The following is a 57,671-nucleotide window of genomic DNA, read 5'->3' on the forward strand; positions in this document are numbered from 1 at the left end:
ACAATGCCGGTGATGGCTTTAAGAGGGGCAGCAGCTACAGCGGATGCACCAAGAAATGAATTAATTAATCGGGCCAGACGTGAAAACATAAGAATCAGTTTTTATTAAAGTCTTTGCGCGATTACGAGTGCTTGGAGTAAAAGATTCAAATGCGAGTGATATGGTGATATAGTGATATGGTGATTTAGTGAGAGGGTGATTTTGCCTGCACAAATAAACCAAATCTGCACAACTTAGGTGACGGATACTAAAATTAGGATATACGTTACTGGAAAAACACTATATCACTAAATCACCATATCACTAAATTAAGCCACCGCATGAATCTCAGTCTCGTCAAAGTTGTAGAGCAGCTCCAGAATAGGATCCATTTCGTCGTGTTCCATCAATTGCATGCGTAGTTTTTTTCCGTTGCGTACGCCCTTCAGGTATTGGCCGTAATGCTTTTTCATGATGATGACGCCGTAGCGTTCACCATGCTGTTTTACAGAAAGCTGAAGTTGTTCCGCGCACAATTCAACCCGCTGTTTCACCGTAGGCTCGGGTAACAATTCACCGGTTTCCAGGTAGTGTTTGGTTTGCTCAAAAATCCAGGGATTGCCGATGGCGCCCCGGCCAATCATCACACCATCTACACCGGTTTCTTCAAACATCTTTTTAGCCAGTTCGGGGGAAGTCACATCGCCGTTGCCGATAATGGGAATTTCGAGTCCGGGCGTATTTTTGAGTTTCTTCAGCCAGTCCCAGCGGGCATCGCCTTTATACTTTTGGGCGCGGGTGCGGGCATGAACGGTAAGCGCCTTCACACCAAGCTTTTGTAGCATTAGTGCCACTTCCTGGATTTTGATAGTATTATCATCCCAGCCCAGGCGGGTTTTTACGGTCACCGGACGGTCTTTAACCGCATCCACCACGGTACCCGCCATACGCTCCATCATCGCTAAATCTTTGAGGCATCCGGCCCCGGCGCCTTTTTTTACAATCTTATAGACCGGGCAGCCAAAATTGATATCTACCAAATCGGGATTCTGATCTACGGCTACCTTGGCGGCCCCTTCCATGGCTTCCTCGCGTCCGCCAAAAATTTGCACGCCAAAGGGACGTTCCATCTCCTCAAAATCCATTTTTTGCATGGCGATATCGGAATCCCGGATGATAGCTTCCGAGCTGATAAATTCAGTGAATACAATATCTGCCCCTTTTCTTCTACAGATTTGGCGGAAAGGGGAGTCTGTGACATCCTCCATTGGGGCTAAGAATAAAGGCTGCTCCGGTAATTCGATGGAACCGATGTTCATGTTGGGCTAAAGTCTCTTTGATGTTGCTAATTTGAAAACAAAGATACAGCTTTTCGAGAGGATTTTTAAAAGTGGTTATTGAACGAGTTGTTAAGGGGTGAATGGTGATCAAATTTTAGATCTTATAAGGTTATATCTCCAAAACTCTGGAAGCTTTTACCTAGCCATTTACATTTCACAAAAAGATCGAATCTTTCCTATGTAAATCCTCTAAATCTGCGTTTATTTGGGTGAAATAAATAGTAGAGATTAATATGAAAACCTTAGTGGCTTTTATTGCCCGCACCGGATATATCACCAAGGGCATTGTGTATTTTTTTGTAGGATTGTTTGCCGTTCAAGCCGCTATAGGGGTATCTGCAGCTGCTTCAGGCACCAAGCAAACGATTCAGGAATTTATCTATCGTCCTTTTGGGGATATTATTCTATATGTATGTATGGCTGGACTTTTCGCTCATGCTGTCTGGCGTATCCTGCAAGCTATAAAAGATCCCGAAGAAAGAGGCAGTGGGGCCGGGGTAATGTTTTTCAGGTTGATCGATTTCTTAACGGGATGCCTCTACATTTCTTTGTCTTATGCCTGCTGGCAAATTTTGCAAGGGCTGCAAACGCAGAGTAGTGACAAAAATACGGAGGTATGGGTGGGCAAAATTCTGGTGTTGCCTTTTGGGAAGTGGTTGGTGCTATTTTGTGCACTGGTGATTGTAGTGGCAGGCTTATACCAGTTTTATTCTGCGGCTATTGCGAGCTTTGATTACAGTTTCGAAGACACCAAAATGTCCGAAAAGGAAAAAAAGATGCTACGGACCCTGGGGCAAATAGGTATCAGTGCGTGGGGCGTGGTGTATTGTATGGTCGGATTTCTTTTTTACCAGGCAGCCATGCAGTTTGATGCCGATGAAGCCGGTGGGTTGTCCGATGCTTTGAATGCACTCCAAGAGCAACCCTTTGGCGTATGGATTTTAGGAGCTACTGCAGGGGGCTTACTAATCTATGGTATTTATTTGCTCATCTTATCCTATTACCACAAAATTTATGGGCGATAGAGCAGTGATGAATAATGGGCGTTCGGGTTAGTATCTCAAATTTTATCGAAATTGCTCCGGCCTTCAGACCGGTGAAAGCGTATCCCTTTTGTAAAGAACCCGAATTTTGATGGTATTAAAGTCCATACGTTGGTTGAGGGTCGGCAGCAAGAAAAGCAAAGGCGAAATCGTGCAAAAAGAAGTTTTAAAGTCATCCCTGCGAAGGCAGGGATCTAAATGCTGATATCAAGCGAACTATTGATTTCTAATAACAATAAGATTCCGGGCTTACGCTGCGGAATGACTGCAAAACATATTCTATCTAATTTTACCTCGAACTGACGCTAATTATTGCTCCAAAACCTTCACTTCTATGGAAGAGGGATGATCTTTTTCATGATAAACCCGCTGGGTGGCATTGATAAAATCAGCTTCAGAGGCTTCAAAAATGTTGGGGACGTATTTTTGGGGATTCAGATCAATTAAAGGAAACCAGGTGCTTTGAATTTGAACCTGGATTTTATGGCCCTTTTTGAAAGTGTGGAGCACATCCTGTAACGGCAAATCTACATACGTGATTTCTCCGGGCACGAAAGGTTCAGGCTCTTCATAGCTGTTGCGGAAACGTCCGCGAATCACTTCACTGCGCACCATTTGGTGATAGTTGTCCAGCTCAACGCCTTCGGGCATTTCCTCCGGCTCTTTTACGCCCTGAGGATAGACGTCTACTAATTTTACGATCCAGTCAGAGGCGGTGCCTGTTGTAGATACATACAAATTGGCCAGGATATCACCGGCGAGAGTTAAATCGTCTTTCAATACTTCTGTCTCGAAAGTAAGAACATCGGGGCGGCGGGCGGCAAAGCGCTGGTCGCTGGTCATGTAGGGACGCGGTGTAAATCGCAGCTCGGGTGTTTCAATATGCGGCACCGGCTTGGATAAATCACTCACATATTCAGAAAATGCATCGTCGTTGCCTGATGGTTTGCTCTCGTTCAGAGATCCATCCCCATGAATAAACCAAGTTTTTGCGGATGATTTTTTGGGTGGCCACTGATCAAATTTTCGCCATTCCTTCCGGCCGGTATCAAACATATACGCTTCCGGGATGTTTGCATCGCCTTCGCCTTTCAGATGAGCTTCAAAAAAGGGATACTCCATTTCCTTTTTGAAGAAATCAGATAAATCATCCCCAAAATAAATATCCCCAACTAACTGATGCTCACTGCTTCGCGCCCAGTCGCCATGACTCCAGGGACCCATAACGATAGAATTGGCAGCTTCAGGGTTTTCTTTTTCTATGGTTTGATAGGTGTGTAGCGGTCCATATAAATCCTCGGCATCAAACCAACCGCCTACCACCAGCACAGCATGATCGATGTCCCGCAGGTGAGGAAGGATATTTCGGGATTGCCAGAAATCGTCATAATTGGGGTGGTTGATGATTTCCTGCCAGAAGAAATTGTCCTCTCCATAATATTTTAAGGATTTGGAAAGCGGAGTGAGGCTATCCAAAGCAAACTGATAGAAATCCATACCGGGAACTTCAGGGAGTGAGTACCAGGAAGTATCGGTCGGTCCCTCATGTTGATAGCCGAACACATTGGTGGCAAACCAATAGCCCATCAGGTACGCGCCCTGATGATGAAAGTCATCAAAAAAGAAATCTGCAATAGGAGCTTGCGGCGAAGAAGCCACCAAAGCAGGATGCGCATTGGGGAGGACGGCCGTGGTGTAATAGCCGGGATAGGAAATACCGTACTGTCCCACTTTTCCAATATGGTTTGGGATGTTAGCCAGCAGCCATTCGATGGTGTCGTAAGTGTCAGAGCTTTCATCCGGACCTTCGGGGCCGGGAATATTGGGCGTCATGGTAGAATAACTGCCTTCCGACATCCAGCGTCCGCGCACATCCTGACAAACAAAAATATAGCCCGATTCTACCAGGTAGGGGTTAGAATGAATGGCATAGGGGAAAGCATCTTCGCCATAAGGCCGGCAACTGTAAGGAGTACGTTTTATCAGTATTGGATAGCTTTTAGAAGTGTCTTTTGGAGCATAAATGGTAGTATGCAGCTTAATGCCATCCCGCATTTCAATTTGGAGCTCCTGTTTGGTGTAATCCTCATTCGAAGGATTTTGAGCAAATGAAGGACTGGAATAAAAGGTTAGAGCAAGAAGAAAAGATAAGAGAAGTGACTTAGCATATAACATGGCGTTATTCTGTTCGTGAAGAGATTGTAGCTAAAGCAGGACACAAAATTCCTAAAATATCATAGGTAGGTACTCTTCTTTTGTGAAGAAGTTATGAGGTCATCATGAGCTGGAGAAAGACTTTTTTGGAAAAATCTGGGCAAAATGAACTTTCTTAGTGGTCTCTTACGCATCTAAAGCAAAAGAACTATCTAATCTAAATCAATAATTAATTTTTTTGCTATGGATAAATCATTTACTATTGATAAAGGAAAAACCCATTTTTTCCTGACTTTTTTTATTTGTTTGATAACAGGCTGGTTGGTACAAACCAATCCGGTAAATGCCCAGATGTATTACGTTTCGGGCGATACACTTTGGGTGCAGGAGTCAGCCGATGCCGATCCGGTTTTTATTGCTGATGGAACCACCAATCCCATATATGCGGTTGAGGCAGATGTTGACAATGGGTACCTGTACTGGTCGCAAGAAGCGTCTTTTGATACCGAGATTTACCGGACTTCATTGGATGATTTCACCAGCGAGATGCTGGTAGACGCAGGTGGCAGTGTTCGGGGTATAGCACTGGATACTGAAAATGGAAAAATCTATTGGGCCGATCTTCAAAACTCCGGCGCCATCGAAAGGGCCAATCTGGATGGTACGGAAATAGAAACCCTGGTATCCGGTGAAACCACCGAGGGAACCCTGGATATTGCCTTGGACATCGCTAATGGCAAAATGTACTGGGTAAAAACCGGCGCCGTGATGCGGGCAAATATGGACGGAAGCGAAGTGGAAACGGTTGCAGAGATGGCATCCTATATTCAACCCCAAGGCATAACACTGGATACAGGCAATGGTTTTGTTTACTGGTCGGATACCAGCAGCGATGAAATCCTCAGAGCACCAGTATCAGGCGGAGATAGCGAGACATTTGTGGATGCCGACTCGCCTTCAGCTTTAGAACTGGATGCCGATGCGCAAAAATTGTATTGGATAGAGGATTACACCTTTTCCGGTAATGGAGGAGCCATTTATCGCTCTGATCTGGATGGCAGCAATGTGGAGATAGTGATGGAACTTTCCTGGACGCGCAGTGCATTGGCTGTTTCCGGTTGGGGTTCTGCCGTTTCCGCGGAAAGAGAAACAGAAATGCCTTCTTCCGTGAAGTTATATGACAATTATCCCAATCCTTTCAACCCCTCTACAGTGATCAGTTATCAGTTACCAGTGAGCAGTGAAGTTTCCCTAAAGGTTTTTGATATGCTGGGGCGCGAAGTGGCAACGCTGGTGGATGGCAACGTGCCTGCCGGGGAGCATAATGTGCAGTTTGATGCGGCCGGACTTTCCAGCGGGATGTATTTTTACCGGCTCACAGTGGGCGATAAAATTCAAACCGGAAAAATGACGCTGCTGAAATGAGGGCATGGTTAATCCATAATATCTGGTTCAAGCATCTTGCTTGGACCCTTTTTTTGGTGAGATATTTCCCCGGGATCGCTTAAGTCTTAAGCGTGGCAAGTTTCTTTGATTGGGAATGATGTTTAACGAGCGGTGACTTAAGACCGCAAGCTGATTAGTTCTTTAATCGTCAGACCAATTCTTGCTTAGCAAAACGGCCTGCTTTATGGAGCTCTACAAATGACGCAAACGGTTGTTTCCATATCAGTGGTCGGACGAGTTTGGTCCTCTTTTTGAGTCCCTTACTTCTTCCGACGACTCCGGCTCGTCTGACAATTGAATCTTGCAAAAATGTTTTTTGGCTAAAACATTTCTCTTAGCACCTCAAAATAAAAACCTTCCCCTGTCTGAGCCTATTCGAAGTGATCAAAGCACGTATCTAAAAAACCTGACAGATCTTTACACAACACCGTAGCCTTGGCATAACACTACACCAAACACTCCGCCAGGGCCAATAACATTCCATCCTGATTTTTAAGCTGATACGTGATTTTTCCTTCTTCCGGTTTGGCGTATTCGGCATGAATGGTATCGCCGGCGGTGCTTTCCCGAACAAAAACAATATCCATGCGGTTGATGGCTTCGGCCTCTTCTTCGGGCAGGGGCTCCATCATCCACTCCACGTAGCGGGCATTGTTGACATGGCGGTTCATATCCAGGTCTGATTTCCGTACGGTGAACTCCCGGGAATCATCAAATTCATCCATGGGGTTTAGACGGTCTGTTTTTATAGGCAGCACATGCTCTTCCGTTTCTAAGCCCATCTCCAGGATTTCTTTAGGCATCCGGGTAGGGCGGCGGGTTTCCAGGTTTATCATCATCCAATAGCTTAGGCAAGCCCCTATTTGATTGCCTTCCTCATCGAGAATACGGTAGTCGCGGTAGGCACGAAGGGCATCTCCGGCCGCCGGCCAGGTTTCAATGGTGATGGTTTCCCGCCAATCCGGAAAGCGTTCAATATGGATATCCATCCGATGGAGCACCCAGGTCAGGTTTTGCTCATGTAGCTGCGTGATGTCAAAGTTGAGCTGCAGAGCGTTATTTCCGGCTACTTCTTGAAAAAGAGAACAAAGAGCAGGAAGGGTAGCTTTACCCCGTGTATCGACCTCACTGGCCCGGATTTTAAATGACTCGGAATATTTGGCGATGTGTTCTGGCATGGTGGAGGTTGGTTTGATTTGGTCGCGACAAAGTTTAGAATATCAAGTTAAAGAAGATGAATGTGTAAAATACAAATAATCAGTTGGTTCTGAATACTGTTTATGCAAAAGATGCCGACGCGTATCTAAACATTCTTATAACAGAATGAAATAACCCTGAGCCAAAACTCAAGGTAAAAATGGGGAGATAGTCAAAACCCCGAATGGGGTAAAACCTTCGATATTATGGGGTGCTTACACGCAGATCATCTATCTTAATGTATTTGGGGCAAAATATAATTGAAGGGGCTTTTGATTGAACCCCTTGCGGGGTTCCGTTCAATCGAGACCTATCGTTTCTCCAGGTGTTACCTGGAGCTATTTTCATCATATATATGATGATTTTGACGCCGTTCGGCGTTAGTTATAAGCTTATCTAAGTTTGGTGGTGTTGCTGAAATACTCACCGTGGTACAAGCGAGACGCTTGCACCAGACCGTGGAAATGTGTGAATAGATCCCGAGGTCTATTGGTGGTCATTCCCGGGCGGGCAGAAATCTTATTGTTGCGGATAAGTTAATGGCTGATGCCTGGAAAGAATTAGATTTCGGGCTTATCAAAACTACTGTTATGAATCGAACTCAGTTTTTAGCTCTATATCGGGTTTATAAAAAAGCCTCGCCAATTTCACTTGGCGAGGCTTAGGGGAATACAAGTACAACTGTAACCATGATGGGCTACATTCTTACTTAGTGGTTTACTACTTCAAACTCATTTTTTCTTTGAACCAGATTTTTGTATTCACACCGATGTAGTACATGGATGGCACCAAAAACAGCGTCAGGAAGGTGGCAAAGCCCAGGCCGTAAATAATAGTCCAGGCCAGGGGACCCCAGAAGCTGGCGTTATCGCCACCGAAATAAAGGTTAGGTTCAAAGCTGGCAAACAGCCCGTAAAAGTCAATGTTCAGGCCAATGGCCAGCGGAATCAACCCGAGGATAGTAGAAGCGGCGGTCAGCAATACGGGATTCAAACGAGTGGCGCCGCCTTCAATCACAGCTTTCTTCAAATCGGCCCCATCATTCCGCAGAATATCGATGTAGTCAATCAGGATAATTCCATTCTTCACCACAATACCGGCTACGGCAATAATGCCCATCCCGGTAAGCACCACGGAAATATCCATACCAAAGGTGGAGAAGCCGATGAATACCCCGATCAAGCTAAACAGCACCTGCGACATAATAATTAACGGTTTACCAATGGAGTTAAACTGGGCTACCAAAACCAGGAAGATTAACATGATGGCTGCAAGCAGAGCTACCATCAAGAATTGTCCGGTCTCAGCCTGTTCCTCCTGTTCACCGGTAAGGGAAACTTCATATCCCTGGGGGATTTCAAAGTCTTCCAAAGCCTGGCGAATCTGCGTGTTGATTTCGTTCGCATTATAGCCGGCCAGTACGTTGGATGAGAGCGTAGCCACTCGTTCCAGGTCAATACGGTTGATGGCCCCGTAGCTGTTTTCAAGTCGCGGAGTAGCTACGGCCGAAATCGGGATGTAGCCACCCGGGCTAGGAATTTCCATATTCATCAGGTCGGTGATGTTTGAACGATCCGGTTTCTGCAGGCGAAGTGTTACATCGTATTCATCCTCATCTACGCGATAGGTAGACACCGGTTCGCCCAACAGCGCGGTACGGATGGTGCTCCCAATTTGCACATTGCTGATGCCATAGCTATTAGCTTTCTCGTTATCGATATCCACAATGATTTCTGGGTTGCTTATCTGCAGATCTGAACGCAGCTCTTCAATTCCCTCAATCTCTTGTTCCTGGATGAAGCTTTTCACCCGCTCAGTAAGGGCAATCAGCTGCTCGAATTCATCCCCGGTAATTTCAATATTGATGGGCTTGCCGGTAGGCGGGCCGTTTTGCTCTTTCTCAACCGTAACGGTAGTGCCGGGAATATCCTGCACGTTATCGCGGATTTCATTCAGAATTTCCTGGGTTGATACCCCGTCACGATCCTGGTAATCCACAAATTCCACCGTCACTTTACTTTTGTTGGGTGATGGCGTTGGATCAATACTGTTGGGCGGGTTGGCGCCAATAGCTACATTCGAAATCACGGACTTTACAATGGGATTATCCTGCCCAATCACTCCGTACACACGCTCTTCAATTTGCTGGTTGATACGCTGGGTTTCATCCAGGTCGGTGCCGGAAGGCATCTCGTTGTACACGTACACAAAATTGGGCTCGCTTTCTGGGAAAAACACTACTTTTGGCGAAGCCACTCCCAGCATAAGGAAGCTGAAAATCAGGAATACAAACGTACCGCCAAGTACAAACCAAGGCCGTTTACCTACCAGAATCCATTGGATAGAATCGTGGTAATAGCTTTGGATTTTTGGCAGGGTAGATTCATTAAATTTGCGGATTAAAGGCTTCAACACAAAGCGCTCCAGCAGCCACAGCAGGTAAATGAACACCAGCAGATTGGCTACAAACATGCCGCCGGTCAGGTAAAAGATAACGGCCAACACCCCAACTACAGCAGAGGCAATCCACAGAAAACGGTTGTCGTGATGTTCGTCGTCTTTCATGTGATCGCCTTCTTCACTCATAAAAGAAACCGCAAATACCGGGTTCATTATAAGAGCTACCAGCAGGGAAGCCACGAGGGTCAAAATCAAGGTAATAGGCAGGTACATCATAAACTTACCGATGATACCACCCCAGAACAGTAACGGCACAAAAGGCGCAATGGTCGTTAGCGTACCCGTAATCACCGGCAGGGCAATTTCGCCAGCAGCGCGCTTAGCGGCTACAATTTTGCTTTCGTCATTTTGGGTAACATGGCGGTAAATATTCTCAACTATTACGATGGCGTTATCCACCACAATACCCAGCCCAAGAATAAGGGCAAACAGTACTACCATGTTGATGGAAAAGTCGATGGTGGGCATCACCGCAAACGCGATGAGGGAGGAGAGGGGGATAGCCAATCCAACAAATACCGCATTCTGCACGCCCATGATGAACATCAACACCAGCACCACGAAAAAGAACCCGAGGATAACCGTGTTGAACAGGTTGGATACGCTGTCTTTGGTGTCCTGCGATTGATCGCCGGTAATAGTGACTTTAAGATCATCGGGAAACTGATTTTCCTGCAAATCTTGTATGATGGCCATGCTGGCTTCAGAAGTCTCAATCAGGTTTCCGCCGCTTTTCTTTTTCACGTTTATAGTGATAACCGGCTCACCGTTGAGGCTCGCATAACTTTCCCGGTCGGCAAAACCGTCCTGGATGGTGGCGATATTTTTCAGATACACTTCGTCACCAGCGTTATTCTTGATGATGAGGTCCTGCAAATCACCGGCCTCTTCAATCTCACCGTCAACCCGAACGGAACGCTCCATAGAGCCCATATCCAGCTGTCCGGCCGATACGGTCATATTCTTACTCTGCACGGCAGTTCGGATATCATTAAAAGTAATACCTGCAGCCTGCATTTTGTGCAAGTCCACATTAATCTGGATTTCACGTTCCAGCGCACCTACAATTTCGGCTTCGTTTACATCCGAAAGGCTCTCAATCTGATCCTGGATTTCATCGGCAAACTTTTTCAGTTCTACCAAATCATAATTCCCGGAAAGGTTGATGTTCAGTATGGGCTGGTCATCCAGGTTAAAGTCATTTACTTGCGGTTCCTGGGTAAGCTGGGTTGGTAATTCAGCCCGTGCTTTTTCCACCGCGTCGTTTACTTCCTGCTGGGCAACCAGCTTGTCTTTTTCCGTGGTAAACTCAATGGTGATGATAGAGGTGGCCTGCTTCGACACACTGCTGATTTCGTCAATACCGTCAATCCCTTGCAGTTCCTGCTCAATGGGGCGGGTAATAACGTTTTCAATATCAGCCGGCGAGGCTCCCGCATAAATGGTTACCACGTTAAACACCGGGATCTCTACCTCGGGAAAAGACTCCTTGGGCAGGGTTATGTACGAATAGACACCTATAATTGTGATCAAAACCGTTAACAAATACACCGTGGTGCGGTTGTTGATCGACAGGCTCGAGATCTTAAATTCTTTGAAACTCATGTTCTGTTACTCGCTTCTGTTCAATTCAATTAATTTTCCTGGATGGTAATGGCACTGCCGTCCGAAAGGTTGGCGTATCCTGTAGTGATCAGTAATTCACCGGCTTGTAGCCCTTCTTCAATTACCAGGTTGTTGGCGTAGTTGTACCCGGTGGTTACTTCACGATTGCGGGCTACCCAGCCGTTTTCCGTTTCTTCGGCCACAAATACAAAGCTGACATTATTGGCTCGCTGCACGCTGTTTACCGGCACTACCATTTTATCTTGCAGGGTGATGTCGTTGATTTTCACCTTCGCCATCATATTTGGGCGAATATTTTCAATAGAATTTGGAATGAAAACTTCCACGCCAAATGTCCGGTTCGAGGGGTTGATGGCTTTGCTCACAACATCCAGTTTTTTGTTGATGGATGCATCAAGCGTTGGGAAGGTGATTTCCACGCTGTCACTTTTGGTGATGCGGGTGATGTAGGCTTCCGAAACCTGTGCGGTTACTTTCAGCGCATCGGAGTTGGAAATCTGGAACACCGGGGCACTGGGGCCAACGGTTTCTCCTACTTTCAAGTCCACGCGGTCAACCGTGCCGGGAATGGTGGCCCGGATGGTGTAATAATCGTACTGCTCTTTAAGGGTAGCCAGCTGACTTTTGGCCGACTCAAAGTTGGTTTTAGCTTGCAGTAATTCTATTTCCGAACCAATGTTCTGGTCGCGCAGGTTTTGCTGGCGTTCGTACACGGTTTTGGTCAGCTCAAGCTGTGTTTCGGCTTGTTGCAGCTGGCTTCGGGTTACTTCACCGTCAAGTCTGGCCAGTATGTCTCCTTTTTGTACATCATCCCCGGCGCGTACCAAAATCTCTTCCACTGTGGCCGATGTTTTTGGGGAGATCATGATGGTCTTATCAGATTCCACATCACCCTGAACACTTACATAGTGCCTGAAGGTGGAAGGTTGCAGTTCCTCTACAAAAACCGGGGTGGTTCGTTCGGTTCCGTTTTCGCCGTTTTCATCCTGTCCGCCGTTTCCGCAGGCAGTAATCAATAAAAACAGCGCAAGTATCGAGATTTGAGATTTCATTTGAGTCGGGTTCATGTTATTTGAGTTCAATATTTTCTTTGATGTCCTGGATGTCTTCGGCTACAAATGGTACCTGTCCAACCGCCTGATCATACTGTGCTTTGGCGGAGAGATAACCGGAAACCATTTGCGCATAATTAATTTCAGCCTGGCGTAGTTGCAGCTCGGCATCCATCAGTTCTTGTTGCGAGCTCACTCCATTCTGGTAGCGGGTTTTAGCCCGTTCATATCCTCTGTTTGCCTGGTTGAGGGCTTTTGTAAGTGCATCGCTGGTTTGCAGGGCTTCGCGGACACTTTGTCTTGCAGTAAAGATTTCTTTATTGGCTGTTTGTTTGGCTTGATAAAGCTGCAATTCCGTATCCTTAATCTGGATTTTAGCTTGCTGTACAGCCGCATTTCGGCTAAAGCCCTGGAAGATTGGAAGCTGTACGCTCAAGGATACTGTCTGTGATCGTGCCCTGGAATCTTCCGTCCCAAAAAACTGAGGAGTACCGGGTTGAGAGGCCGTCCAGTTGAGGCCGTAGTTGGCTACTACGCTGGGTAAGAAAGTGCTAAGCTGTGCATCCAGCTGCTTGCCGCGCAATTCCTTTTGAATGTTAAGGGCACGTAAATCGCCGCGTAGCTTCAGGGCTCTTTTCAGGGCAACGGAATCTTCTTCCAACACCAATGGAGTAAGGCCGTCAATTTTCTTCAGTTCTTGATTCTCATCCTTTTCAGCATTCTGTGTATGTATGTCGTAGGCACTCAGGTCTCCTTTGATATCAATAGAAAGCTGAACGGGTAACCCCATCACATCCAGTAATTCTTGTTTGGCTTCTTTTACGCCATATTGGGCTTGCACAAGTTGTGGCTCCAGGTTACTGAGCTGCACCTCCAGCTGAAGCACGGCATAATCGTCAGTGAAACCCTGTTCGTACATTTTGCGGGTGTCTTCCAGGTTTTGCTCTACCCGGTCAATTTGTGCTTGTATCAGCCGCAGTTGCTCTTTTGCTACCAATGCTTGGTAGTACGTTACCCGGGTTTGGGTTACGATGCCCTGAGCTGTCGCGCGCATGCTTTCTGATTGGGCTGCTTTATACAATTCAGAACTGCTGATTCCTACAAAAGCCTGTCCGCTAAAAATAGTTTGGGAAACAGAAAATCCGCCCTGCCAGTTATTGTCGGTACCGAAGGCCACCGGCATCAATTCATTGGGATCGGCATCCGGGTCGAATATTATAGCCGGAATGAAGTTTACCGGTACTTCCAGATTGCGAGTGTAGGTGGCCGAAGCAGCAATATCCGGCATTACATTACTCCAGGCATTGCGTACCTGTTGGTCAGCATCCCGAATGGAAAGCAAAGATCGCTTCATCTGGGTGTTGTTGGCCAGTGAAATTTGAATGGCCTGCTCCAGGTTAATGGTTTGGCTCAAGGTGTCTAAAGAGGTGTCCGTCTTCTGGGCATTAACCGTAGGAGCGGCAATACCGGCTAAAAGAATTATAATCCCGCAAAAGAGCAGGGGACGAGCAAAAAGTCGCTTCATAGCAAACAATAGGATTTGTATTTGTTGTTTATGATTGGCTGTGGTCATGAGGTAGCCGAGTAGTTAAATTGCGTTTGTAGAAACAATTCCATCAGTTCAGACATGGTTAGTTTATTTTCCTCTAAAACCTTTTCTACATAAGCATGTGACCCCGCTAACTTGGATTGCAACATGCCTTTCATTTGAAAGCTGATATTCAGGGCTAATACCTTTGGAGATACAGATGTTTTGATACTGCCATCCTGAATGCCAATTTGGATGGCATGAACCAATAGCATCAGGATGTCACCCTGAATGTTTTTGCACTTTTCTGCTACCGACTGGGGCTCGATCTCTTGTTCATTCAAATGCTCATAGATGAACATTGCTTTGGTAAAAGTGGCATTATGCGTAATGGTTTTTAAGAAGACTAAAACCATTTGGGTAACTAATTCTGAGCCTGGTAAATCCTGCCGGATAATTTGCAGAAAGTTCTCATGGATATGATTTAATCCACGCTTTTTGATAGCCTGATGTAGGGTGGCCTTGTCATTAAAGTAGAGATAAAGGGTTCCCTTACTTAGCTCGGCGCGATCAGCTATTTCGTCCATCGTGGTTTTTTCAAACCCTTGCTCCTCAATAAGTTCTATAGCAGCGGTCAGAATCTGATCCTTACGGCGTTTCCTTTCCCGCTCTTTTCGTTCCTTGATGCCCATGCAGCTAACTCTTAGTCATATGTTGACTGGTGGTGATTTAATTTGTTCAGTAAGTTTACTAACTATTAAACAAAATAAATAGTCCATAATTCCAGCTTTTAAAATTCTTTTCAAAACTGATTGAATAGCGATTTAGCTGGTAGTGAGTGTGCTATATACTTGTTAAAAACCGGAAAAAGCGGTTTTTATATTCAGAAGAGAAGATTGAAGAAATATGGTAGGAGGTGGGTAGTTAAAATAATTTTGAACGCGCAGTCATTTTTTGTGCGCGTGAATAATCAAGAGTCTTCTTTTGTTTTGTACTCTTCCAGCAAGTCTTTGGTTTGCCGTGCCAAAAACCGATGGAAATCGTTGGCTTTTTTTAGTCTCCTGTGATCGGGTTGGCCTTCTTGTTTCACTAACTCAAGTCCTTTGGAGGTGATGGCTTCCAAATCCAGGGTAAGCTGAAGCTGACGCTCCATGAAATCTACCAGAGAACCTTCTTTTAGCTTGAAATAGATTTGGCGTTCTCCTTTGACCCGCACTTTCTCGATAAGGCCCTGCTCCAGCAGCATGCGGGTAGTATTGCTTACAGAGGCTTTACTGATGTCCAGGTTTTCCATAAAGTCGGGAAAGGACTGATGGGGAGGGTCACAAATGAGCAGCCAGCCTAATATTTGCCCATAAATACGGGGATGTCCCAGTTCTTCAATTTTAAGACTAAAAGCATCCACAAAGGCATGCTTGTTTTTATAGGCAGATTCACTCATTGCTTAAAAATTTGGGTATGCTGTAAAATTGCGTTTGCAAGACAAAAATATCAATTCTTATCGTTAATCAAACGTTCAGTTAAAACTTTATTGGCTTTGGGGAAGGGGTAACGTTCCAGTTCTTCCGTTTTAACCCATTTTATCTCCTGACTTTCTTTAGGAGACGGCGTACCGTTTACCAGTTTACAAAACCAGGCATGCATGGTAATGGAAAAGTGAGAGTAGGCGTGTTTTAGGCTCATCAGCTCTTTGTAAGCTTTTACTTCCACACCCAGCTCTTCGTGCAGTTCTCGTTCAACAGTCTCTGATATGGTTTCGTCTTCTTTCTGCTTCCCACCGGGAAATTCCCACAAGCCTCCCAGCATGGCCTCTTCAGGGCGTAATGCAATCAGCACTTGGCCTTCTTCATTCTCCACAATACCAACTCCAATAATATGATGAGGCTTTTTCTTGGCAGGAGATTTATAGGGAATCACTTCCGTCTTGGACATTTTAGTTGCTATACAACCTGCCTGAACCGGGCAGTTCTCGCAATCCGGATTGGTAGGTGTACAAACCTCAGAACCCAGTTCCATAAGCGCCTGGTTGAAGTCTCCGGGATGTTCAGGATCAATCAGCTCATCAGCTTCTTCCTGAATCATTCGGCTTGTTTTTGAGCTTCTGGTATCATCCTCAATTCCAAAATAGCGACATAACACGCGAATGACATTTCCATCCACTACGGCATTTGGCGCATTGAATGCAATACTGGTTACTGCAGCGGCCGTGTAAGGTCCAATACCTTTTAGCTTGATGATTTCATCGTAGCTTTCGGGTACTTTGCCATTATACTCTTCCACTACGGTTTTAGCTGCTGTGTGGAGGTTCCTGGCACGGCTGTAATAACCAAGTCCTTCCCAGGCTTTAAGCACTTGTTGTTGATCGGCATCGGCCAAATCATAAACGGTGGGGAACAACGAAATAAAATTCTGAAAATAGGGAGTGGCTTGATCAACCCGCGTTTGCTGCAACATAATTTCGGATACCCAGATTTTATAGGGATCCAGCTCCCCCCGCCACGGCATTTCCCGTTTGTGATGCTGATACCATTGAAGCAGATTTCTCGAAAAGTCCGCGTTTTGCAAATGTCCTGTTTTTTTCGGGTTGATAGTGATGAACAGCCGCGTCAAAATAACTAACGGGGCTTCACGGAATCAACCTAAATAAGAAAAGAAACGTGCCATTTTACTTTTAACCATGGCAATGCATTCATAACCGAACAACAACACATCTAATAAATAGAGTTGCTGCTAAGCATCTCTATCCTGGTGTTTTGATAACCTAAAACTTTTGCTATGTGCGCCACTAAGTCGATTGATGCTCACCGCGTATTCGAATCACGTGTCACTGTTTCGATTATTACTCACCACTGACTTGGTTCAAGCGTACCGCTTGGACCGTGTTACTATCCACAGTGATCTCCCTGATCTCTTAAGTCTTGAGCGAGGCAAGATTATAGCAAAAGAAAAACTTGTTAACCGAGCGGTGACTTAAGAGTTCAAGCAAACCAACTCTCCAGACTTGCGTAAAATTTTCAAGCTGCTATATTTCAATCATGGCGGGGTTCAAAATACATAATCATCAACAAGCACATTTTATCACTTTTGCGGTGATAGACTGGATAGATGTATTTAGTCGACTCAAATACAAAAAATTCATCACAGATAGTTTAATCTTTTGTCAAAAGAATAAAGGGCTTAAAATTCATGGCTGGTGCCTGATGACCAATCATATGCACTTATTGATAAGTGCAAAACAAGGTTATGATCTTTCAGCCATTCTAAGAGATTTTAAAAAATACACGGCCTCATCAATACTAAATGATTTAGAGACCAATCCGGAAGAAAGCCACAGAAAATGGATGCTTTGGATGTTTAAGCGAAAAGGAAGGTTGAATCCAAACAACATCAACTATCAGTTTTGGCAACAGGATAATCGGCCGATGGAAGTAGTCTCAAATAAGTTTTTTACGCAAAAAATGAACTACATACACTACAACCCCGTGAAGGAAGGCTTTTGTAAGAAGCCACAGGATTATCCTTACAGCAGTGCCCAATGGTATATTGACAAGACTGGAATAATTAGAATTGATGAGATATTAATTTGATAGCATCACGTAAGTCTGGAGACTTACATCACTTTAACTTTCCAGTCACCGCTTCGCTAAAGACTGAAAAGATCACCAAGAAGGTTGATTCTATTCCCAAATGATCTCTTAAGTATTGAGCGAGGCAAGATTATAGCAAAAGAAAAACTTGTTAACCGAGCGATGACTTAAGAGTTAAAGCATCCCAAGTTTCCAGACTTGCTTGGTTTGGCAACCTGATTAATCACCAGTATTTCGGCTGATATCACGAACCCGCAGCGTCACTTCCGTAGACGAGGCAGCTCCTTGGCGATCAGTGGCAATCACTTTGAACGTGGTTTCGCCGATTTGCCGCTCAGAGGGAGTCCAGCTAAATTCACCTGTTCGTTCATTCAGTTGAGCACCTTCCGGCATATCTACACCAATATAGCGCATCAACGAACTTTGAGGATTCTCAGGGTCTGTAGCATGAAACTGGAAAGAATACGCCTCATTCACAGCAATGGTTGTACTGCGTACAGGCGAAAAGCGTGGGGGCGAATTAAAAGACCGGACATCAACCGTAAAGCGGGTACTGTCTATCTGGCCACGGGCATTGGTGGCGATAATGTTAAACCAGTGCGTGCCGGTTTGTGTGACAGATGGCTGCCAGTAAAAACCCTGCTTGCGGATTTTGGCGTTATCTACATTGGATCGGTAAGAAAATTCAACTTCATTGCTGGGAGTGCCTCCTTCCATCTTAAGAGAAAGAACCAGCGGGTTGGGATAGGCCACAACCTGGTTAGGAATATCCTTAAGCGAAAATGCACCGCTGGCAACAGCTTTTGTCGCAGTGCTCTCTGAAAGCAGGGTGATTTCGGAAATCTTATTGTTTTCAGCAATCCAAAGATGATCGATGCTTTTTGCTAAATAATTACCGGCATTGGTATCATTTTTCCAGCTTTTGAGATTATCATTTGGGGTGATCACTTCTACTTTTCCGGACCGGCTGCGAGCAAACAGGTGATCATTCCAGAGTACAATATTCTCTACCGGAGATGATAGTGAGCCCAGGCGTTTTCCAATTCCTGAAGAAACCACTTCAAAAATATCTCCCCGCTGATTGCTTCCCCAAATATCATTGCCATCAATAAAAAGATTTTGAAGCGGACGCTGCAGTGCTACACGATTTTCAAGTTGCAAGTTACCGCTATTGTTTTGAGAAAAAACAAACAACTCAGGGGCATTAGTGATTACAAAAAGCTGATTTCCTGCAGGATATGAGCGCAGATCCAGTACCGAAGCTTCGCCAATTACATCACGCATAACCGGCTTGACCTCAGAATCCACTGTTTCAGGTGATTCCAGAGACAGTTGTCCCAAGCCTGCTGTACCCATGGCCACATATAAATTATTATCAATGCGGGCGGTAGCTAGCGGGGTGGTGGGTAAAATTGTAGAAGAGTACACACCCAGGGCCGAAGTGGGTTCCAGCACGGTGAGCCGGCGCGAATTGCCGTAGAGATAGGCAAAACGAACATCTGCGCGAATGGTAATTCCTCTGCGCTGCATTCCGGATGAGGTATATAGCCACTGTAACGAATCCTGGTAAGTGCGGAAAACGGCTAATCCATCCTTTTCAGATAACACATACAAATGGGTAGGTGAAGCCTCCATCGCTACAATGTCCGGCACTTCCATGAGCTGCCTATAATCATGTGCCAGCGACATTTGGGCTTTCGCCGGCAGACTCATGAATAGGATAGTTAAGAGAAACAGTACTGCTTTGTAGATGATATTCATTTCACTATAACCAATTATGCATTTTATACCAGTGGATGGTGCGCGATATTCCCTCAGCAAGTGATACTTTTGGCCGATAATTTAATTCCTTTTCTGCCTTTGCGGGGCTGCAAGTCCATTCCAGTATTAATTCGCTCGCCTTTTCGCGATTAATAACGGGATACTTGCCAAATAATGATGCAACGTTTTCAATTACACCAGCTACCTTTTTCACAATGTTCGGTTTAATTTTTATGGGGATGGCTTTTTTGCCCAACACTCGTCCGGTGATGGCTTTGATTTCGTTCCAGCTATGCGTGCCTTCACCTGAAATAAAATAGGTATGAACGCCGGCTTCCTGTTTTTCAGCTGCCAGCATGATGCCGTCTACCAAATCACTCACATACACCATGGATACGCGTGGATTGTTCCCGTCGCCCACTATGGGACAAATTCCTTTGGAAAAGGCCTGGAAGAAAGAAAATATTTGATCCTCTCGTGGACCGTAAACGGCAGGTGGGCGGATAATTTTGATGCTTTCCTCTTTACTGGCAGCCCTTGCTATGGCATCTTCCATTTCTTTTTTGGATTCGCCATACATGCTCACCGGCTCCATGGGGTCGCGCTCTGTTTTGGGGTGACCATTACTGGGCCCTGCTGCAGCTAAAGAGGAGAGAATGACCAGGTTTTTAACGCCCTTCTTCTGAGCCAGGCGCACCAGGTTTTCAGTAGCATCTACATTGGCCTGTGTGAATTCTTTTTTTGTGGGAGCCTTAACAATACCGGCCACATGAAATAAAACATCCACTCCTTGCAGTCCGTCCCCGAGAGCGCTCAGATCATTCAAATCGCCGGAAATTTGTTTGAAATCATGGCCGGAGAGCCATTTCTCCTGGTTACGAACCAGACAGCGGACTTCGTCATAATCAGATGATTTTATCAGGGCTTCTACCAAGTGGCTTCCAATAAAACCAGTTCCACCGGTTACAAAGGCTTTCATTTATTTGTTTATATTTGGTGATTATTTGAAAATCGAATAGATATCATCAAAAGTTACGCGCTGGCGCTAAGATACAAATCTGCCATTTGCTTTTAAATGTTTATGAAAGAATTAAGAGTCGCACTTTTTACCGGCAACTACAATCACATAAAAGATGGTGTTTCGCTTACGTTAAACCGGTTAGTGCGATTTCTGGAAGCTCAGGATATCCCTGTATTGATATTCGGCCCAACCATTGAAGAACCAGAGCTGGATCATGCCGGCCGGCTGGTTTCATTACCCTCGTTTCCCATTCCTTTTTCAAACCGGGGGGAGTATAGAATTGTGACAGGACTTTCGGATGAGGCAGAACGTGAATTGGAAGACTTCAATCCAACGTTGGTTCATATTGCCACACCTGATGTTGGAGGATTAAAGGGCTTAAGATGGGCACAAAAAAATAACGTGCAGGTGGTGGCTTCCTACCACACGCATTTTGCCAGTTACCTTAAATATTATGGACTGACGCCTCTTGAGTTTCTGGCCTGGCGATATCTCAGCTGGTTCTACAATAGTTGCACGCATAATTATGTGCCATCGCAATCTATGGTAGATGAGCTGGAATCGCATGGATTCCATAGTGATATGAAAATCTGGGCAAGGGGAGTAAATACCACCCTCTTTTCACCCCAAAAAAGAGATGAGAAATGGCGCAAGAAACTTGGATTTGCTGCTGATGATATCGTAGTTACTTTTGTCTCACGGCTAGTGTGGGAAAAAGCGCTGGACACCTATCGTGACAGTGTGCAAAGAGTGGCGGCGGTTAATCCTAAAGTGAAGGCACTGGTAGTAGGCGATGGTCCTGCAAAAGTGGAATTGGAGGAGCAGATGCCCGAAGCTCGTTTTACGGGTTTTCTTGAAGGGGAGGACTTGGCCCGGGCGTATGCATCCAGCGATGTGTTCTTTTTTCCGTCCCACACGGAAACCTTTGGAAATGTAACTTTGGAAGCCATGAGCAGCGGATTACCCTGCCTGGTGGCAGATGCAACAGGGAGCCGCTCATTGGTAATAGACGGTGAAAATGGCTTTTGGGCCGAACCTGAGAACAAAAAAGATTTTACCGGAAAACTGGAACAAATTGTTGGAAATCCGGAACTGCGACAGAAGATGAAAGAGGCTTCGCGCAAGAGGGCACTGGAATTTGAATGGGATGCTATAAATGGCCGGCTGGTTGAAAATTACCGCGAGGCTCTTGCTCTGCCTGTGCCCCAGAATCACTATTAAATAGAAGAATTTTTATGAAGATTATTGACGTAGCCGAATTTTACACCGACCAGGGCGGAGGGGTGAAAACCTACATCAACCAAAAGCTGCAGTTTGGTGCCCAAATGGGCCACGAAATTGTGATTGTGGCTCCCGGCAAAGACTGGGGCGAAGAAGAACGCTATGGCGGCAGGGTGATTTGGGTTAAAGGTCCGCGCCTGCCGGTTGACTGGCGGTACTATATATTATGGCGTGAAAGTGCCGTGCATAAAATCCTGGACCGTGAACAGCCCGATGTGGTTGAAGGTTCATCGCCTTGGACCGGAGGCTGGTTTGCTGCCCGCTGGAAAGGGGAAGCCCTTAAGTCATTCATTTTTCATCAGGATCCTGTGGCCGCTTACCCGCATACTTTCTTGGGATCGGCCATGGGGTTCGAGCGGGTGGATAGCTTTTTTGGTTTCTATTGGAAATACCTTCAAAAGCTTAGTAAAAAATTTGATACAACGGTGGTAAGCGGTGAGTGGCTGGCCGACCGTATCGATAATCATGGCGTGCACAATCCCATCCCGGTACCTTTTGGGATTGATAAGGATTTCTTTTCCCCCAAAAGAAGGGATGAAGAATTGCGGGCAAAGCTACTGTCTGAGCACTTTGGTCTGCCGGAAGATGCCCACTTGATGATTGCGATAAGTCGACATCACCCCGAGAAAAGACTGGGTACGGTCATTGATGGCTTTGCCGATGCGGCTGCTGAAAAGCCGATGGGGCTGTTAATTTTTGGTGATGGTCCGATTCGAAAATATGTCCATTTTAAAGCCGGGAAGTCAAAGTATGTGAAGATTATGGGCTTCACAGACAACCGGGATCAACTGGCCGATATCCTGGCTTCCAGCGACTACTTTGTGCATGGTTCAGCTGCAGAGACCTATGGCATTGTGGTGGCAGAGGCAGTTTGCAGCGGCTTGCCGGTTGTGGTACCCGAAAGAGGAGGGGCTGCCGATATTTCCAAGCCCACTTTTGGGGAAACCTATACCCCTGGTGATGCGTCATCATTCAAAAAATCGTTGCTGAGAATTATTCAGCAAGACCGAAAACAGCTGGTAGAGGCTACCAAAAAAGCTGCTGAAAATGACATAGTAACCATGGAACAACACTTCGAAATGCTGTTCGATACCTATCAAGAATTACTTGACCAAAAAGGGAGGTAAGTAATTTGCAGTAACCTTGTTACCATAATGCCGCCTCACAAAGGCTGGCTAATAAATTCAGTAGCGAACGGATATATTTATTATATTTGCCGCAATAAATTACTATAAAGAAAGTAAGTCAGCAGCCGGTAGTTTTATGCTATCTTTTCCAGAATTTGATTGAAAACTTATACTGGCTATATTTCGATGTTTATTTAGAATCTTTGTTAAGGAATCACCGAATGGCCGATCAAAAGTCCAGCGCCACTAAAAAATCAGACATTTTTTCAAAAGCTTATAACTTCACTAAGGCGGAAGAAATTAAAGAACAGGGGCTCTATCCCTATTTTAAGCCACTTCATGCAACCGATGGTACTACCGTCAAAATTGAAGGAAGAAAAGTAATCATGGCAGGCTCCAATAATTACCTGGGGCTTACCAACGACCAACGTACCATCACGGCCGCACAAAAAGCCCTCGAAAAGTACGGGACCGGCTGTACCGGCTCGCGCTACCTGAACGGTACACTCGACAGTCATCTTGAGTTGGAAGACAAGCTTGCCGAGTTTATGAACAAGGAAGCCTGTGTACTTTTTAGTACCGGGTACCAAACCAATGAAGGTTCTATTCAGACTATCGCAGGGCGTAACGACATTATCTTTTCTGATAAGGATAATCATGCCTGCATTGTGGTAGGAACGCTGGTATCCAATGCCAAAACAGTTCGCTATCAGCATAATGATATGGATCAGCTGCGCAAGCTATTGGAACGCGCCGATCCCGATGCCGGTAAAATCATTGTAACCGACGGGGTCTTTTCCATGTCGGGTACGCTGGCCAATGTGCCGGAATTAGTGAAGCTGGCTAAAGAATTTGATGCCCGCCTTTATTTAGATGACGCTCATGCTGTGGGTGTTGTAGGTGAAGGTGGACGTGGTTCTGCCTCTGTTTTTGGTCTTACTGACCAGGTGGATCTAATCAGCGGTACTTTTTCTAAATCATTTGCCTCGCTGGGTGGTTTTTTAGTTGGTGATAAGCAAGTAATTGAGTTTATCCGTCACAATTCTCCCGCACATATTTTCAGTGCTTCCATGCCGCCGGCCAATGTGGCGACGGTGCTCAAGGCGCTCGAAATCCTGCAAGAAGAAACCTGGCGATTAGATCGTCTGGAAGAGATTGCAAACTACATGCGCAAAGAATTGCGGGCACTTGGTTTCAATGTTTGGAGTAGCCAAAGTCCTATCATCCCTGTTGTGATTGGCGAAATGATGAAGTGTTTTGAGTTTTGGAAAGATCTTTTTGAAGAAGGCGTATATGCCAATGCGGTAGTGCCGCCTGCTGTACCCCAGGGACAGTCATTGCTTAGAACCAGTTACATGGCCAGTCACACCGATAGCCATTTGGATCAAATTTTAGAAGCCTTCCGTAAAGTTGGTCTCAAACACGGCATTATCGACCGCAACGGCCATTCAACCATTGACTAAGCGGGATAAAATGAATAGTTCCGGTGTTACCTTCGTATCCAATCAGGAAGAGAAAGAGCGGTTTATACATTTTATTTATCCTTTTTATGAGGGCACGGAACACTGGGTGCCCCCGCTCAGAATGGATCAGAAAAAACTGGTAGATCAAGAGAAGAATCCTTTCTACGAGAATGCAGAGATAGCCATGTTCCTGGCTCAAAAAGATGGCAAGGATGTTGGCCGGATTGCAGCCATTATTGATCATCGCTTCAACGATTTTCACGATACCCAAACCGGTCATTTCGGTTTTTTTGAATGCATTGATGACCAGCATACCGCCGACCTGCTATTCCGGGTTGCCAGTGATTGGCTGCGCGACAAAGGTATGAATAAAGTGTTGGGTCCGGCCAGTCCCAGCATGATGGACACGATTGGCGTGTTGATTGATGGCTTCGATAAGGATCCTTATATCATGATGCCGTACAACTTCGATTACTACGATAAGCTTATCCAGAATGCCGGGCTTGAGAAAGAAATGGATATGTACGCTTATATCGTTGATCAAACTACGGTTTCTACCGAGCGAATGGATCGTGCTATGAGCATTGTGCGACGCAGGTTACCGGATTTGGAAATTCGTCCCGTTAACCTGAAGAAAATGAAAGAAGAGATTCAGGTAGTTCGAAAGATTTATAATGAAGCCTGGAAAAATAACTGGGGCTTCATCCCGCTTACCGAAGCGGAATTTGCGGCGGCCGGCAAGGATTTGAAGATGATACTGGATCCCAAGTATGCGCACGTGGCTGAAATTAAGGGCGAACCGGTAGCATTTTCTATTGGTATTCCCAACATCAATGAGATTTTAAAAGACATGAATGGAAAGCTTTTTCCATTCGGTTTCCTGAAACTGCTGTTCAAGAAAAATAAAGTAAGTGGACTGCGCACGGCCCTGATGGGGGTTTTACCTGAGTGGCAAGGCAAAGGCATCGATGCCCTGCTGCACCAGCGCTCCATACAAAATGGACTGGATGACGGTATCAAGCAAGAGTCCGAATTGAGCTGGATCCTGGAAAGCAATGCCGAGATGATCCGCGTAGCTGAACGCATCGGCGGCAGTTTGGACAAGACCTATCGTATCTACTCGAAGGCGCTTTAACTTAGTTGTTAGTATTAGGTTTTAGGTGTTAGTTATTTGATGGTTGGAGTAGGGTGGAAATAATGCTTTCGTCGCGCTGCTCTGCTGCGCAATGCCTGTCAGAATCTTTGGTTCCAAGATGTTGTATTAGATCTCGTTTCTGAGGACCTCATTTGATGCATTGGCCACATCCACACTCACCTTTATCCATCTCCCTCCGAATGCTCGGAGCAGGCAGGGAGAGGAAACTCATTAGTTAGTTCCTGCAATGAGAATAACACCTCACCATTAGCTAATTTCTTTGATTCGGAATCTCAAGCCTCCAAAAACTTCCCCCGACAGAGGGAGTCGGGGGATTGAGGGGTGGGTAAAAGTAGCCAGTGTTACTATTCTTTTGATCTGGTATAAAGCTCTGAAACTATCTGTTCGATGGTCTTCCTTTCGAAATCATATAGTCCCCAATTTTAACAACCATTTCACAACATCTACACAGTTTTTCCTTATCTTTTTAAGGCTTTGTACCAAAGCTTCCTTATTTAGCTTGAAGAGCACGGGGCTTTGTTAGCAGCTAATAAATCATCAACCAAAAAAGAGTATAAAAAAGATGAGCGAATATCGTATTGAGAAAGACTCCATGGGCGAAGTGAAAGTTCCAAAAGACGCACTGTACGGGGCCCAAACCCAGCGGGCACACGATAATTTCCCGGTAAGCGGGATTAAGTTCAGCCGGGAGTTTATTGAAGCATTGGGATTTGTGAAAAAATCAGCTGCAGCAACTAATGAAGAACTGGGGCTGCTGGACTCAGGCGTATCCACGGCCATACAGGCAGCGGCTCAGGAGGTGATTGACGGGCTGCACGACAAAGAATTTGTAATTGATATTTTTCAGACCGGCTCCGGTACTTCCACCAACATGAATGCCAACGAAGTGATGGCGCACCGGGCCAACGAGCTTAAGAAAAATCTGGATGTCACCATCCACCCCAACGATCACATCAACTACGGGCAAAGCTCGAACGATGTGATTCCTACCACCATCCGCGTAGCGGCCGTAAAAGCCGTAAATAACAAACTGATTCCGGCGCTGGAACACCTCCGCAAAACCTTCCTGGAAAAAGGAAAAGAATATGCCGATGTAGTTAAAACCGGTCGCACCCACCTGATGGACGCCATGCCGGTAACTATTGAGCAGGAATTCAGTGGCTATGCACGCCAGGTTGAACTGGGTATCAAGCGCGTTGAGGCTGCTCTGGAACGCGTAAGTGAGCTTCCGCAGGGAGGAACCGCCGTGGGTACCGGTATCAACACACACAAAGATTTTGGGAAGAAATTTGCCGCCAAGATTTCTGAATTGACCGGCGAAAGTTTTACCGAAGCTGAAAATCACTTTGAAGCCCAGGCCACGGTAGATGCTCCTGTTGAACTCAGTGGACAGCTAAAAACTATTGCCGTTGGAATGATGAAAATCGGTAACGACCTGCGCTGGATGAATTCAGGTCCTAATAGTGGTATCGGAGAAGTGGAACTGGCTGCGCTACAACCCGGTTCTTCCATCATGCCCGGGAAAGTAAATCCGGTGATTGAAGAATCACTGACAATGGTAAGCGCCCAGGTAATTGGTAATGATGCCACCGTAACTGTAGCCGGACAGGCAGGAAACTTTGAACTTAATGTGATGCTGCCCGTAGTAGCTCACAACTTGCTGCAGTCTATTGATATTTTAGCTAATGCAGCACGGAACCTTGCCGACCGATCGGTGTCTAAACTAAAAGTGAAGAAAGAAGCGATTGCCGATATGGTTGGACGTAATCCTATCCTGGTAACTGCGCTGAACCCGATTATCGGCTACGACAAGGCGGCAAAAATTGCCAAGAAAGCTTTTGCTGAAGGACGTCCGTTGAAAGAAGTGGCCAAAGAGATGACGGATTTATCCGATGAAGAACTTGATAATGCCCTTGACCCAATTAAAATGACCAAGGGCGGTTTTACTGAATAGAGTATGAGAAGATCGGTCGGGCAATAAAGCCCGACCGATTCCTTTTTTAGTAGTAATAATATACTTTGCATAACCTGTGTCCATATTGTCACTAAAAAGAGGTTTGTGACAGGACAGGTTTATATTATTTATTAACAGATAATATCTGGTATTATCCGTATTTCGATTGTGATGAGTGCAATCGAAACAATTTAAAAGTGTCGGTATAAGAGGTAGATTCAAAATCATTTTTAATGAAATCATAACCGCAATTTAATGTAAAACAGTATGGTTTGATGTGAATGCCGTTTCATAAAAAAGCGCTTTTTTCTTATACTATCGCCCCCATTGAAAGGGCGCTTTCCTAACTTTCAACACTAACATCACATAATGGCTCAAGTAAAAGAAAAGAAGAAGAAAAGCAGGTTCTCCGCTGCTCAGAAAAAAGAAATCCTTGCTGATTTTAAACTGGGTTGGGTGAGCCGGTATATCTCACTGATTGGCCGCAAAGAAGTATTAACCGGGAAAGCCAAATTCGGAATCTTCGGAGACGGCAAGGAAATTCCGCAGATTGCCATGGCCAAACAGTTCCAAAATGGGGATTTTCGATCGGGCTATTATCGTGATCAGACCTTTATGCTGGCCATTGGCGGCATCACTCCGCAACAGCTTTTTGCACAACTCTATGCCCATACCGATCTGGAAGCGGAGCCCAATTCCGGCGGACGCCAGATGAACTCGCATTTTGCCACTCGCCTTGTTGATAATGAAGGCAATTGGATCACCCAAACAGAAAGCAAAAATACGGCCTCTGATATCTCACCGACGGCCGGACAGATGGCGCGCCTTCTGGGGCTGGCACAGGCCTCTAAAGTGTATCGAAATGAAGAAGCACTGAAAGCCAAAGATTGGGAGAAATTTTCAAAAAATGGCAATGAAATTGCTTTCGGAACCATCGGGGATGCGAGTACTTCGGAAGGGGTGTTCTGGGAAACCATCAATGCCGGGGGGGTATTGCAAGTTCCCATGGTGGTGTCAGTATGGGATGATGGCTATGGCATTTCGGTGGCAAAGAAATATCAAACTACCAAAGAAAGTATCTCTGATGTGCTGAGCGGTTTCCAGCGTACAGATGAACAAGATGGATATGAAATTTTGAAAGTCAGAGCCTGGGACTACACCGGCCTGATTGAGACCTATGAAAAAGCTGCAAAGATTGCCCGCGAAGAGCATGTACCTGTTCTAATTCATGTAACCGAAGTAACGCAGCCTCAGGGGCACTCAACCTCAGGTTCTCATGAACGCTATAAGCCGGAAGAGCGCTTGAAGTGGGAAGAAGAATATTGCTGCCTGGCTAAATTCAGAGAATGGATTCTGAAGAATAAAATTTCCGATGAAGAAACTCTAAGTAAGCTGGAATCGGAGGCTCATGATGAGGTGAACGACGCCAAGAATAGAGCTTGGAAGGCTTTCACCGACCCTATCAAAAAAGAGAAAAAGAAAGTTATTAAACTTATCAATACACTGCGGGATGAATCCGGAGTTGAAGAGGTTGGTAAGTACGCTCAGAAAATTAAAAATTATCCAAACGCCATCCGGAAAGATATTTTAGGGGCTGCACGCAAAGCACTGGTTGCTACGGCCGGTACGGAAAGTGCCGCTCGGAATGAGGTTTTGGAGTATATAAAGGAATCAGAAGCGGAAAACCGTGAGCGTTATAGTTCTCATTTATATAGCGAAACGCCCAAGTCTCCGCTGAATATTGAAGAGATTAAACCGCAATACGATGAAGATGCCAAACGGGTAGATGGTCGTTTGGTTATTCGCGACAATTTTGACGCTTTATTTAAGAAATATCCCAATACCCTGATTTTTGGGGAAGACTCCGGCCAGCTGGGTGATGTAAATAAAGGTCTGGAAGGCATGCAGGAGAAGTATGGAGAAATACGGATTAGTGATACCGGTATCCGCGAAGCTACCATTTTGGGGCAGGGTATCGGGATGGCTATGCGCGGTTTACGACCTATTGCCGAAATCCAATACCTGGATTACCTGTTGTACTGTTTCCAGGGGATTAGTGATGATTTGGCAACTTTACGCTACAGGACACGTGGCGGACAGGCATCGCCTCTGATCGTTCGCACACGCGGACATCGTTTGGAAGGTATATGGCATTCCGGCTCACCAATGGGTATGATTTTGGGAGGCGCACGTGGCGTACACTTATGCGTACCACGTAACCTTACCGAAGCGGCTGGTTTTTACAATACGCTGCTTCAGGGTGATGACCCCGCTATTATTATTGAGCCGTTGAACGGTTACCGGTTGAAGGAAGATATGCCTTCAAACCTGGGTGAGTTTACCACACCGCTTGGAGTACCCGAGATTGTAGAAGAAGGATCCGATATTACTATTGTATCCTATGGATCCACTTTTAACATTGCGCATAAAGTAGTTCACGAGTTATCCGATCATGATATTTCTGCAGAACTGATAGATGTGCGGACCTTGATGCCTTTTGACTTGGATCATGTAATTGGTAAATCGGTAGAAAAAACCAACCGCCTGCTGGTGGTTGATGAAGATGTTCCTGGTGGTGCTTCCGCTTACATTCTCAACAAGGTTCTTCAAGAACAGAGTGGATATTTTAAGCTGGATTCTGCTCCTAAATGCTTGTCGGCCAACAATCATCGCCCGGCTTATGCCTCGGATGGTGATTATTTCAGTAAGCCCAATGCCGAAGATATTTTCGAAACGGTTTATGGTATGATGAGCGAGGTTAATCCCGATAAATACCCACCTATTTATTAATCTGATTACAGGGCATTAATTTGCCCTCTATTCTCGCTCCTACGCTCTGCGTTGGAGCGGAGCGATGGTGGTAGGATTAGTTATTAAGAATAGTTTTCTTCCCGAGCGGAGATTTAAAAAAAGATCCGAGCACTGTAAGTCTGTTAACTTATTATAGCAATTTGCCTCTTTTAGCATGCGAGTCGGGAGACTCGCATTACTTGTACTTTTCAGTCTCCGCTTCGCTAAAGACTGAAAAAAACCTTTAATGTTACATGAATACCAATAATCTATTATCAAGCATGAAGGTGTTACTCCCCCCAGTTCTGTTAGCTTTTCTTTGGGGAGGATGTTCAGCTCAGGAAGCATTATCCCCAAAAACTATACAGACAGGTGCTGAAGTTTTGGTTGAAGAGCATTTGGCAGAGCTTGATGGCCAGCGGGTAGGACTGCTGATGAATCCAACCTCTCGCGTAGATGGCGTGCATATGGTGGATACGTTGCTCAACCTTGGAGTGAATGTAACTGCTCTTTATGCTGCGGAGCATGGATTCAGAGGTGAGGCGGGAGCAGGAGAGGTGATTGAAGACGGGGTGGATCAGGAAACAGGCTTGCCGGTGCATTCCCTCTATGGCAAAACTAAAAAGCCAACCTCTGAGATGTTAGAGGATATCGATATACTACTTTTTGATCTGCCTGATATGGGCGTTCGGTTTTACACTTATAATGTGACACTTGGGCTCGCGTTGGAAGCTATTGCTGAAAACGGCAAGGAACTTTGGGTGTTGGATCGGCCCAATCCATTAGGCGGCGAGTCTGTAGCGGGTTGGATACTGCAGGATCAATACAAATCATTTGTGGGGGCTTATCCCATACCCATTGTCTATGGACTTACAATGGGGGAAATTGCACACATGGCGGTTGGCGAGGGCTGGCTAAGTTTACCAACTGAACCTGATTTCAAAGTGATTAAAGCCAAAGGCTGGAAGCGGGATATGCGCTGGCCGGATACCGGACTTGAGTGGGTTGCACCTTCTCCAAATCTACCTTCTTTCGAGCATGTTTTTGCCTACGTGGGTACGGTGATATTTGAAGGAACGAATATATCAGAAGGGCGGGGTACCAGCGACCCTTTTTTGCAGATAGGTGCTCCAGGGATGAATTTTCAGGCTGATGAACTGGAAATTCTGGAGCAAAGACATAACGTCCAGCTTGATTCTATCACTTTCACCCCAAAATCAATCCCCGGAAAAGCAATCTCTCCAAAGTTTGAGGGAGAGATTTGCCAGGGAATCCGGATTTCATTCGATGGAAACTATCAGCAAACAGATCCTTTAATGCTGGGTTTAGATCTGCTGCTTTTTGCGCAGGATCACACCAAAGATTTCGCAATCAAACCTTTTGCCAGCAACTTGTTTGGTATCGATCTTAAATCAATCATCGAAAAAAAAGAAAGCATTCCGAGCTGGGAGAATGATGTACAAACCTTCCGGCATCAACGAGAGGCGTATCTCTTGTATAAATGATTGCTAAACATCAGTTTTTACCAGCAACCAGCAACCAGCAACCAGCAATTAGCCCATCTTACGCCGTTTCCATTCGTAACTAACCAGCGCGGCACTTACGGAGGCATTCAGTGATTCCACTTTGTGCTCCATGGGGATAGATACCGTGGCATCACAACGCTTCAATTCACTTTTCCTAATTCCTTTACCTTCGTTGCCAATCAAAAAAGCTACGGGTCTATCGAAATCAGCTTCCCAAAGGGTTTGGTCCGCATTGCCGTCTAAGCCTACAATGGAAAATCCGGTAAGTTGTAAATCTTTAAAAGCCTGGTTAGTATCATGCACTCGAATAACAGGAATGCGTCCAGCCGTACCTGCTGAGGTTTTAAATACCGTCGCATTGACCGGTGCCTGGTTTTGCATGGGGATAATAACGGCACTGATGCCTGCTGCAGCAGCAGATCGAAGGATTGCTCCAAAATTATGCGGGTCTTCAATACCATTCAAAAGTAAAACGGCGGGGTTTTCAGATAGTATCAGAGTTTCTGCCCAATCATAAAAATCAGTGTATTTGGCAGCGCTCATCTGCGCTACAAAGCCCTGGTCGTTAACTTTACCCACCAGATTGTAGAGCTTCTGGCCGGGAACCCTGACTAAAGGAACCCCGTTATCGTTAGAAAGTTGGAGAATTTCATTAAAAGTGCTATTTCTTAATGAATTCTTGACATAAATTTTGTCTATTTCGTCAGGACGAGTTTTTAAGGCTTCCTCAACTGGATTTTTACCATATATAAATAAATTATCAGAGGTGGTCATGAGATTAAATTCGAAGAAAAAACTTTTATTATTAAAATTATTTAATATTTTATGTAAACGTTAGCTTAACATAAAGGGAAGGATATGTACAAAGAGAAGAAATATACGTCAATCGTTGGTGAAACCGTAAATAAGCAGCTAGAATCTACAGACTGCCTGCCTAAAGATATTTCTGCCTGGACCAATAAGATGGATACGGTAAACCGGCTGCATCTTACATCGGCAGGAATGGGAGTTCTTTTAGGACTATGTGTGGTAGCGCTTTCACTTACTAATCTTATAGAACCTCTTTGGTTCGCCAGTTTTATGACTGTGTTTGGCAGTATGGCCACTGTAACCGGTTTTTATTTTCTATATGAGCTGTTTACCTATTCTGGAACATTCGATTCCTTAGTTCATAAGGCCATAAAGAGGGCAGTTACCGACAGGAACTAATTCGGATGTTAACATAGCATTTATTTTGCCATCAAGGATAATGCGTATGTTAGGCAAATAATCATCGTGACTAAACTGTTTGCCTGTATAATGCGCAATAAAATTATATTCGGCTTTGTACTTATCGTAACTTCTCTGCTAACATCGGTTCTTATGGCTCAACCATCAACTCAACTGCCTGTTAAGCTTTATAATGATAATGGGGATAATTTTGTAGTGATAGCGCATCGGGGCGCTAGTGCCTATCATCCCGAAAATACCATGAGCGCATTTCGTGCTGCCGTAGATATGGGTGCAGAAATGATAGAATTAGATGTTTTGCTCAGCAAAGATGGGGTACCTGTCGTAATCCATGATGAAACCCTTGAGCGAACAACCGATGGAAGGGGGAAAGTGGAAGATTATAACTTAAGGGATTTAAAAAAACTGGATGCGGGTAGCTGGTTTAGCAGTGGTCACAAAGGAGAAGGGATACCCACCCTGGAAGAGGTACTTAACTTTGCAAAAGGTCGTATTGCCGTAAACATAGAAATTAAGACGGAGGCGGTTACTGACAGTCTCAATGGAGGCATTGAAGAGAAAGCACTAAAGTTGGTATATAAGCACAAGATGCAGGATTACGTTCTCTTTTCGAGCTTTGATTACCGGGCTATCGCTCATTTGAGAGAGTTGGATGTGGACATATCTACCGCTTTGTTATACGAAAAAAGTCAATCTGAGAAGAGAGAGCCCAAAGAGTTGGTGAGTGATTATAAGGCAAATGCTTTTAATTGCAGTCAACGTCAATTTTCAAAAAAATGGGCTGAGCAGCTAAATGAGCAAGGGATTCCTGTTTTTATTTACACGGTTAACAAAACACAGCAAATGAGAAAAGTGATTGAGCTTGGTGCTTCGGGAATTTTTTCTGACAAACCGGACGTGCTAAAAAAGCTTGTGGATAATTTGTGGAAAAGAAAGGAAGGATAATCCGCCATTTTGATTGAACGGGGTTGGGGAAGCCCCTATATTTTATATCCATCAACTATACCTACATCCCGCATGTCCACTAAGTATATTTTTGTAACCGGAGGAGTTACATCTTCGCTCGGAAAAGGAATTATTTGTGCATCTCTTGGGCGTTTGCTCGTAGCACAAGGTCTCAGAGTCACCATTCAAAAGCTTGATCCATACATTAATGTGGATCCCGGAACCATGAATCCGTACGAACACGGTGAAGTGTATGTTACCGATGATGGTGCTGAAACCGATTTAGATCTTGGTCACTACGAACGCTTCCTGGATATCACTACCTCTCAGGAAAATAACGTGACAACTGGTCGTATCTATTACGATGTGATCACAAAAGAACGTCAGGGAGCCTACCTTGGTAAAACCGTTCAGGTTATTCCGCATATTACGGATGAAATCCAGTCACACGTTCTGAAACTGGGGCAGTCCGGTGATTACGATGTGGTGTTAGTGGAAATAGGTGGTACCGTGGGTGATATCGAGAGCCTGCCTTACATCGAAGCTGTGCGTCAACTAAGATATAATGTTGGGCGAGCTAATACACTGAATATCCATCTGACATTGGTGCCTTATCTTGCGGCAGCAGGAGAGCTTAAAACCAAGCCCACCCAGCATTCTGTTAAAACACTTTCTGAAAGTGGACTGCAGCCTGATATTTTGGTATGCCGTACCGAACATCATCTGGATGAAACTATCCGACGTAAAGTAGCTCAGTTTTGTAATGTGGATCTGGAAGATGTAATAGAATCACGGGATGCCCGCAGTATTTACGAGGTTCCCATGCTGATGCAGGAAGAAGGCCTGGACCAACGGGTGATTGAGAAGCTGAAGCTCAAAACCAAAGAACCTAATCTGGACAACTGGATTGGCTTTGTGGAAGCCGTTTGCAATCCATCAGGTGAAATAAATATCGCACTGGTTGGGAAGTATGTGGAACACCACGATTCTTACAAATCCATTACGGAAGCTTTTATCCATGCCGGCGCTGTTAATGATTGCAAAGTAAACATCAACTGGGTGCAGTCCGATCATCTCACTGATGAGAATGTTGCTGAAGAGCTGAAGGATGTATCCGGAGTATTGGTTGCGCCTGGTTTTGGCGGACGTGGTATTTCTGGTAAACTGGCGGCTGTTAAATATGCCCGCGAAAGCAAAATTCCATTCTTTGGGATTTGCCTGGGAATGCAGTGTGCGGTAATTGAATATGCACGTAATGTGTGTGGATGGGAAGATTCCAACAGTACGGAATTTGATGAAAATACTGAATATCCCATCATCGATATTATGCATGACCAGAAGAATATCGAGAATATGGGCGGCACGATGCGCCTTGGAAAATACAAATGCAAAGTTGTAGAGGGTACTAAAGCCCGAAAAGCTTATGGTGCCGAATTGGTTGATGAGCGTCACCGCCACCGCTACGAAGTGAATAACAACCTGCGCTACAAGCTTACTGAAAATGGTATGGTGTTATCCGGTATGAATCCGGAGCGAGACTTAGTAGAGATTGTAGAGGTTGAAGACCATCCTTGGTTTGTGGGCGTGCAATTCCATCCTGAGTTGCGAAGCACCGTAAATAATCCACAGCCGCTTTTCGTAGACTTTGTGAAAGCCAGTCTTAAGCATGCCAAATTACAGAAGAAGTACACCAAGCTAAAAAAAGATAACGCGGTAGCCGGCCAATCATGAGTGGTGAACGCCTGACTGGTAAAGTAAGGCTGCGTGCATGCGGACTGTTAATTGAAGACGGCAAACTGTTACTGGTTGAATTACACTCCCCCGTTAATAAAGCGTGGACATGGCTTCCTCCCGGGGGTGGGGTAGAATTCGGAGAAACTCTTGAAGAAGCTTTAGTCAGAGAGTTTAAGGAAGAAACGGGGCTGGTTATTTCCGTAGATGATCGTGTAAAGGTGAACGAAGTCATCACCCCAAAAATACATGCGGTAGAATTTTATTTTAGAGTGAAGAGAGAAAGAGGACAGCTTGGTCTTGGAAGCGACCCGGAGCTGGAAGAAGACAAACAACTGCTCAGGAATATTGATTTTTTTACCAGGGAGGAGCTTAAAAATATGACGGTTGCTCCCGACTTTTTGTTTGAGTTGGACTTTTGAAGATTTCCATTTCGCAACTCGTTCATCGGTTCATCGATCTATCGCAGACCTGTTGGTAGTAGCTCCCAACTTGGACGGGAAAAACCTGGAAATGAGATAAGATCAAACTGGGAGCCTGTGAGGCATATTTACGAATAACCTTCAGGCCAATTAATGGATTTAAGATTGCACTTCTGACGGCACAATCTTCCTTAAAATTACCCAAGCGCTACATCCAGTACCATCATCACGCAAAAACCAACCATTGCTCCAACGGTAGCCAAGTCGGTATTACCGTGCATCTGGCTTTCGGGGATTAATTCCTCAATCACCACATAGATCATAGCGCCAGCCGCAAAGGCCAGGGCATAAGGCAGCATGGGCTGCACAAAAATGACTGCTGCAGCCCCAATTACCGCTGAAATAGGCTCAACGATACCTGATAACTGTCCATAGTTGAAACTTTTCCAAACGCTAACGCCATCGCGCCGCAAAGGCATGGAGATGGCCACTCCTTCCGGGAAGTTTTGAATCCCAATACCCAATGCAAGTACAATAGCAGCTGCTACGGTAGCGCCCCCGGCTACATCAAGTCCCAGGCTGGCTGCCCCAAAAAGAACGCCTATGGCAAGTCCTTCCGGAATGTTATGCAAGGTAATGGCCAGTACCAGTAAAGTGGTTCGTTTCCATTTGGTTTCAACCCCTTCGGCGGCATCACGAGGTAAGCCAATATGTAGGTGAGGCAAATAGTAATCACAAATACGGAGAAACAATCCGCCCAGTAAAAAACCGATTACTGCAGGTAACCAGGGTATGATGCCTTGCGCTTCGGCCATATCAATAGATGGAATGATCAGGGACCACACGCTGGCTGCGATCATAACTCCGGCTGCAAAACCCATCATACCGTCCAGTAGTTTATTGCTTACGGTGCGTGTAAAGAAAACCAAGGCAGCCCCAAGGGATGTCACGCCCCATGTGAAAAGTCCACCGATCAAAGCTTGAATAACAGGATTGAGTTCAAAAAACCAGGCAGGTATTAAGTCCATTTTGTTGAATCCGTTGTGAAAAAATGTTTGTTAAACTTAAAAAAAATTTAGCTATGTCTAAAAATTTATTTTCTGTAACTGTGTGTCTCAATATGACACTTTAAATTCAAGACTGGTGTGCAATAAAACCCGTTTTTATAAAAAAATTATGAACCGATTATGTTTATTCCTGATATTTTATGATAATTAAGTTACCGATTAAGTAAATCGGAAATAGAGTTATTAAAATGAATAAATAGATTGAATGACCATGCGGATTAGAGTTATAGCTGGAATACTTGCGATGATGTTTTTAACAGTCTTGGATGTGATGGGGCAAGATCCAGCTGCGGTACACTGGCCATTAACTGATCCGTCATTAGGGGGTACTGAATTTTCTGCGGTGATTGAGGGCCCGTTGGAGGCAAATGAAATGCAGTTGAATAATATGGAAGTTAATCAATATTCGGGGCCCAATAACAGCCTGCGTATTCGAATAGAAGGCAATAGCTGGCCGGCTAATCAAACCACAGAAATTGACGATGTGTACCTGGAGTTTTCTGTTAGTCCGAGGGCAGGAGCCACCTTTTTTGTGGACACTCTTTCGCTGGATATTGCCGGAGTCAGTATTGACGGGATGAAAGCCAGTATCTATTATTCTACAGATGCAAGTTTTGCAGATCGTACTCCAGTGGAATATACTACCGAAGATGAATCTGGTAATAACTACCTGCCCCGTGACAGCCTGCAAACCATTACGGCTTTCCCGGATTTAGAGCTTTCAGAAGATCAGTCTTTGTTTTTAAGGATTTACCCGTGGGTTGATAATGATCCCAATGAACGCACAGGCAAGTACATTGCCCTGCAAAATGTGATGCTGGCAGGTACTACAGTAGGTGGCATGGCAACACTGCCCGAAGTTGCAACCTACAATCCTGGAAATGTTTCAACCGATTATGCCTTTGCGGGAGGGAATGTTTCATCGGATGGGGGGGCACAAGTAACGGCCAGGGGAGTGGTTTGGAATACAGCGGGAGAACCAGTTATCTCTGACTTTAAAACAGAAGACGGCACCGGTTCGGGCTCTTTTGAAAGCCAGATGACCGGACTGGAGAATGGAACTATCTACTATTACCGGGCTTATGCCACCAACGAAGCTGGTACGGCTTATGGGCGCGAAGTTAGCTTTACAACGCTTGATGAGAAAACCGTTCCTGAAGTTGAAACCGGAGATATTACCGAAGTGATGGTAGAAACAGCCTTGGGAAGGGGTGAGGTAACTGCCTGGGGCGGATCAGAAGTTACCGCCCGTGGTTTGGTATGGAGTACTGAGGGTGAACCAACCATAGAAGATTTTAAATCCGAAGCAGGCAGCGGTTTAGGGGAGTTTGTAAGCACCATGTATCCGCTTGAGGCTGAGAGCCGCTATTATGTACGGGCCTATGCAACCAATGAAACTGGTACCGGTTATGGACCGTTGCGCATGTTTCTCACCCAGGAACCGGCTCCGGATATAACCAAAGTGGTAGCAAAAGATGGCAGCGGAGATTATACAAAAGTACAGGACGCTTTTGATGAGATACCGGATAACTACACCGGTCAATATACGATCTTTGTTAAAAAGGGAGAGTATTACGAGAAGCTGGTGCTGGAGGAGAATAAAGTGAATGTGAAGCTGATAGGCGAGCATCGCGATAGTACCGTGTTGTGGTATGATGATTATGCGGGTATTGCGGGAGGGACCAGCCAGTCGTACAGTGTGGCTATTAATGCCAATGATTTTGTGGCTGAAAACATCACTTTCCAAAATGTGATTGAGAATGACAAGTCAGTTAGTGGACAACAGGCTGTGGCATTAGTAACCAATGGCGACCGACAGGCTTATTACAATGTAAACATCCTGGGTTTTCAGGATACCTTTTATGCCAGGGGATCAAATGGGACAGGAAGAATTTATATCAAGAATAGTTTAGTGGAAGGTTCGGTAGATTTCATTTTTGGGAGAAATATTGTGGTGTTCGATAGCACTGAAATCAGGATCAATCGTGATGGCGGAACCCTGACGGCTGCGGCGACGGATCCGGAATCCAAGTATGGTTTTGTGTTTTTGGATAGCAGGATAACCGCCGATTCCATTGGTTTCGATGGCGATCCGATAGAAGAATTCTACTTGGGACGGCCCTGGCAGGGAGCTCCCAGAACGGTGTTTATTAATACCTGGTACCATGAAGTTCTGGCCCCACAGGGATGGCTGGCGTGGAATGTGCAACCGGCTTTATATGGCGAGTACAATTGCTCTGGCCCCGGTTGTGTACATCCGGATCAACGGGCAGGATTTTCAACCCAACTAAGCAGCGAAGAGGCCGAAACGTACACACTAGAAAATATATTCTCTAAAGAAAGTAACCCAAATTTTGGCCGCGATTGGATGCCCAGTCCTGAACTCACCCCGGTAAGTATTAATGAAGCATCAAATATAAATACTCCCCATAAATATGAATTGCAGCAGAACTATCCGAACCCATTCAATCCGGCAACAAAGATTGGTTTTACATTGCCATCAGCTACGCATATATCCCTAATTGTATATGATTTGCTGGGGCGAAAGGTGGCTACTTTATTGGATGAAAAAAAGCAAGCCGGTCACTTTACCGTGCAGTTTGATGCAGGTCCGTTATCAAGCGGAATCTATCTGTACCAGATGAAAACCGATAACTTTACCAGAGTGAATAAAATGACGTTAATAAAATAATAGGGGCCAATGGGATAGAAAGATTAAAAAATCCCAAACGAGATTGTCATTCTTTTTTCGCTAATTTGGAGGGAATCTAAATAAACCGAGTTATGGAAGGCAAAGGTACCCCATTTTCATCCCCTATTGGCGAGGGGCTTGTTCGAATTCTTATTAAAATACACGGTATCGAGTGCGAAGTTGAAAATGATGCCCCTGAATTTGTAGATCCTTTTGAGGATGAACCCAATTTAACACTTTGTCCTGATGTAGATGTTTCAGGAATAACCAATGCTTTTAAAAAAAGCTATAAGCTCCGGTTGAATAAAAAGGAGAGCAATGAGGAATCTATTGTTTGGGAGCTAAGTGACAAAGGAGTTTGGTTCGATATCAAAATGGATCAGGTAAAAGATATTTGGTTGGCAGATTATCATTTTCAGATAGAAAGTTCTAAACCACGATACCTGGCGTATTATATCAGTAATCTTGAGCACCGTATTGAATGGCTTCAAGTTCATGAGAAAAGCGGTGAAATTCGTTCATTGAGTGAATTTAACAAGAAGTTTAGCCCCGCACCTATTGCAGAAAAGGACACTTATACGGGATCGGATATTTTAAAATGTTGCGAGATGCTGGCCCGTGCTGCTAAAAGAATTGACCTGCGGACTAAAAGTGCGATGGTGAAATTTAACACAGAAAAAGGGCGATTATATTCTCTTCTAAAAGGGATGGCGGAGAAAATGGGCTATGATATTAATCCCCTGGATAAAGAAACCGTATTAAAAAAGGAACAGAAAGGGGAGATGGTAAGTCACCTAATCACCCTGAAATAAATATTAAAACTACTTCTTTTTAATCAAGATTCTCCTGTTTCCAAAAAATGATGCCTCCGGCCTGCTTGCCGGTTTCTACCACATCCACACGTTCCAGTTTTTCCAGGTTGATGATATCTACAGAGCCTGGTTCGCCACCAATGCCTTCCACTGAGATAAAAGCGTATTTGTTATCGGCAGAAATGGCTACACCGTGGCTCACCTTACGGCTGTTTTTAATTTTCGCCAGTTCTTTACCGCTTTCTAAATCCCAGACACCTGTTGCCCCTTCGCCTTTATATGTTACCACCAGCAATTTGCCGTCATGGCTTACTTCCAGGTTATAGGGGGCTTTGCCGGTATCCCAGCGGTTGGTGATTTCCCATTTTTTGGTATCTATTACTATGATTTCATCTGAACCATTGCCTGCTACATATACCAGTGGTTTGGTTGGATGAGGATCGGCCCAGGTGGGTTTTTCTACAGGTTTGGGGTGATGTACTTCAGAGCGCTTCATTCCGGAATGATCCATATTTGAACTGGCATGCATGCTTTGCGAGCCGTTCTCAGAAAGTTTAAGCCGGCGCTGAACTTCCAGTGTTTTAGTATTGATTTCCATCAGCTCGTCCGTCATCATAGAAACGTGATATTGCCGGGTTCCTTCATCATTTACTCGGGAGCCATGGGGCATAATACCGGTTTCGATATCGGCCAGGCGCATCATAGATTCCGGGTCAATAACCGAAACGGTACTGGGCTCCATATCTCCGTGCAAGTTAAAATTCACCACATACAAGAGCCCCGTGGAAGCGGAAATGTCCATAGTGGCCGGAAACATACCGAGCTCCACTTCTTCCACGAATTCATTAGTGCCGGTTTCGTATTTCCAGAGCTTACCATAGGGCTGTCCGTGGGCGATACTTACAAACCAGTGCTTGCCATCGGGAGAAACAGTAAGCCCATGGGGACCTTCATTTTCCTGTGGCCAGGTGCCTACTTCAATGGTTTCTGCAATATTGCCTTTTCCGGTTTCACCGTCAAAATGTATTAGCGAAACCTCATCATCCGATTCTGCGGCTACATACACGTAATAGTCTTGGGCAACCAAGGCTTGGTTGCAAAGAAACATCAACCCGTAAAACAAAAGGAATTTTAAGTATCTCATGATGATCTGATATTTATTGCTGTAAAGGCACGAGCTTACCAAAGTTCGCATTGTGTGCATATGTTGCTTCGGTTCGTCGTGCCTTAAGGTCTATTGGTTTTCTTTAGTTGGATGCCTGCTGAGGATTTTCTTTCAACTTCAAAGCCCAGATACCGGAGTTCCAGTCAGACACAAAAATGTGGCCTTTATAAGGCTGTGGACCCCAGGTAAAAGGTGCGTTAGGAACGATGGCATCCGGATGATTGGGAGCGAAACGTGCAATTTCGCGTCCCTGGTCGTACAGGTTGCCCATTAGTTCACCGGAGATATCCACGATGCGCAGCCCGGCATTGTAGTAGGCTATATACAAAGTGTCTCCAACTACCCAAAAGTTGTGGGTGCCGGCTTCGGGAACCTGGTAGCGTGCTACTTCTTCGGGGTTGTCCCAGCCATCAAATTTCACAAAGTGAATCCAGCCGGCAGCGCCTACAGGATTGTCGCGTGAAGGCAGTCCGTATGGAAAGGCTTCATCTCCGGCAATTACATAGAAGTCACCAGTAGATTCGCTTTTGAATGGGAAAGCGGCATGATTCCAGCCACTTGGGTAAGTGTAGCTTCCCAGCTTCACCGGGTTGGCGGGAGAACCACCAGCATCGGCCAACTCACTGTTTTGGCTGCCGATATCCACGGCCACCACGCCATCGCTCCAGTTGCTTGAGTAAGCGATCCCATCTTCAATCCACACATCATGAATAGCATGGCCGGGGGTATCCAGTTCAAAACGACCAACGGTTTCCGGGTTAGCCGGGTCTTCAATATTGATGATATCGTAGCGTCGGCCATTATTCACGGCATAAACGTGCCCTTCGTAAATAAAAGCATTGTGTACACCACCGGTTAGTCCCTCGGTGTATTCAGAAATAACCGAAACATTGTGAGGATCAGAAACATCCAGAATCACGATGCCGTTTTTGCGATTGGATGCTCCTTCGCGGGTAAGAATGCCCACTTTGCCATCTTCAGAAATCTTTACGTCGTTTACGGTTCGGGCATCAACACGCACGGTATCGATGGTATGCATGTTGGCCGGATCGGTTACATCCCAGAAATAGGCGTCGCCGTTGGCGCCCCAGGTGCCGGTGATGGCATAATCGCGTCCGTCCACTCCTTCCCAAACCCAAAGGTCGGAGGTGTGTACGTCCAGCACTTCACCATGGCCGACCACTTCCAGGTCTTTGGCTACGTCACGTTGGTTTACGCGAATCACCTGTTGCCCGACCGCACTGCCGGATTTTGCAATCAGCGTATACACGCCGGGCAGGTTGGCTACAAATTTTCCTTTTTGTGATACTTGTGCTTCAGCAGCTTGGCCCAGGTTGTCATCGGGTTGAGCTACATACGAATAGGTGATGGGTACATTTACTGAGCTACCTCCACTGCTTTTGGCAACTGCTTCAAAATGAACCACGTCACCGGTAAGGATAGTGGTTTCGGTATTACCGATTTCAATGGCCGTAGCAGGATTTTTCTTAACATTCACGTTCCAGGTAGTGCTTTTGCCCTCCGAAGTGGCTGTAATAGTGGCCGAGCCTTCTTTTAGGGCAATGAGTTTGCCATGACTTACGCTGGCAACATCAGAATTACTGCTGGATATGGATAATTCCGGGTTTTCGCGGATCAGGTCCATTTCATCGATTACATCCACGCTCAGGTTTACAGTGGTACCGGTGTATACATTCGCCGGTTTGTTGATGAATTTTACAGCGGCAATGGGTGGGTAAGGTACCTCCACGTCAAAACGTTTTACCACCCGTTGGTCGCGCGGGCCCGATCGCAGGGCAATTACATTATATGTTCCGGGCTTATTGGCTTTCAGGTATCCGGTGCGGCTAACTTCCAAGTCGCCGCCATTGCGGGAGTAAAAAAGTATGGTATCTGGCAGTGCCTCTCCCTCAGCGCTCATCAGGGTGGCTTTAAGCTGTAATTCCGAACCCACTTGCAGGCTTACCGGATCGGGTTCAATTTCAATCTTCATGGAGTCGGTAGATTCCGACTGGGCAAAAACACCGGCTGTTCCCCATAGTAATAGAACAGCCGCGAGGGCTAATAACTTTTTCATAGGTGGTTAAATTAATTCGTAGAGGTTTCTATTTGTACCTGATTACCAATAAACCAAAAAAAGGTGAAAAAGGGTATTCCCGCAATAAGAAAGGGAAGCTGTTAAAGGGATATTTTGCGTCATTTTACGATTTTAATATGTGATCTGCAGTGGGAGATAATGCTCAGAATTGGGGCAGAGGTTGCACAGACGCTAAACATGGCAGGGGTGCCAAAGAAGGTTATATAAAATGCATCTAAAGGAGATATGGTGTAATGTGAGAGTAGTAAAGATGGATTAAGAGAGATTTTTAAGCTTTTCCTCTTTCTTCAAAAAATGACGGGTATCTTTTAATTCTAATGCTTACCAATATGAAAAAGCTAGCCTCTTATACCCTGTTGGGTTTGGTAATTGTAGCTCTTGTAGCATGTGAGGAAACCACAAATAGCGGGAATGGTGATTGTATTCGTGGTTCCGGCGATATCGTAACGAGGGACTACTCCATCTCAGATTTTAGCAAGGTCAGTGTTTTTGCAGTTACTGATGTAACGATTACAAAGGATGAAAGCACGGCATTACGGATTAAAGGACAAAGAAGCGTGATGGATGTGCTAAATGTAGAAGTGTTTGGACCTGAGCTCAGCATAGGTCATGATAATTGCTTCGAAGATATTGAGCCTCTGAAAATTGAAGCTTCTACAGCAACCCTTAGCCGGGTGCAACATTTCGGGGTAGGGCGCATCAAGGGCAATGGGATTTTTAACGGAGATGATTTCGAAGCGGTGGTATCGGGAGTCGCAGATATGGATTTCGACCTGAATGTGGAGCATACATCTTGTGTCATCGGCGGAACGGGAAATATTACGATTCGCGGCAGGGCAGAGCATCAGGATTACGTTATTAACGGGGCCGGAGATATCAATGGCTATAACCTTGAGGGGCAGGACGCCAGGGTGCTGATTAATGGGGCAGGTAATTGCAGAGTAAATGTTGAAGAGGAACTGGAAGTGCTGATCAACGGTACAGGGCATGTGTATTATCGGCAAAACCCGACACTGAGTCTAAGCGTAAACGGAGTTGGATCTGCGGTCGCCGTTGAATAAATACAGTATAATCAGAGGAATAAAAAATTGTGAAAAAGGGTATTAAATGATGATTGGGAAATGCCCATTTTCGGGCATTTTTCCTTATTTTAGCGCATCCGGTTTTTAGGATGTTTGCCGGGGAATGTCAAGCCTCCCCGCACTGTTATGCCAACAATAAATAACCCCTCATTTATCCACTTTAATGCCCATTAATTTCGATAAAGAAGTATTTGCCCGCCGCCACAACGGACCCAATCCCCAAACTACCCAAGAGATGCTTGATGCCGTACAGGCTGGTTCCCTGGATCAGCTAATGGATGAAACCATTCCGGAAGGTATCCGCCTGAAAACGCCATTGAACCTGCCCGAGGCCTTAAGTGAGCAGGATTTTCTGGAGGCGATTAAAATGCTGGCATCTAAAAACAAAATCAATAAATCATATATCGGCATGGGCTATTATGATACGCTGATGCCCAATGTGATTAAACGGAATATCCTGGAAAATCCGGGCTGGTACACCGCTTATACCCCTTACCAGGCTGAAATTGCCCAAGGACGTTTGGAAGCCCTGATCAATTTTCAAACCGTGGTTACTGATTTAACCGGCATGGAAATTGCCAATGCTTCTTTGCTGGATGAAGGAACTGCCGCCGCCGAAGCCATGAGCATGCTGCATTCTCAGCGAAAAGGAAAAAAGCGTAAGCAGGCCGAGGTGTTTTTTGTTTCGAAAAACTGCCATCCCCAAACCATTGAAGTGCTGCAAACCCGCGCCGAACCGATGGGGATTGAAGTGAAAGTAGGGGATCATTCCGATCTGGATGTGACCGATGCCGAGTTGTTTGGTATCCTGTTACAATATCCCGGAACGGATGGAAGTGTAGAAGATTTTTCGAGTTTAATTGATGCGGCCCACGAAAACGATGTGTACGCTGTAGTAGCGGCCGATCTGTTGAGTTTAACCCTGCTGAAAGCTCCCGGTGAAATGGGTGCGGATGTAGTGGTCGGTTCCAGCCAGCGCTTTGGTGTGCCGATGGGGTATGGCGGACCGCATGCGGCTTATTTTGCAACCAAGGAGAAATTTCAGCGCAAGATTCCCGGACGCATTATTGGGGTAACCCAGGATGCAGAAGGAAAGCCCGCTTACCGAATGGCGCTTCAAACCAGAGAACAGCACATTCGGCGTGAGAAGGCTACCTCCAACATTTGTACGGCACAGGTACTGCTTGCAGTAATTGCCGGCATGTACGCCGTTTATCACGGTCCTGAGGGCTTGAAGAAAATTGCTTCGAAAGTGCACGGACTTACCAAACTGGCTAAGACCGGATTGGAGAAGCTGGGAGTAAAAGTAGAAACTGAGACCTATTTTGATACCATCACGGTACAAGCCAATGCTGCTAAAGTAAAAGCAGTCGCCGAGAAACATGGCACGAATTTCCGTTATGTGGATGAGCAGCATGTGGGCATTTCTTTTGATGAGGCCAAAAACCTGGAAGATGTGGGGCAGGTGCTGAACATCTTTGCCGAAGCGCTGGATTTGAATAACGATTTTGATGTAGAGAGATCTGCAGCTTCTGTTGAGGTAGAAATGCCCGAAGCTCTGGAACGTAAAACCGAGTTTCTGGAGCACCCGGTATTTCACCTCTATCATTCCGAGCATGAGATGCTGCGCTACATGAAACGCCTGGAGAGTAAAGATCTCTCGCTGGTGCACTCCATGATTTCGTTGGGCTCCTGCACCATGAAGCTCAATGCCACAGCCGAAATGATTCCGTTGACCTGGCCAGAGTTCGGACAAATCCATCCTTTTGCTCCCCGTGAACAGGCTGAAGGATATACGCAGCTTTTTGATGAACTGAACGAATGGCTTTCGGAAATCACCGGTTTTGATGCCGTTTCCATGCAGCCTAATTCCGGCGCCCAGGGTGAATATGCCGGGTTGATGACCATACGGGCTTACCACAAAAGCCGGGGTGAAGGGCACCGAAATGTGGCCTTGATTCCTGCTTCGGCTCACGGAACCAATCCCGCCAGTGCCGTAATGGCGGGGATGGATGTTGTGGTTGTAGATACCGATAAACACGGAAATATCTCCAGTGATGACCTGGAGGCCAAAGCCGAGAAATACAGCGATCGTCTGGCTGCCCTGATGATTACTTATCCATCAACCCACGGAGTGTTTGAGCACCGTGTGAAGGATTTCTGTGAAATCATTCATAAGCACGGCGGACAGGTGTATATGGATGGCGCCAACATGAATGCGCAGGTTGGACTTACGAGTCCCGGTGAGATCGGAGCCGATGTTTGTCACCTGAATCTTCATAAAACCTTTTGTATTCCCCACGGCGGGGGCGGACCGGGTATGGGCCCCATTGGTGTTGCCAAACACCTGACGCCTTTCCTCCCATCCCATTCCGTAGTAAAAACGGGTGGTGAAAAAGGCGTGGATGCTATCTCTGCAGCTCCCTGGGGTAGTGCCAGTATCCTTACTATTTCTTATGCCTACATCCGGCTGATGGGCGCTAACGGACTGACCGATGCTACCAAATATGCCATCCTCAATGCCAATTACCTTAAAGACCAGCTCAAAGATCATTACGAAATTCTTTATACCGGCAAAACCGGTCGCTCTGCCCACGAGTTTATTGTGGATTTACGTCCGTTTAAGAAATCTGCCGGTGTTGAGTCGGTAGATGTAGCCAAGCGTCTGATGGATTATGGTTTCCATGCGCCAACAATGAGCTTCCCGGTCCCGGGTACCTTAATGATTGAGCCTACCGAAAGTGAATCAAAGGAAGAACTGGATCGATTTGTGGAAGCCATGGTTTCCATCCGCAAGGAAATACAGGAAATCGAAGACGGCGTGGCTGATAAAGAAGACAATGTGCTGAAACATGCCCCGCATACCCAACGCGTGATTGCCGCTGATGAATGGACGCGCAGCTACTCTCGTGAAAAAGGAGCCTTCCCAATCGAAGAACTCAAGTTCGATAAATTCTGGCCTGCCGTTTCCCGGGTTGATGATGCCTACGGTGACAGAAATCTCGTCTGCTCTTGTATCCCAATGGATGCGTATGAGGAAGGGATTGAAGCGGTGTAGAATATCGAACAAGGAAAATTCAACATTGAATGTTGAATGTATCACTTCGTCTGACGGCTCCAAGTCCGTCTAACGAATGGTGGTATTAGGTAAGATGCTTAATATTCGACTCGCTCCGATCGCTCTGCGTCGGAGTGGTGTTTGTTTTTGAGCTCTTTGATTCATTGCTGCCCGTATTCAGGACCCCTTTCTCTCTTTCAGTGATGGTTACCGGCATTCGCAACCCCTCTTTGTTTCTCCCCTAACTTTAGGGGAGAAGACGCTTTAGGAAAATGATGAGTTTAGGCTGACTAAGTGGTACTACTGGTACGAATATTATAATAGATCATTCCTGCGGAGGCAGGAATCTAAATATTGATTAGGAATAGAAACTATACTACCTCAACAGCATCAAATAAAAGAAGAAAATTACTTAACGTTTGAACGTTGATGTTAGGACGATGAGTTGTTTCATCCTGCAGAAGGAAAAGCAAAATCAATCCAAACTCACTACATCTACACTCTTCAAATCCCGGCCCAAAAAGCGTTCGGCCAGTTCGTGGAATCGTTGAGGGCGGTCGCTTACAAAGCAATGAAAATCACCGCCGTCCTTATTTAGAAGATTAAGTTCTTGCAGTTTGGTTTTGGCAGAGGCAGCGATAGATTCGGCCGAGTCGATAATTTCCACGCCTTCTCCATTCATCACTTTGGGGATCACTTCTTTAAAAAGGGGATAGTGGGTACAGCCTAAAATCAGGGATTGGATGCCGCTGCCTTTAAAAACATCAAGGTAATGATGCAGCGTTTGTACAGCTACATCGTTGTCTATCCAGCCTTCTTCGGCCAAAGGTACCAACAGGGGGCACGCTTGCTGGCTTACCTCAATGGACCCATCGTGAGATTGGATAGCTTTCACATAAGCCTGGGAGTTTACCGTACCCAGCGTTCCTATCACCCCAACATGTTGGTGATTGGGTAAGGACACTGCTTTTTGAGTGCCGGAGGTAATTACATCCAAAACCGGTACCTCGCCGGCTGCTTCAATAATCTCTTTTTTAGCGGAGGCGGAAACGGTATTGCAGGCAATGAGAATCATCTTAACCCCACGCTTCAGTAAAAAGCGTGTGATCTCCAGCGCATAAGCCCTGACCGTTTCTTCGGATTTGATCCCGTAGGGGACCCGGGCGGTATCTCCAAAATAAATGATGTCTTCGTTGGGTAAAGCTTCAATAACGGCCTTGGCTACGGTGAGCCCGCCAATGCCGGAGTCAAAAATGCCGATGGGTTGTGATTTTGTAATCAAATAAAGACGATTTATTTCCTGTGAGGAAGGAAGGTAATAGTATTGTCTTGGATTTAACAGAGCGAGCTTATGGAAGTTCCGCTCTTATGTGAATGATATATCGAAAAATATTTTTAAGTAAGTGCTAAGCTGCTATTACAATAGACTTGAAGAAACTAATATTGGAATTCGAGAAGTCATCAAAGATTACTTTTAGATGAGCCAGCAGTCACAACAGAGCCAGAAAGGGGAACTTGAACGCACATTGGGGTTAGGGCCGGCAATGGCCATAGGCATTGGGACTATGGTAGGAGCAGGTATTTTCGTATTTCCAGGCATTGCCGGTGGAGATGCAGGGCCCGCTGCCATGATATCCTTTCTGCTCGCCGGCACCATAGCCATGTTGGTTGCTTTATGTACTACAGAGTTGGCAACAGCGATGCCTCAAAGCGGGGGCGGTTACTATTTTGCTTCTCGTACTTTCGGGCCATTTGCGGGTACTCTTATTGGTATCGGGCAATGTGTGGGCTTAGTATTTGCCAGTTCTTTTTATTTGATGGGATTTGGTGAATATGCCGGAGATTTGATGAACCGCCTGGGATTCTCGCTGGGAGACCCGGTAGTCCTCATTGCATTAGGCACTGCATTATTTCTCACGGTGGTAAACCTGATAGGTACGGAAGGGGCCGGTAAGTTACAGAACGGGGTGGTAATTGTGTTGACGGGTATTTTAACTGTTTTATTTGGGTATGGGGCCCTGGAAGCGTTGGGTGTTATCGGTTCTGCAAATATGCCCGAGCCATTTGCGCCAAAAGGATATTTCCCGATTCTGACGACCACTGCACTCATTTTTACCTCTTATTTGGGATTTGTGCAAATAGCCACGGTAGCCGGTGAGATCAAAGAGCCTCAAAAGAACCTTCCCAAAGCGCTTATTGGGAGTGTTGCCATCGTTACAATCCTCTACATCTTAACTTTGTTTGTGAGCACCAGTTTGTTTGACGCAGAGAAATTATCATCGTTTGGAGAGACCGCCACGGTAGAAGTGGCTCAAGCCATCATTGGCAATGTGGGAGGTATTGTAGTGATGGGAGCCGGCTTGCTGGCTACCTTGTCTTCCGCCAATGCTTCCATTCTGAGTTCTTCGCGTGCTATCTATGCTCTCAGTGCCGACAGTTTGGTTCCTTCCGGTATCAGTAAAGTTAATGCAAGCTTCGGTACTCCGCATCGCGCTCTTTTCATCGTGGGACTTTCTATTGCAACGCTTACTTTATTTGGGCATATCGAGGTTTTAGCGGAGGTGGCTTCTCTGTTGCATTTAGTATTATATGGCACTATTTGCCTGGCTTTGATATCCCTGCGCAAGAAAAATCCTGTCTGGTATGCGCCAACATTTCGCATAAGTGGGGCGCCACTTTTACCTTTCATGTGTGCTTTGTCCTGTTTTGGGTTGATAGCATTTATGCAACCTATCTCTATCATCATTGGGGCTGCAGTGCTGGCTGTTTCAGCGCTTTGGTATCTTTTGTATGCCCGGGGCTCTTCACTGGAACGCCCAAAACCGCCTCATATTCAGCCGGAACTTCGTAAACCCAAAATCCTGATTCCGGTTGAGCTGCCTGATCCTTCTTCCATTCCCGAAGCTCTGCTGAAACCTTTCAAAGATCTGGAGATAATCTTGTTGGGTTATAAAAAAGTAACCGAACAAACCAGTCCCGAGCAATCCCGTGAAGAACTGGACGAAGAAGTGAAGGAAGATCTGAAAACCATAGAGGAAGGCATTCGCAAAAGAGGGTATCAGATTGTAGAGAAAACGGTATTCACTCCGGATTTGGCGCAAAGCATTGACCGTTATATAGCTGAAAAAAGTTGTAATGCCGTGCTGACCGTGAAACCCATTCAGGAAATAAAGCGTTTGTTGGTACCTCTGTATTCACAAGATCAATTAAATAAACGGCTATCAACAATTTTATACGATCTGTCCAGGACCAGTAAATTGCCGGTAACACTTATAAACATGTCAAGCCAGGAGATAGAATCTGAAGAAATAGACTCGGAAAAAGATCTCCAGGAAATGGCAAAACAGCTATTGAAAGAAGCAGGACTTAAAGACGATCAAATTTATTCCAAAAGCGTGCAGGTGACCGATGTGGCGGAGGCTGTTGAACAGATATCCGCGGAAGATGACTTGGTAGTGCTGGGCGAATCCAGTTCTTCTGATCGGAAAAGCTTTTTCGATACACTGCATAACAAAATATCAGCTGCCGTATCTTGCCCGGTATTAGCCATAGTGAAGCCAGAATCATCAAATGAACAGGATTAATTTTAGAATAGACATTACATGAGTTTTAATAATGCGTTGCGCACTTTTTTAACCATCATAATCGTAGCTTTTTTTGCAAATGGCGTCCAGGCTCAAAACGAGGCAGAGTTGGATACCCTTCAGGGAGATTTAGGGGAGATTTTAGTAACCGGCTATGAAGGCAACCGCAGCCTGATGGAGACGCCCGGCGCCATCACCAATATTGAGCCGGAGCGGGTAAGCGGTTTTGATGAAAGTTCATTGGTGTATGGCTTAAATACCGTGCCGGGGGTGCGAATCGAACGCCGGGCCGTGGGGAGTTATCGTGTAGCCATTCGCGGAAGTTCGTTGCGTGCTCCGTATGGAGTTAGAAATGTCAAAATCTATTGGAATGGGATCCCCTTTACCGAACCCTCGGGGAGTACGCCTTTGAACCTGCTGGATGTTATCAATATGCAGGAAGTAGAAGTGATTAAAGGTCCGGCCGGCAGTATTTACGGAGCCGGTACCGGCGGGGCTATTTTGATGGAAAGCCGCCAGTCCTCAGCGAATGAAGTCGGGGCCGGAACCGTGGTAGGTTCCTACGGCCTGCAGCGCTATACAGCCTATGCACAGCAGCAATATGAAAATGGAAGCCTCCGGTTTAACTACTCCAACCAGCACACCAACGGTTATCGCCAGCAGAATTTTCTCTATCGCGAAACAGCTGAGCTTTCCGGTCAGTTTCAGCTGAACGACCGGCAGATCATCAAAACCAGTTTTCTGTATTCCGATATATTTTACGGGATTCCGGGACCGCTGACTGCAGAGCAGGTGGAACAAAATCCAAGGCAGGCGCGGCAGGGCAATCCTTTTGCGCTGGGCAGTGTGGAAGCAAATGCCAGCATCAACCAGGAAATGTTCCTGGCCGGTTTAACGCATGATGTACAGATAACCGAGGGCATCTCCAACCTCACTACGGTTTATGGCAATTTCAGCACTTTCGATCATCCCTTTAACCTGGATTACAAAAAAGACAGCCGCAAGACCGGAGGCGGACGTACCCGTTTTTATTTTGATACGGATATCGGAGAGGTTCGAACCCGGTTTACCCTCGGCGGTGAATATCAGGCGGCAGCAAATGCAGCGCGTAATTTTGAGAATGATACGACCCAGGTGGGCGCTTTAAATTTTGATGATGAAATCAGGATTCAATCGTCGCTGCTGTTTTTTAATACGGAAGTAGATCTGCCCTATAATTTTTACCTGACTGCGGGGCTCAGTTACAACCGCCTGGAATACCGGCTCGACCGGCTGGTTACCAATCTTGAAGGGGACACGGCAGGCGTAGCGCAAAAAAGTTTTGAGCCGGAAATTATACCTCGCGTTGGCTTGGTCAAAAAGTTCTCCCCAGAGCTTTCGCTGCATGGAAGTGTGAGCTACGGATTTTCTCCCCCCACTATCGAAGAATTCCGAACCAATGAAGGCAGTATTGCCCTGAACCTGGAAGCCGAACAGGGTACTAATTATGAAATTGGTGCCCGTGGCGGATTCCAGAATCTGAGACTTAGCTACGATGTAACGGCGTTTTACTTTAAGCTGGATGAAACCATTGTGCAACAGGAGCCCGAAGATCCAACGAGGGATACCTATGTATTTCGCAACACCGGTGCTACCGACCAATACGGGCTGGAGGCGGCTACAAGCTGGCGGATCATTCAAAATCCGGTGGGCTTTTTACAGCAACTGGATTGGGATTTATCCTACACCTACCATGATTTTGAATTCAAAAACTATGTGAAAGAAGGTCAGGATTTTTCCGGAAATGAATTAACGGGAGTGGCACCGCATATTTTTGTAACTAACCTGCGCGGAGAGACAAGTCCGGGCATTTATACGACGGCCAATTACACCTTCACCGATAAAATTCCTTTAAATGATGCCAACACGGTGTATTCGGATGCCTATCACCTGCTGCAAACCAAAATCGGGTACCAAAGAACCATAGCCGAAAATTTTGTGGTGGATCTGTTTGTGGGAATTGATAATGTGCTAAATGTAGATTACAGCCTTGGCAATGACTTGAACGCCTTTGGGGAACGCTATTATCAACCCGCACCGCCAAGAAACTGGTTTGGCGGAGTGAAAATGAATTATGTTTTTTAGTTTTAGGGAGCACTTGAAAGACCGATCGAATTGCTGAATCAGGGGAGTTGACGACTAAAAACGGGGCCAGATCACCCCAAAAAATGAAGAAGCCGACACATTCATTAGGCGATTCGTTTACATTATGTGTATTTTCAGCGCCTCATTAATCAAAAAGCAAGTTTTCACTCTACGATTCATCGATAAGAATGACCCTTAAAAGAACACATACGTGCGGAGAATTAACCGCAGAACAGATTGGCAGAGAAGTAATTTTAAACGGATGGGTTGGTCCCCGGCGCGATCTCGGCGGCGTAATTTTTATTGACCTGCGCGACCGCTATGGCGTAACACAGGTTGTTTTTACCGAAGAGGATGAAGCGCTGCATGAGAAAGCTGAGCATCTGCGTGCTGAGTATGTGATTGGCATCAAAGGCAAGGTGATTGCCCGCGGGGAAGAAAATATCAACTCGAACCTGCCTACCGGCGAGATTGAGATCGAAGCTACCGATCTGGTAATTTACTCTGAGGCTGAAACCCCTCCTTTTGAAATTAAAGACGGTATCACTACTAATGACGAGGTGCGCCTGAAGTATCGCTACCTGGATCTGCGTCGCCCTGAAGTGCAGGAAAAGTTGATGCTGCGTTCCAAGTTCTATCAATCGGTGCGCGAATTTTATCACAACCTGGAATTTGCCGAAGTGGAAACACCGGTGTTGATGAAAAGTACCCCGGAAGGCGCCCGTGATTATCTAGTGCCAAGCCGTGTGAATCCCGGCAAGTTTTTTGCGCTGCCACAGAGCCCACAAACTTACAAGCAGCTGTTGATGGTTTCTGGTTACGATCGTTATTTCCAGATTGTAAAGTGTTTCCGCGATGAAGATTTGCGGGCCGACCGTCAGCCTGAATTCACCCAGATTGATGTGGAGATGAGCTTTGTGGACGAAGAAGATATTTACGCTACCCACGAAGGGCTGATGAAAAAGGTATTCAAAGATACCATTGGCTATGAGGTGGAAACGCCGTTCCCACGCATGACCTACGAAGAAGCCATGAACACCTATGGTTCCGATAAGCCGGATACCCGTTTTGGCCTGGAATTCAAGGATTTCTCCGAGATTGTTAAAGATGCTGAGTTTAAAGTGTTCTCAGGTACGGTAAAAGATGGTGGTGCCGTAGTAGGTATTACCGTTCCCGGACAGGGAGATATGGGGCGTGGAGCAATCGACCGATTGACCGACCGCGTGAAGAAAGAAACCGGTGCCGGTGGTTTGATTTACATTAAGATGCAGGATGATGGCCCGCTTTGTAGTGTAGCCAAGTTTCTGACTGATGAGATTGTTGAGCAAATGGTGGAGAAGTCAGAGGCAGAGCAGGGAGACTTGGTACTGATTCTGGCCGGACCTAAGCCTGATGTACTGAAACAGCTGGGACAGCTGCGCCTGATGATGGGTAAAGATTTTGATTTGATCGACGAATCGAAGTACAACTTCCTATGGGTTACGGAATTTCCGCTGTTGGAGTGGGATAAAGAAACCCGCCGCTATCATGCCATGCACCATCCCTTTACTTCTCCCCGTGAAGAAGACATGGAACTGCTGGACTCCGATCCCGCAAAAGCCAAAGCCCGCGCCTACGACCTGGTGCTGAATGGCAATGAGCTGGGTGGCGGATCTATCCGTATTCACAATAGTGATGTACAAAGCAAAGTATTTGAACTGTTGGGTATTGGCGAAAAAGAAGCGGAAGAGAAGTTTGGCTTCCTGCTGGATGCCTTTAAATTCGGTGCACCTCCACATGGTGGTATTGCCTTTGGAGTTGACCGTGCCGTGATGTTGTTGACGGGTGCCAAGAGTTTGCGTGATGTGATTGCCTTCCCTAAAAACCAGAAGGCGCAAAGTCCTATGGATGAAGCACCCGCTTCCGTGGACGAAGAACAGCTGGAAGAGCTGCATATTGATATCAGAAAAAGCATTAAAGACCAACTATCGTGAAAACAGCCGGATTAGACGGATGCCAGGCCGGGTGGGTTCTCATCTCTTTTGATGAAGGGGATGAGGTCTACAAAATCCTGCGCGACCGTGACGCCCTGAAAGAGGCCTTTGAAGAGTACGACCGCATATTTATCGATATGCCCATTGGCCTGGAAGATGAGGAATACACGCGTACCTGTGATGAACAGCTGCGTAAGAAATTGGGCGGAGAGTATGCCTCAAGTGTATTCAGTCCTCCAATTCGTCCGGCCCTGACGGCGCCTACTTACGTGGAAGCCACAATGATCAGTCAGGAGTACACCGATAAGAAAATTACCCTGCAGGCCTGGAACATCACTCCAAAAATACAGATGGTAGATGAGCTGCTTAGGGCAGACGACAGCCTGAAAGAAAAAGTACTGGAAAGCCATCCCGAGTTTTTATTTCAGGATTTGAATGGTGGAATGATCTATCAAAAGAAAAACCTGAAAAAAGGCATTAAACACCGCGTTGAATTGCTTGAGGCTCAGGAACCTATTGTGGATGATTTTTTCCGGGATATCAAAGAAGAGTTCCGCCGCAATGAAGTAGAAGAGGATGATATTGTAGACGCAATGGTGTTAGCGCTGTACGCTAAACGCTCCGTAGAACAAGGTCTTAAAACGCTCCCCGAAGAAGTCGAGTACGATTCCGAAGGCCTCCCCAAAGCGATACACTACGTTTGAATAACGAATATTGAACATTGAATATCGAATCGTGATTTCTTTCACTTCGACATTCAATGTTCTGAAATCAATATTCGATATTCCCTAGCTTTTCTTGAGGATTTTCTTGTACTTAACGCCGGCTTTGTATACTCGGTTCATGCCATTAAAAGCAGCGATTCGATATGCCTCGCTGTAGGTGGGATAGTTGAGCACATGGTTGATGAAATAGCGGATATCCCCGCCAAAAGCCATCACTGACTGGCCAAGGTGAATGAGGTCGCTGGCACGCTCTCCGATAATGTGGATACCCAACAGTTTCAGGGTATCGGTCTCAAAAACCAGTTTCAGTAATCCATCTTCCTGCTTGCTGATGTCGCCCTGCGTGATGTTTTGGTAGTAGGCACGTCCTACGGTGACATCCAGGTTTCGTTCGCGGGCTTCTTGTTCCGTTAAGCCGATATCGGCAATTTCCGGAATAGAGTAAATGGCGAAAGGGATGTCGGTGGTTACATTATCTGCCTCAATACCAAACATGTGACAGGAAGCTATGCGGCCTTCCGAGAAAGAAGAAGAAGCCATGGCTGGATAGCCGATTACATCTCCGCCGGCGTAAAGATGCGAGACAGAGGTTTTGAAATCTTCATCAACTTTGACATAACCTTCCTTGTCTGTGTTAACGCCTACATTTTTCAGACCAAGGTTTTCCGTATTAGGTTGTTTCCCTCCTAAGTATAAAACGTGCTCGGTTTCGATTACATGGGCGCGTCCGTTTTCTTTATCGTTGCGCAATTGGTATTTAACTTCGGTAGTGTTCCGCAGGGTGTTTTGTTTGATCTCAATTTTCTCAGCATTTGAAAACACTTCAATTTTCTGTTTCTCAAGAACTGTTTTTAATTGATCGGTGATCTCATGATCCAGAAAAGGGAGAAAAGAATCATATTCGTTGAGAATGGAAACACGGCTGCCAAGGTTAGAGAAGGTAGTGGCGTATTCAAGAGCTCGGACTCCGCTGCCAATCACAACCAAACGGCGGGGTATATGACTGAGCGAAAGCACCGAGGTGTAATCCATGATCTTGTCATGATCAACTTTAAAGCCTTTGGGTTTTATTGGTTTACTGCCGGTAGATAGCATGACGAATTCAGTGGTAAACTCCTTTGTTTCGCCTTCACTGGTTTCTACTGCAACCGTGTGGTCATCCTTAATTTTACCAAATCCACGGATGGTATCTATTTCATTTTTGCGGAAATCATTTTCAATCTTGTCGTTTTTACTCCGCAGGATCTTGTTTTTGTAAAGCAGAAGGTCGGCCATTTGGTGATGCTCGTAAGCTTTTTCTTTGGCCAGGTCCTCAAATTGATTTTGAAAGCGTTGGATGATGCGGGCCGTTTCACGGAGGGCTTTGCTGGGGATCGTTCCGGAGTTAATCCATGTGCCGCCAAAGGTATCCTCACTGGCTTCAACCACCAATACCTTTTTGTCGAATTTTGAACTTTGCATGGCACACGAAA

At 45.7% G+C, this 57,671-nt stretch carries 40 protein-coding genes (2 of these 40 cut by a window edge); 22 read left to right on the top strand and 18 right to left on the bottom strand.

From position 1 onward, the window contains the following. Positions 1-89 carry the 5' portion of a hypothetical protein gene (locus FN815_RS15750; RefSeq protein ID WP_142455619.1) on the bottom strand. Its footprint begins 112 nt before the window's first position, so 89 of the gene's 201 nt are visible here — the first part of the coding sequence; the start codon lies at positions 87-89; its stop codon lies off the left edge, out of view. 219 nt (positions 90-308) lie between these two features. Next, positions 309-1,298 (bottom strand): tRNA dihydrouridine synthase DusB, encoded by a 990-nt coding sequence (gene dusB / locus FN815_RS15755; RefSeq protein WP_142455620.1) that lies wholly within the window; start codon positions 1,296-1,298, stop codon positions 309-311. A 254-nt stretch (positions 1,299-1,552) separates the two neighbouring features. Here dusB and FN815_RS15760 point away from each other — a divergent pair, with 254 nt between their 5' ends. Then, entirely contained in the window at positions 1,553-2,344 is a 792-nt protein-coding gene (locus tag FN815_RS15760; protein WP_142455621.1) for a DUF1206 domain-containing protein, read from the top strand. A 327-nt stretch (positions 2,345-2,671) separates the two neighbouring features. Here FN815_RS15760 and FN815_RS15765 read toward each other — a convergent pair whose 3' ends face one another. Beyond that, positions 2,672-4,537 carry a CocE/NonD family hydrolase gene (locus FN815_RS15765; RefSeq protein WP_142455622.1) on the bottom strand — a complete coding sequence of 622 codons (1,866 nt, stop codon included), beginning with the start codon at positions 4,535-4,537 and terminating at the stop codon, positions 2,672-2,674. A gap of 222 nt (positions 4,538-4,759) precedes the next feature. Here FN815_RS15765 and FN815_RS15770 point away from each other — a divergent pair, with 222 nt between their 5' ends. Beyond that, positions 4,760-5,941, top strand: coding sequence for a T9SS type A sorting domain-containing protein (locus tag FN815_RS15770; RefSeq protein WP_142455623.1), 1,182 nt, complete (start codon positions 4,760-4,762; stop codon positions 5,939-5,941). A gap of 467 nt (positions 5,942-6,408) precedes the next feature. Here the strand turns inward: FN815_RS15770 and FN815_RS15775 are convergent, their stop codons facing one another. The 7 genes from FN815_RS15775 to mutY all read right to left on the bottom strand — a co-directional run bounded on the left by FN815_RS15775 (position 6,409) and on the right by mutY (position 16,390). Beyond that, the gene (locus FN815_RS15775; protein ID WP_142455624.1) at positions 6,409-7,140 is read right to left on the bottom strand and encodes an acyl-[acyl-carrier-protein] thioesterase; all 732 of its coding nucleotides are present in this window, start codon (positions 7,138-7,140) and stop codon (positions 6,409-6,411) included. 739 nt (positions 7,141-7,879) lie between these two features. Beyond that, positions 7,880-11,224 (bottom strand): efflux RND transporter permease subunit, encoded by a 3,345-nt coding sequence (locus FN815_RS15780; protein ID WP_142455625.1) that lies wholly within the window; start codon positions 11,222-11,224, stop codon positions 7,880-7,882. A 29-nt stretch (positions 11,225-11,253) separates the two neighbouring features. Beyond that, complete coding sequence (locus FN815_RS15785) at positions 11,254-12,297, bottom strand: efflux RND transporter periplasmic adaptor subunit (RefSeq protein ID WP_185957330.1); 1,044 nt, start codon at positions 12,295-12,297, stop codon at positions 11,254-11,256. A 16-nt stretch (positions 12,298-12,313) separates the two neighbouring features. Continuing rightward, a complete protein-coding gene (locus tag FN815_RS15790) occupies positions 12,314-13,822 on the bottom strand; it encodes a TolC family protein (protein WP_185957331.1) in 1,509 nt (502 codons plus the stop codon). A 44-nt stretch (positions 13,823-13,866) separates the two neighbouring features. After that, the gene (locus tag FN815_RS15795; protein ID WP_142455628.1) at positions 13,867-14,517 is read right to left on the bottom strand and encodes a TetR/AcrR family transcriptional regulator; all 651 of its coding nucleotides are present in this window, start codon (positions 14,515-14,517) and stop codon (positions 13,867-13,869) included. Between the two features lie 278 nt (positions 14,518-14,795). Continuing rightward, positions 14,796-15,266, bottom strand: a complete 471-nt coding sequence (locus FN815_RS15800) for a GbsR/MarR family transcriptional regulator (protein WP_142455629.1) — start codon at positions 15,264-15,266, stop codon at positions 14,796-14,798. A gap of 50 nt (positions 15,267-15,316) precedes the next feature. Continuing rightward, complete coding sequence (gene mutY, locus FN815_RS15805; protein ID WP_185957332.1) at positions 15,317-16,390, bottom strand: A/G-specific adenine glycosylase; 1,074 nt, start codon at positions 16,388-16,390, stop codon at positions 15,317-15,319. Positions 16,391-16,860: 470 nt separating this feature from the next. Here mutY and FN815_RS15810 point away from each other — a divergent pair, with 470 nt between their 5' ends. Continuing rightward, positions 16,861-17,412 (top strand): REP-associated tyrosine transposase, encoded by a 552-nt coding sequence (locus tag FN815_RS15810; protein ID WP_142455630.1) that lies wholly within the window; start codon positions 16,861-16,863, stop codon positions 17,410-17,412. A gap of 219 nt (positions 17,413-17,631) precedes the next feature. Here FN815_RS15810 and FN815_RS15815 read toward each other — a convergent pair whose 3' ends face one another. Together FN815_RS15815 and FN815_RS15820 are read right to left on the bottom strand one after the other, a co-directional pair. Beyond that, complete coding sequence (locus FN815_RS15815; protein WP_142455631.1) at positions 17,632-19,173, bottom strand: Ig domain-containing protein; 1,542 nt, start codon at positions 19,171-19,173, stop codon at positions 17,632-17,634. A gap of 4 nt (positions 19,174-19,177) precedes the next feature. Beyond that, complete coding sequence (locus FN815_RS15820) at positions 19,178-20,152, bottom strand: NAD-dependent epimerase/dehydratase family protein (protein ID WP_142455632.1); 975 nt, start codon at positions 20,150-20,152, stop codon at positions 19,178-19,180. A gap of 102 nt (positions 20,153-20,254) precedes the next feature. On the opposite strand from FN815_RS15820, the gene FN815_RS15825 reads away from it, so the two are divergent. The 7 genes from FN815_RS15825 (at position 20,255) to FN815_RS15855 (ending at position 31,470) form a co-directional block, all read left to right on the top strand. After that, the gene (locus FN815_RS15825; protein WP_246075329.1) at positions 20,255-21,415 is read left to right on the top strand and encodes a glycosyltransferase family 4 protein; all 1,161 of its coding nucleotides are present in this window, start codon (positions 20,255-20,257) and stop codon (positions 21,413-21,415) included. Between the two features lie 14 nt (positions 21,416-21,429). Beyond that, entirely contained in the window at positions 21,430-22,602 is a 1,173-nt protein-coding gene (locus FN815_RS15830) for a glycosyltransferase (protein WP_142455634.1), read from the top strand. A 221-nt stretch (positions 22,603-22,823) separates the two neighbouring features. After that, positions 22,824-24,065, top strand: a complete 1,242-nt coding sequence (locus FN815_RS15835; RefSeq protein ID WP_142455635.1) for an aminotransferase class I/II-fold pyridoxal phosphate-dependent enzyme — start codon at positions 22,824-22,826, stop codon at positions 24,063-24,065. Between the two features lie 10 nt (positions 24,066-24,075). Next, positions 24,076-25,200 (top strand): GNAT family N-acetyltransferase, encoded by a 1,125-nt coding sequence (locus FN815_RS15840; RefSeq protein ID WP_142455636.1) that lies wholly within the window; start codon positions 24,076-24,078, stop codon positions 25,198-25,200. 583 nt (positions 25,201-25,783) lie between these two features. Beyond that, a complete protein-coding gene (locus tag FN815_RS15845) occupies positions 25,784-27,175 on the top strand; it encodes a class II fumarate hydratase (RefSeq protein ID WP_142455637.1) in 1,392 nt (463 codons plus the stop codon). A 369-nt stretch (positions 27,176-27,544) separates the two neighbouring features. Then, positions 27,545-29,965, top strand: a complete 2,421-nt coding sequence (locus FN815_RS15850) for an alpha-ketoacid dehydrogenase subunit alpha/beta (RefSeq protein WP_142455638.1) — start codon at positions 27,545-27,547, stop codon at positions 29,963-29,965. A 254-nt stretch (positions 29,966-30,219) separates the two neighbouring features. Continuing rightward, positions 30,220-31,470 carry an exo-beta-N-acetylmuramidase NamZ family protein gene (locus FN815_RS15855; protein ID WP_246075331.1) on the top strand — a complete coding sequence of 417 codons (1,251 nt, stop codon included), beginning with the start codon at positions 30,220-30,222 and terminating at the stop codon, positions 31,468-31,470. Positions 31,471-31,518: 48 nt separating this feature from the next. Here FN815_RS15855 and rlmB read toward each other — a convergent pair whose 3' ends face one another. Beyond that, positions 31,519-32,265, bottom strand: a complete 747-nt coding sequence (gene rlmB, locus FN815_RS15860) for a 23S rRNA (guanosine(2251)-2'-O)-methyltransferase RlmB (protein WP_142455639.1) — start codon at positions 32,263-32,265, stop codon at positions 31,519-31,521. 84 nt (positions 32,266-32,349) lie between these two features. On the opposite strand from rlmB, the gene FN815_RS15865 reads away from it, so the two are divergent. From FN815_RS15865 to FN815_RS15880, 4 genes are all read left to right on the top strand, one after another. Next, the gene (locus FN815_RS15865) at positions 32,350-32,700 is read left to right on the top strand and encodes a hypothetical protein (protein WP_142455640.1); all 351 of its coding nucleotides are present in this window, start codon (positions 32,350-32,352) and stop codon (positions 32,698-32,700) included. A gap of 153 nt (positions 32,701-32,853) precedes the next feature. Beyond that, the gene (locus FN815_RS15870) at positions 32,854-33,666 is read left to right on the top strand and encodes a glycerophosphodiester phosphodiesterase (protein ID WP_142455641.1); all 813 of its coding nucleotides are present in this window, start codon (positions 32,854-32,856) and stop codon (positions 33,664-33,666) included. Positions 33,667-33,738: 72 nt separating this feature from the next. Further along, a complete protein-coding gene (locus FN815_RS15875) occupies positions 33,739-35,397 on the top strand; it encodes a CTP synthase (RefSeq protein ID WP_142455642.1) in 1,659 nt (552 codons plus the stop codon). Then, complete coding sequence (locus FN815_RS15880) at positions 35,394-35,819, top strand: NUDIX domain-containing protein (RefSeq protein WP_142455643.1); 426 nt, start codon at positions 35,394-35,396, stop codon at positions 35,817-35,819. The genes FN815_RS15875 and FN815_RS15880 overlap by 4 nt, the downstream gene beginning before the upstream one ends. 197 nt (positions 35,820-36,016) lie before the next feature. Here FN815_RS15880 and FN815_RS15885 read toward each other — a convergent pair whose 3' ends face one another. Continuing rightward, positions 36,017-36,847, bottom strand: coding sequence for a ZIP family metal transporter (locus FN815_RS15885; RefSeq protein WP_142455644.1), 831 nt, complete (start codon positions 36,845-36,847; stop codon positions 36,017-36,019). Positions 36,848-37,130: 283 nt separating this feature from the next. Here FN815_RS15885 and FN815_RS15890 point away from each other — a divergent pair, with 283 nt between their 5' ends. Both FN815_RS15890 and FN815_RS15895 read left to right on the top strand, forming a co-directional pair. Continuing rightward, the gene (locus FN815_RS15890; RefSeq protein ID WP_185957333.1) at positions 37,131-39,578 is read left to right on the top strand and encodes a pectinesterase family protein; all 2,448 of its coding nucleotides are present in this window, start codon (positions 37,131-37,133) and stop codon (positions 39,576-39,578) included. A 92-nt stretch (positions 39,579-39,670) separates the two neighbouring features. Next, positions 39,671-40,390, top strand: coding sequence for a hypothetical protein (locus FN815_RS15895; RefSeq protein ID WP_142455646.1), 720 nt, complete (start codon positions 39,671-39,673; stop codon positions 40,388-40,390). A 19-nt stretch (positions 40,391-40,409) separates the two neighbouring features. Here the strand turns inward: FN815_RS15895 and FN815_RS15900 are convergent, their stop codons facing one another. Together FN815_RS15900 and FN815_RS15905 are read right to left on the bottom strand one after the other, a co-directional pair. Continuing rightward, entirely contained in the window at positions 40,410-41,534 is a 1,125-nt protein-coding gene (locus FN815_RS15900; RefSeq protein ID WP_142455647.1) for a YncE family protein, read from the bottom strand. A gap of 103 nt (positions 41,535-41,637) precedes the next feature. Next, positions 41,638-43,632, bottom strand: coding sequence for an LVIVD repeat-containing protein (locus tag FN815_RS15905; RefSeq protein ID WP_142455648.1), 1,995 nt, complete (start codon positions 43,630-43,632; stop codon positions 41,638-41,640). A gap of 350 nt (positions 43,633-43,982) precedes the next feature. Here FN815_RS15905 and FN815_RS15910 point away from each other — a divergent pair, with 350 nt between their 5' ends. Further along, positions 43,983-44,714: a head GIN domain-containing protein gene (locus tag FN815_RS15910; RefSeq protein WP_185957334.1), complete on the top strand. Its 732-nt coding sequence runs from the start codon at positions 43,983-43,985 to the stop codon at positions 44,712-44,714. Between the two features lie 184 nt (positions 44,715-44,898). Further along, a complete protein-coding gene (gene gcvP, locus FN815_RS15915; RefSeq protein WP_142455650.1) occupies positions 44,899-47,793 on the top strand; it encodes an aminomethyl-transferring glycine dehydrogenase in 2,895 nt (964 codons plus the stop codon). A 475-nt stretch (positions 47,794-48,268) separates the two neighbouring features. Here gcvP and murI read toward each other — a convergent pair whose 3' ends face one another. Beyond that, positions 48,269-49,075, bottom strand: coding sequence for a glutamate racemase (murI, locus tag FN815_RS15920; RefSeq protein ID WP_221930337.1), 807 nt, complete (start codon positions 49,073-49,075; stop codon positions 48,269-48,271). 196 nt (positions 49,076-49,271) lie between these two features. Here murI and FN815_RS15925 point away from each other — a divergent pair, with 196 nt between their 5' ends. From FN815_RS15925 to FN815_RS15940, 4 genes are all read left to right on the top strand, one after another. Further along, positions 49,272-51,377, top strand: coding sequence for an APC family permease (locus FN815_RS15925; protein ID WP_142455651.1), 2,106 nt, complete (start codon positions 49,272-49,274; stop codon positions 51,375-51,377). Positions 51,378-51,395: 18 nt separating this feature from the next. Continuing rightward, complete coding sequence (locus FN815_RS15930) at positions 51,396-53,501, top strand: TonB-dependent receptor family protein (protein ID WP_142455652.1); 2,106 nt, start codon at positions 51,396-51,398, stop codon at positions 53,499-53,501. Between the two features lie 188 nt (positions 53,502-53,689). Next, complete coding sequence (gene aspS / locus FN815_RS15935) at positions 53,690-55,474, top strand: aspartate--tRNA ligase (protein WP_142455653.1); 1,785 nt, start codon at positions 53,690-53,692, stop codon at positions 55,472-55,474. Next, positions 55,471-56,178, top strand: coding sequence for a DUF429 domain-containing protein (locus FN815_RS15940; RefSeq protein WP_142455654.1), 708 nt, complete (start codon positions 55,471-55,473; stop codon positions 56,176-56,178). Before aspS ends, FN815_RS15940 begins: the two co-directional genes overlap by 4 nt. A gap of 84 nt (positions 56,179-56,262) precedes the next feature. Here FN815_RS15940 and sthA read toward each other — a convergent pair whose 3' ends face one another. Further along, positions 56,263-57,671, bottom strand: the 3' portion of a protein-coding gene (sthA, locus tag FN815_RS15945) for a Si-specific NAD(P)(+) transhydrogenase (RefSeq protein WP_142455655.1). It continues 49 nt past the right edge of the window; 1,409 of the gene's 1,458 nt are visible here — the last part of the coding sequence; its start codon lies off the right edge, out of view — the gene reads right to left on this strand; the stop codon is at positions 56,263-56,265.

This window comes from Gracilimonas mengyeensis (genome assembly GCF_900182705.1).
Lineage (GTDB): Bacteria > Bacteroidota > Rhodothermia > Balneolales > Balneolaceae > Gracilimonas > Gracilimonas mengyeensis.

Bases quoted from the DNA above. Each gene is read 5' to 3' on its own strand.
- FN815_RS15800 (WP_142455629.1), bottom strand. From the start codon at position 15,266: ATGAGTGAATCTGCCTATAAAAACAAGCATGCCTTTGTGGATGCTTTT.
- FN815_RS15840 (WP_142455636.1), top strand. From the start codon at position 24,076: ATGAATAGTTCCGGTGTTACCTTCGTATCCAATCAGGAAGAGAAAGAG.
- FN815_RS15900 (WP_142455647.1), bottom strand. From the start codon at position 41,534: ATGAGATACTTAAAATTCCTTTTGTTTTACGGGTTGATGTTTCTTTGC.
- FN815_RS15885 (WP_142455644.1), bottom strand. From the start codon at position 36,847: ATGGACTTAATACCTGCCTGGTTTTTTGAACTCAATCCTGTTATTCAA.
- FN815_RS15795 (WP_142455628.1), bottom strand. From the start codon at position 14,517: ATGGGCATCAAGGAACGAAAAGAGCGGGAAAGGAAACGCCGTAAGGAT.
- gcvP (WP_142455650.1), top strand. From the start codon at position 44,899: ATGCCCATTAATTTCGATAAAGAAGTATTTGCCCGCCGCCACAACGGA.
- FN815_RS15815 (WP_142455631.1), bottom strand. From the start codon at position 19,173: ATGAATATCATCTACAAAGCAGTACTGTTTCTCTTAACTATCCTATTC.
- FN815_RS15825 (WP_246075329.1), top strand. From the start codon at position 20,255: ATGAAAGAATTAAGAGTCGCACTTTTTACCGGCAACTACAATCACATA.
- rlmB (WP_142455639.1), bottom strand. From the start codon at position 32,265: ATGACCACCTCTGATAATTTATTTATATATGGTAAAAATCCAGTTGAG.
- FN815_RS15865 (WP_142455640.1), top strand. From the start codon at position 32,350: ATGTACAAAGAGAAGAAATATACGTCAATCGTTGGTGAAACCGTAAAT.
- FN815_RS15880 (WP_142455643.1), top strand. From the start codon at position 35,394: ATGAGTGGTGAACGCCTGACTGGTAAAGTAAGGCTGCGTGCATGCGGA.
- FN815_RS15930 (WP_142455652.1), top strand. From the start codon at position 51,396: ATGAGTTTTAATAATGCGTTGCGCACTTTTTTAACCATCATAATCGTA.
- FN815_RS15890 (WP_185957333.1), top strand. From the start codon at position 37,131: ATGATGTTTTTAACAGTCTTGGATGTGATGGGGCAAGATCCAGCTGCG.
- FN815_RS15895 (WP_142455646.1), top strand. From the start codon at position 39,671: ATGGAAGGCAAAGGTACCCCATTTTCATCCCCTATTGGCGAGGGGCTT.
- FN815_RS15780 (WP_142455625.1), bottom strand. From the start codon at position 11,224: ATGAGTTTCAAAGAATTTAAGATCTCGAGCCTGTCGATCAACAACCGC.
- FN815_RS15830 (WP_142455634.1), top strand. From the start codon at position 21,430: ATGAAGATTATTGACGTAGCCGAATTTTACACCGACCAGGGCGGAGGG.
- FN815_RS15845 (WP_142455637.1), top strand. From the start codon at position 25,784: ATGAGCGAATATCGTATTGAGAAAGACTCCATGGGCGAAGTGAAAGTT.
- FN815_RS15875 (WP_142455642.1), top strand. From the start codon at position 33,739: ATGTCCACTAAGTATATTTTTGTAACCGGAGGAGTTACATCTTCGCTC.
- FN815_RS15770 (WP_142455623.1), top strand. From the start codon at position 4,760: ATGGATAAATCATTTACTATTGATAAAGGAAAAACCCATTTTTTCCTG.
- FN815_RS15870 (WP_142455641.1), top strand. From the start codon at position 32,854: ATGGCTCAACCATCAACTCAACTGCCTGTTAAGCTTTATAATGATAAT.
- FN815_RS15925 (WP_142455651.1), top strand. From the start codon at position 49,272: ATGAGCCAGCAGTCACAACAGAGCCAGAAAGGGGAACTTGAACGCACA.
- dusB (WP_142455620.1), bottom strand. From the start codon at position 1,298: ATGAACATCGGTTCCATCGAATTACCGGAGCAGCCTTTATTCTTAGCC.
- FN815_RS15785 (WP_185957330.1), bottom strand. From the start codon at position 12,297: ATGAAATCTCAAATCTCGATACTTGCGCTGTTTTTATTGATTACTGCC.
- FN815_RS15910 (WP_185957334.1), top strand. From the start codon at position 43,983: ATGAAAAAGCTAGCCTCTTATACCCTGTTGGGTTTGGTAATTGTAGCT.
- FN815_RS15790 (WP_185957331.1), bottom strand. From the start codon at position 13,822: ATGAAGCGACTTTTTGCTCGTCCCCTGCTCTTTTGCGGGATTATAATT.
- FN815_RS15810 (WP_142455630.1), top strand. From the start codon at position 16,861: ATGGCGGGGTTCAAAATACATAATCATCAACAAGCACATTTTATCACT.
- FN815_RS15820 (WP_142455632.1), bottom strand. From the start codon at position 20,152: ATGAAAGCCTTTGTAACCGGTGGAACTGGTTTTATTGGAAGCCACTTG.
- FN815_RS15835 (WP_142455635.1), top strand. From the start codon at position 22,824: ATGGCCGATCAAAAGTCCAGCGCCACTAAAAAATCAGACATTTTTTCA.
- FN815_RS15850 (WP_142455638.1), top strand. From the start codon at position 27,545: ATGGCTCAAGTAAAAGAAAAGAAGAAGAAAAGCAGGTTCTCCGCTGCT.
- FN815_RS15765 (WP_142455622.1), bottom strand. From the start codon at position 4,537: ATGTTATATGCTAAGTCACTTCTCTTATCTTTTCTTCTTGCTCTAACC.
- FN815_RS15775 (WP_142455624.1), bottom strand. From the start codon at position 7,140: ATGCCAGAACACATCGCCAAATATTCCGAGTCATTTAAAATCCGGGCC.
- FN815_RS15760 (WP_142455621.1), top strand. From the start codon at position 1,553: ATGAAAACCTTAGTGGCTTTTATTGCCCGCACCGGATATATCACCAAG.
- aspS (WP_142455653.1), top strand. From the start codon at position 53,690: ATGACCCTTAAAAGAACACATACGTGCGGAGAATTAACCGCAGAACAG.
- FN815_RS15905 (WP_142455648.1), bottom strand. From the start codon at position 43,632: ATGAAAAAGTTATTAGCCCTCGCGGCTGTTCTATTACTATGGGGAACA.
- FN815_RS15855 (WP_246075331.1), top strand. From the start codon at position 30,220: ATGAATACCAATAATCTATTATCAAGCATGAAGGTGTTACTCCCCCCA.